Source organism: Nocardia sp. NPDC052112, assembly GCF_040680135.1.
In the GTDB taxonomy this organism is placed as follows: Bacteria; Actinomycetota; Actinomycetes; order Mycobacteriales; family Mycobacteriaceae; genus Nocardia.
This window is the reverse complement of the sequence record NZ_JBFAWD010000002.1, coordinates 55427-112762: the sequence shown is the minus strand read 5'-3', so window position 1 is coordinate 112762 and position 57336 is coordinate 55427. Positions and strand designations below refer to the sequence as shown.

General features: G+C 65.3%; 55 protein-coding genes and 1 pseudogene (1 of these 56 running past the window's edge). 31 read left to right on the top strand and 25 right to left on the bottom strand.

All coding sequences use genetic code 11. From position 1 onward, the window contains the following. Window positions 1-140 precede the first annotated feature (140 nt). Complete coding sequence (locus AB0L58_RS03845; protein WP_364380579.1) at window positions 141-938, top strand: SDR family oxidoreductase; 798 nt, start codon at window positions 141-143, stop codon at window positions 936-938. Between the two features lie 50 nt (window positions 939-988). Here the strand turns inward: AB0L58_RS03845 and AB0L58_RS03840 are convergent, their stop codons facing one another. From AB0L58_RS03840 to AB0L58_RS03805, 8 genes are all read right to left on the bottom strand, one after another. Further along, window positions 989-2113, bottom strand: coding sequence for an aminoglycoside phosphotransferase family protein (locus tag AB0L58_RS03840; RefSeq protein WP_364380575.1), 1125 nt, complete (start codon window positions 2111-2113; stop codon window positions 989-991). A gap of 37 nt (window positions 2114-2150) precedes the next feature. Then, window positions 2151-2585: a hypothetical protein gene (locus AB0L58_RS03835; protein ID WP_364380572.1), complete on the bottom strand. Its 435-nt coding sequence runs from the start codon at window positions 2583-2585 to the stop codon at window positions 2151-2153. A 27-nt stretch (window positions 2586-2612) separates the two neighbouring features. Further along, on the bottom strand, window positions 2613-3350 hold the full coding sequence (locus AB0L58_RS03830; protein WP_364380569.1) for a hypothetical protein: 738 nt from the start codon (window positions 3348-3350) through the stop codon (window positions 2613-2615). Window positions 3351-3499: 149 nt separating this feature from the next. After that, on the bottom strand, window positions 3500-4297 hold the full coding sequence (locus AB0L58_RS03825) for a CbbQ/NirQ/NorQ/GpvN family protein (RefSeq protein WP_364380566.1): 798 nt from the start codon (window positions 4295-4297) through the stop codon (window positions 3500-3502). A gap of 22 nt (window positions 4298-4319) precedes the next feature. Beyond that, a complete protein-coding gene (locus AB0L58_RS03820) occupies window positions 4320-5846 on the bottom strand; it encodes a MorD protein (RefSeq protein WP_364380563.1) in 1527 nt (508 codons plus the stop codon). Window positions 5847-6039: 193 nt separating this feature from the next. Beyond that, entirely contained in the window at window positions 6040-6648 is a 609-nt protein-coding gene (locus tag AB0L58_RS03815) for a TetR/AcrR family transcriptional regulator (protein WP_364380560.1), read from the bottom strand. A gap of 160 nt (window positions 6649-6808) precedes the next feature. Continuing rightward, the gene (locus AB0L58_RS03810; protein ID WP_364380557.1) at window positions 6809-7741 is read right to left on the bottom strand and encodes an alpha/beta hydrolase; all 933 of its coding nucleotides are present in this window, start codon (window positions 7739-7741) and stop codon (window positions 6809-6811) included. A 27-nt stretch (window positions 7742-7768) separates the two neighbouring features. Beyond that, window positions 7769-8209: a hypothetical protein gene (locus AB0L58_RS03805; RefSeq protein ID WP_364380554.1), complete on the bottom strand. Its 441-nt coding sequence runs from the start codon at window positions 8207-8209 to the stop codon at window positions 7769-7771. Between the two features lie 209 nt (window positions 8210-8418). Between AB0L58_RS03805 and AB0L58_RS03800 the strand changes: the two genes are divergently transcribed. The 7 genes from AB0L58_RS03800 (at window position 8419) to AB0L58_RS03770 (ending at window position 18211) form a co-directional block, all read left to right on the top strand. Further along, on the top strand, window positions 8419-9918 hold the full coding sequence (locus AB0L58_RS03800; protein ID WP_364380551.1) for an aldehyde dehydrogenase family protein: 1500 nt from the start codon (window positions 8419-8421) through the stop codon (window positions 9916-9918). A gap of 124 nt (window positions 9919-10042) precedes the next feature. Then, the gene (locus tag AB0L58_RS03795) at window positions 10043-11707 is read left to right on the top strand and encodes an acyl-CoA synthetase (RefSeq protein WP_364380548.1); all 1665 of its coding nucleotides are present in this window, start codon (window positions 10043-10045) and stop codon (window positions 11705-11707) included. A gap of 97 nt (window positions 11708-11804) precedes the next feature. Further along, window positions 11805-12986 carry an acyl-CoA dehydrogenase family protein gene (locus tag AB0L58_RS03790; protein ID WP_364380545.1) on the top strand — a complete coding sequence of 394 codons (1182 nt, stop codon included), beginning with the start codon at window positions 11805-11807 and terminating at the stop codon, window positions 12984-12986. A 369-nt stretch (window positions 12987-13355) separates the two neighbouring features. Then, complete coding sequence (locus AB0L58_RS03785; RefSeq protein ID WP_364380542.1) at window positions 13356-14777, top strand: hypothetical protein; 1422 nt, start codon at window positions 13356-13358, stop codon at window positions 14775-14777. A 76-nt stretch (window positions 14778-14853) separates the two neighbouring features. Then, a complete protein-coding gene (locus tag AB0L58_RS03780) occupies window positions 14854-16314 on the top strand; it encodes an acyl-CoA reductase (protein WP_364380538.1) in 1461 nt (486 codons plus the stop codon). 3 nt (window positions 16315-16317) lie between these two features. Continuing rightward, window positions 16318-17937 (top strand): MFS transporter, encoded by a 1620-nt coding sequence (locus AB0L58_RS03775; protein ID WP_364380535.1) that lies wholly within the window; start codon window positions 16318-16320, stop codon window positions 17935-17937. Between the two features lie 52 nt (window positions 17938-17989). After that, a complete protein-coding gene (locus AB0L58_RS03770; protein WP_364380532.1) occupies window positions 17990-18211 on the top strand; it encodes a hypothetical protein in 222 nt (73 codons plus the stop codon). 205 nt (window positions 18212-18416) lie between these two features. Here AB0L58_RS03770 and AB0L58_RS03765 read toward each other — a convergent pair whose 3' ends face one another. The 6 genes from AB0L58_RS03765 to AB0L58_RS03740 form a co-directional block, all read right to left on the bottom strand. Beyond that, window positions 18417-19175 carry a TetR/AcrR family transcriptional regulator C-terminal domain-containing protein gene (locus tag AB0L58_RS03765; protein WP_364380529.1) on the bottom strand — a complete coding sequence of 253 codons (759 nt, stop codon included), beginning with the start codon at window positions 19173-19175 and terminating at the stop codon, window positions 18417-18419. Between the two features lie 2 nt (window positions 19176-19177). Next, the gene (locus tag AB0L58_RS03760; RefSeq protein ID WP_364380526.1) at window positions 19178-19978 is read right to left on the bottom strand and encodes an enoyl-CoA hydratase-related protein; all 801 of its coding nucleotides are present in this window, start codon (window positions 19976-19978) and stop codon (window positions 19178-19180) included. Next, a complete protein-coding gene (locus tag AB0L58_RS03755) occupies window positions 19975-21387 on the bottom strand; it encodes a CaiB/BaiF CoA-transferase family protein (protein WP_364380523.1) in 1413 nt (470 codons plus the stop codon). Before AB0L58_RS03755 ends, AB0L58_RS03760 begins: the two co-directional genes overlap by 4 nt. Beyond that, window positions 21387-22169 (bottom strand): SDR family NAD(P)-dependent oxidoreductase, encoded by a 783-nt coding sequence (locus AB0L58_RS03750; RefSeq protein ID WP_364380520.1) that lies wholly within the window; start codon window positions 22167-22169, stop codon window positions 21387-21389. The genes AB0L58_RS03755 and AB0L58_RS03750 overlap by 1 nt, the downstream gene beginning before the upstream one ends. Further along, a complete protein-coding gene (locus AB0L58_RS03745) occupies window positions 22156-23367 on the bottom strand; it encodes a cytochrome P450 (RefSeq protein WP_364380517.1) in 1212 nt (403 codons plus the stop codon). Before AB0L58_RS03745 ends, AB0L58_RS03750 begins: the two co-directional genes overlap by 14 nt. 110 nt (window positions 23368-23477) lie before the next feature. Further along, a complete protein-coding gene (locus AB0L58_RS03740) occupies window positions 23478-24263 on the bottom strand; it encodes a coniferyl-alcohol dehydrogenase (protein ID WP_364380514.1) in 786 nt (261 codons plus the stop codon). A gap of 154 nt (window positions 24264-24417) precedes the next feature. Between AB0L58_RS03740 and AB0L58_RS03735 the strand changes: the two genes are divergently transcribed. Then, window positions 24418-25653: a cytochrome P450 gene (locus AB0L58_RS03735; protein ID WP_364381743.1), complete on the top strand. Its 1236-nt coding sequence runs from the start codon at window positions 24418-24420 to the stop codon at window positions 25651-25653. A gap of 35 nt (window positions 25654-25688) precedes the next feature. Continuing rightward, window positions 25689-27185: a carboxyl transferase domain-containing protein gene (locus AB0L58_RS03730; RefSeq protein ID WP_364380512.1), complete on the top strand. Its 1497-nt coding sequence runs from the start codon at window positions 25689-25691 to the stop codon at window positions 27183-27185. A gap of 90 nt (window positions 27186-27275) precedes the next feature. Here AB0L58_RS03730 and AB0L58_RS03725 read toward each other — a convergent pair whose 3' ends face one another. Continuing rightward, window positions 27276-28118 (bottom strand): SDR family oxidoreductase, encoded by an 843-nt coding sequence (locus AB0L58_RS03725; RefSeq protein WP_364381739.1) that lies wholly within the window; start codon window positions 28116-28118, stop codon window positions 27276-27278. A 310-nt stretch (window positions 28119-28428) separates the two neighbouring features. Between AB0L58_RS03725 and AB0L58_RS03720 the strand changes: the two genes are divergently transcribed. The 10 genes from AB0L58_RS03720 (at window position 28429) to AB0L58_RS03675 (ending at window position 38185) form a co-directional block, all read left to right on the top strand. Next, window positions 28429-29052: a hypothetical protein gene (locus tag AB0L58_RS03720; protein WP_364380509.1), complete on the top strand. Its 624-nt coding sequence runs from the start codon at window positions 28429-28431 to the stop codon at window positions 29050-29052. Window positions 29053-29396: 344 nt separating this feature from the next. Continuing rightward, a complete protein-coding gene (locus AB0L58_RS03715; protein WP_364380506.1) occupies window positions 29397-30599 on the top strand; it encodes an amidohydrolase family protein in 1203 nt (400 codons plus the stop codon). A gap of 13 nt (window positions 30600-30612) precedes the next feature. Further along, window positions 30613-32238 (top strand): AMP-binding protein, encoded by a 1626-nt coding sequence (locus tag AB0L58_RS03710; protein WP_364380503.1) that lies wholly within the window; start codon window positions 30613-30615, stop codon window positions 32236-32238. Window positions 32239-32303: 65 nt separating this feature from the next. Then, window positions 32304-33074 (top strand): amidohydrolase family protein, encoded by a 771-nt coding sequence (locus AB0L58_RS03705; protein ID WP_364381736.1) that lies wholly within the window; start codon window positions 32304-32306, stop codon window positions 33072-33074. Window positions 33075-33105: 31 nt separating this feature from the next. Then, entirely contained in the window at window positions 33106-34152 is a 1047-nt protein-coding gene (locus AB0L58_RS03700; protein WP_364380500.1) for an acyl-CoA dehydrogenase family protein, read from the top strand. Between the two features lie 13 nt (window positions 34153-34165). Then, window positions 34166-35362, top strand: coding sequence for an acyl-CoA dehydrogenase family protein (locus tag AB0L58_RS03695; protein WP_364380497.1), 1197 nt, complete (start codon window positions 34166-34168; stop codon window positions 35360-35362). Between the two features lie 16 nt (window positions 35363-35378). Further along, window positions 35379-35537 carry a hypothetical protein gene (locus AB0L58_RS03690; protein WP_364380494.1) on the top strand — a complete coding sequence of 53 codons (159 nt, stop codon included), beginning with the start codon at window positions 35379-35381 and terminating at the stop codon, window positions 35535-35537. Continuing rightward, window positions 35534-36448, top strand: a complete 915-nt coding sequence (locus AB0L58_RS03685; protein ID WP_364380492.1) for a TIGR03619 family F420-dependent LLM class oxidoreductase — start codon at window positions 35534-35536, stop codon at window positions 36446-36448. The genes AB0L58_RS03690 and AB0L58_RS03685 overlap by 4 nt, the downstream gene beginning before the upstream one ends. Window positions 36449-36566: 118 nt before the next feature. Further along, window positions 36567-37568 (top strand): Rieske 2Fe-2S domain-containing protein, encoded by a 1002-nt coding sequence (locus AB0L58_RS03680; protein WP_364380488.1) that lies wholly within the window; start codon window positions 36567-36569, stop codon window positions 37566-37568. Further along, window positions 37565-38185: a cysteine hydrolase gene (locus AB0L58_RS03675; RefSeq protein WP_364380485.1), complete on the top strand. Its 621-nt coding sequence runs from the start codon at window positions 37565-37567 to the stop codon at window positions 38183-38185. Before AB0L58_RS03680 ends, AB0L58_RS03675 begins: the two co-directional genes overlap by 4 nt. A gap of 297 nt (window positions 38186-38482) precedes the next feature. Here the strand turns inward: AB0L58_RS03675 and AB0L58_RS03670 are convergent, their stop codons facing one another. Both AB0L58_RS03670 and AB0L58_RS03665 read right to left on the bottom strand, forming a co-directional pair. Then, window positions 38483-39631 carry a thiolase family protein gene (locus AB0L58_RS03670; protein ID WP_364380482.1) on the bottom strand — a complete coding sequence of 383 codons (1149 nt, stop codon included), beginning with the start codon at window positions 39629-39631 and terminating at the stop codon, window positions 38483-38485. A 17-nt stretch (window positions 39632-39648) separates the two neighbouring features. Then, a complete protein-coding gene (locus tag AB0L58_RS03665; RefSeq protein WP_364380479.1) occupies window positions 39649-40065 on the bottom strand; it encodes an OB-fold domain-containing protein in 417 nt (138 codons plus the stop codon). A gap of 155 nt (window positions 40066-40220) precedes the next feature. On the opposite strand from AB0L58_RS03665, the gene AB0L58_RS03660 reads away from it, so the two are divergent. From AB0L58_RS03660 to AB0L58_RS03645, 4 genes are all read left to right on the top strand, one after another. Beyond that, a complete protein-coding gene (locus AB0L58_RS03660) occupies window positions 40221-40613 on the top strand; it encodes a pyridoxamine 5'-phosphate oxidase family protein (protein ID WP_364380476.1) in 393 nt (130 codons plus the stop codon). A 63-nt stretch (window positions 40614-40676) separates the two neighbouring features. Further along, window positions 40677-41915 (top strand): amidohydrolase family protein, encoded by a 1239-nt coding sequence (locus tag AB0L58_RS03655; RefSeq protein WP_364380473.1) that lies wholly within the window; start codon window positions 40677-40679, stop codon window positions 41913-41915. After that, window positions 41912-43558: an OB-fold domain-containing protein gene (locus tag AB0L58_RS03650; protein WP_364380470.1), complete on the top strand. Its 1647-nt coding sequence runs from the start codon at window positions 41912-41914 to the stop codon at window positions 43556-43558. Before AB0L58_RS03655 ends, AB0L58_RS03650 begins: the two co-directional genes overlap by 4 nt. Next, a complete protein-coding gene (locus tag AB0L58_RS03645; RefSeq protein WP_364380468.1) occupies window positions 43555-44481 on the top strand; it encodes an alpha/beta hydrolase in 927 nt (308 codons plus the stop codon). Before AB0L58_RS03650 ends, AB0L58_RS03645 begins: the two co-directional genes overlap by 4 nt. A 184-nt stretch (window positions 44482-44665) precedes the next feature. On the opposite strand, the gene AB0L58_RS03640 is transcribed toward AB0L58_RS03645, so the two are convergent. The 6 genes and pseudogenes from AB0L58_RS03640 to AB0L58_RS03615 all read right to left on the bottom strand — a co-directional run bounded on the left by AB0L58_RS03640 (window position 44666) and on the right by AB0L58_RS03615 (window position 49531). Next, entirely contained in the window at window positions 44666-44866 is a 201-nt protein-coding gene (locus AB0L58_RS03640) for a hypothetical protein (RefSeq protein ID WP_364380465.1), read from the bottom strand. Window positions 44867-44874: 8 nt separating this feature from the next. Then, a pseudogene (locus tag AB0L58_RS03635) lies at window positions 44875-45088 on the bottom strand (LLM class F420-dependent oxidoreductase); the annotation flags it as partial. A 30-nt stretch (window positions 45089-45118) separates the two neighbouring features. Further along, window positions 45119-45418 (bottom strand): hypothetical protein, encoded by a 300-nt coding sequence (locus tag AB0L58_RS03630; protein WP_364380462.1) that lies wholly within the window; start codon window positions 45416-45418, stop codon window positions 45119-45121. Then, a complete protein-coding gene (locus tag AB0L58_RS03625) occupies window positions 45415-46923 on the bottom strand; it encodes a fatty acid--CoA ligase family protein (protein ID WP_364380459.1) in 1509 nt (502 codons plus the stop codon). Before AB0L58_RS03625 ends, AB0L58_RS03630 begins: the two co-directional genes overlap by 4 nt. A 4-nt stretch (window positions 46924-46927) precedes the next feature. Then, window positions 46928-48226: an amidohydrolase family protein gene (locus tag AB0L58_RS03620; protein WP_364380456.1), complete on the bottom strand. Its 1299-nt coding sequence runs from the start codon at window positions 48224-48226 to the stop codon at window positions 46928-46930. Between the two features lie 84 nt (window positions 48227-48310). Continuing rightward, window positions 48311-49531 carry a CoA transferase gene (locus tag AB0L58_RS03615; RefSeq protein ID WP_364380453.1) on the bottom strand — a complete coding sequence of 407 codons (1221 nt, stop codon included), beginning with the start codon at window positions 49529-49531 and terminating at the stop codon, window positions 48311-48313. Between the two features lie 297 nt (window positions 49532-49828). On the opposite strand from AB0L58_RS03615, the gene AB0L58_RS03610 reads away from it, so the two are divergent. The 7 genes from AB0L58_RS03610 to AB0L58_RS03580 all read left to right on the top strand — a co-directional run bounded on the left by AB0L58_RS03610 (window position 49829) and on the right by AB0L58_RS03580 (window position 55814). Beyond that, the gene (locus AB0L58_RS03610; RefSeq protein WP_364380450.1) at window positions 49829-51370 is read left to right on the top strand and encodes an aldehyde dehydrogenase family protein; all 1542 of its coding nucleotides are present in this window, start codon (window positions 49829-49831) and stop codon (window positions 51368-51370) included. A gap of 68 nt (window positions 51371-51438) precedes the next feature. Further along, the gene (locus AB0L58_RS03605; protein ID WP_364380447.1) at window positions 51439-52293 is read left to right on the top strand and encodes a mycofactocin-coupled SDR family oxidoreductase; all 855 of its coding nucleotides are present in this window, start codon (window positions 51439-51441) and stop codon (window positions 52291-52293) included. Continuing rightward, window positions 52290-52481 (top strand): rubredoxin, encoded by a 192-nt coding sequence (locus AB0L58_RS03600; protein WP_364380444.1) that lies wholly within the window; start codon window positions 52290-52292, stop codon window positions 52479-52481. The genes AB0L58_RS03605 and AB0L58_RS03600 overlap by 4 nt, the downstream gene beginning before the upstream one ends. Before the next feature lie 133 nt (window positions 52482-52614). After that, on the top strand, window positions 52615-53793 hold the full coding sequence (locus AB0L58_RS03595) for a thiolase family protein (protein WP_364380442.1): 1179 nt from the start codon (window positions 52615-52617) through the stop codon (window positions 53791-53793). 117 nt (window positions 53794-53910) lie between these two features. Then, entirely contained in the window at window positions 53911-54672 is a 762-nt protein-coding gene (locus tag AB0L58_RS03590; RefSeq protein WP_364380439.1) for a crotonase/enoyl-CoA hydratase family protein, read from the top strand. Window positions 54673-54726: 54 nt separating this feature from the next. After that, the gene (locus AB0L58_RS03585; RefSeq protein WP_364380436.1) at window positions 54727-55497 is read left to right on the top strand and encodes an SDR family NAD(P)-dependent oxidoreductase; all 771 of its coding nucleotides are present in this window, start codon (window positions 54727-54729) and stop codon (window positions 55495-55497) included. Window positions 55498-55508: 11 nt separating this feature from the next. Continuing rightward, window positions 55509-55814 (top strand): hypothetical protein, encoded by a 306-nt coding sequence (locus tag AB0L58_RS03580; protein ID WP_364380433.1) that lies wholly within the window; start codon window positions 55509-55511, stop codon window positions 55812-55814. 99 nt (window positions 55815-55913) lie between these two features. Here AB0L58_RS03580 and AB0L58_RS03575 read toward each other — a convergent pair whose 3' ends face one another. Both AB0L58_RS03575 and AB0L58_RS03570 read right to left on the bottom strand, forming a co-directional pair. Next, window positions 55914-56555 (bottom strand): helix-turn-helix domain-containing protein, encoded by a 642-nt coding sequence (locus AB0L58_RS03575; RefSeq protein ID WP_364380429.1) that lies wholly within the window; start codon window positions 56553-56555, stop codon window positions 55914-55916. 61 nt (window positions 56556-56616) lie between these two features. Further along, window positions 56617-57336 carry the 3' portion of a TIGR03617 family F420-dependent LLM class oxidoreductase gene (locus AB0L58_RS03570; RefSeq protein WP_364380426.1) on the bottom strand. Its footprint extends 312 nt past the window's final position, so 720 of the gene's 1032 nt are visible here — the last part of the coding sequence; its start codon lies off the right edge, out of view; it ends in the stop codon at window positions 56617-56619.

Below are 57336 nucleotides of genomic sequence, written 5' to 3'. Positions count from 1 at the left end.
CGTACCTATAACCGTAAATCCTACTGCGATGCCTTCTATCGGCGCGTCGCGGCCCATCGACGCGGCGTGGGTGTCGCGCCCACATACCGATATAGATACAGTATGTGTATCTATAAGAGCGCGACGGAGGCGGTGCCGCAATGGATCTGGGATTGGCCGACGCGGCAGCGGTGGTGGTCGGCGGTAGCCGCGGCATGGGCTTGGCCACCGCCCGCTGCCTGGCCGACGAAGGCGCTCGGGTGGCGGTGCTCGGACGCTCCCGCCGGGACCTCGATGACGCGGTCGAGGACCTGACCCACCGCGGCAGTCCGGACGCCATCGGACTGGTCGCGGACGTGCGCGATGCCGATCAGATCGCTGCCGCATTCGCCGAACTGGGGCAGCGCTGGCACGGCGAACTCAATGTGCTGGTCAATACAGTCGGGCCGACTGTGCAGGGCGGGTTCGACATCCTCACCGACGAACAGTGGCTCGAGGCCGTCGAGGATGGCGTGCTGTCGATGGTGCGCAGTGTCCGTGCGGGGCTGCCGTTGCTCCGCAAGGCCGAATGGGCGCGGATAGTCAACTTTTCGGCGCATTCGACGCAGCGGCAGAGCATTCCGCTGGCGGCCTATACCGCGGCGAAGGCGATGGTGACGAGTGCGTCCAAGAATCTGTCGCTGCTGCTGGCATCGGACGAGATTTTGGTGAATGTGGTCTCCCCGGGCACCTTCGTGACTCCGGCGCTGGTGGATTGGGCCCACTCGGTCGGCGTCGAGAGCGATGATCCGTATCGGCTGATGGCCGAGATCTCCAAGCATTACGGCCATCCCGCGCAGCTGCCCCGCGCGGGTCGGCCCGAAGAGATCGGTCCGGTCGTCGCCTTTCTCGCCTCGCGCCGCAATTCGTATATGACCGGTGCGAATATCAATGTCGACGGTGGTTCGGATTTCACCTGAGCCCGAGCCTCGGACGGCCGCCCGAGCCTCGGCTCCCCCCCCCGGCCATTTCAGACTCGCTTGCCGTCGATGAGCGCGTTCAGCATCGCGAAGCTGTCATGTGCGGCGACACCGGCGACGGCCCGTTCGACGCCGACCCGCGACACTTCGAACGGCTGCATCCGCTCCCCGGCCTCGGCGGTGCAGACGGCCGCGAGGAACAGTTCGGTGATACCGGCGCGATACAGCGTCCACAGGCGTTCGAGGTCGACTCCGATCCCGGCGGCGGTGAGCCGGGCCGTGTACCGCTCGACGAGTTCTCGTTCGATCGTGCGGAGCAGGTCCGGCCCGACGGAGGCGTTCGCGAAGTAGGCGACATCGCGGATGCCGACCCCGGCCGTGGCGATCTGCCAGTCCAGGAAGCCGGGTCCGGCGTCGGTGAAGAAAAGGTTACCCAGGTGCGGGTCGCCATGGATCAGCGTCTGCGGCTGCGCGGCCCAGAAGGCATCGATATCCGCGCTGCGCTGATAGAAGATCCGGCAATGGCCCTTCATCGCCTCGGGTATGAGGTCTTTGGTATGCCCGGTGATGTCATGAAGGAACCGGCGGCGGATGAAATCACCGAGGCGGATGTCCGCTGTCGTGCGTGCGGTGAGCGGCCGGAGGTCGGTCGCGAACCGGTCACTACCCCAGAACGCGATGTGGAGATCGGCCATCGCGTCGATGACAGCGGCTGCCTGGGCTCGCGTGACCGTATCGACGACGGTGCGGAATTGCGCGGTTCCCGACAGATCCTCGAGCACGAGGACGCTGCGGCGTCGCAGCCGATCACATTGCGCGACATAGCATCTCGGCACACGGATCGGCGGATTCGCGCCCAGTGCGCGATAGGCGAGGATCTCGCGGGTCCCGAGGCGGAAGACATTCATCAGGACGTGCTGCAAATAGTTGCGCGGCGGCAATTTCACGAACAGGTGCTCGGGAATCTCGCCGCTGTCGGATTTCACGGCAATGCGAGCCCGCGCCGCCGTGCCGGAATGCGCGTCGAGCACACGCACCGAGGTGATCGCGTCCGGCCGCAGCCCGAGTGCCGTGCCGAGCCACTGTTCGGTCACCTCATGGATCCGCAGCGGAATCGCCGCCCAGCCGGGCACGGCTCGATCGAGTCCGGCCCGGACCGCTTCTCGCGCGGCCATGCCGAGGCCTAGCGAGGTATCGAGTGGTTGCAACGTCTTACCGATGGCCCGTTTGCTGTGCCTGCTCGCGGGCGATCCGCTCGTTGTGGATCCGGACGAGTTCGCGGTAACCGATATGCTTCCACTGCGGTTTCGGCTGCACCCCCCATTGATCCTGGGCGGTCGTCTGGCCTGCGGCTTCGGGTTTGCCGCCGAGGGGTGGCGCGTTGAGCGCACCCTGGTTGCATTCCAGTGTGTCGTCGGAGTAGCGGACCTTCATCATCTCGTCGCAGATTTCGGTGATCGACAAGGTGGGCCAGCCGTACCAGAGGGCGAGGGCGGGCACGGTCAGCGAACCTTCGACGACCAACGCGACCAGGCAGACGAGGATGCCGCGCTTGAGCCACTTGTGCATTCGCGCGAACGGTGCCGTGGTACCGAGCGGCAGATCTTGTTCCGGCGACGACTCGGCCGCGGGCGACTTATTGCTCATGATGTTCTCCTGGAACCGGATTCGAGGTCAGTCGGAGAAGATCTCGCGATTGACCGTGTGCAGGTAGGGGATCGCGAGGAATGGCGTGATGTAGAAGATGTCGTACAACCACCAACCGATCACCGGCAGCACAATGCCGTGGAAGCGCACATCGGCGTACATGGTCATATTGACGACGTAGCCGACCCAGATCACCACGCCGAACCAGCAGGTGACGATCAGCCACTGGTGGCCCCAGCGCTTCATCTGCAGGAAAGCGATCGCGGCGGCGACGCGCATCGGGAATACGGTGAATATCAGTGCGACTTCCCAGCCTTTTTCGCCGGGTGCGGCCGCACCGCCGATCCACATTTCGTTGTAGTGCCAGAAGTATCCGGCATCGACGAAATTGCCCCACGCGGTGAAGAACACGCGCGTGACGATGGTGTGGTTGGCGAATAGGTCCAGCACCCAGCCGATGCTATTGAGGAAGGCGTCGAGTATGACCAGATAGCCGATCAGGGTGACGATGATCGGCCGGACGGACAGACCGTCGCGTTGTGCCTTGCGCTGCAACCACACTCCGCGCAGGAAGAACGGCAATCCCACGAATCCGAAGATGAAGGTGCCCATCAGCGCGGTCCCGGCGGTGAGCCACCGGTCGGCCTGTCGCTGCGCGCGGCGACTTTCCTCGTGGTGCTCGTCGTAGGTTGCCGAGGTGGTCCCGTTCGCCCCCGACGCTGATTTTCCGGAGCCGCGGCGCAGGGTGAATGTCGGCATATTCATGATCGCCCTACCAATCCCTGGTCATATACATCTGCATCTGGATGAGGAACATCGCCAGCAGAAATCCGTATATGGCGATCTGGAAAACGATGAGCGCCCGGCGCCGCTGCCGATCTTGTTCATTCATCGAACGGTCCTCCTAGGTGTGACTACACGGCCGGGTCGTCGGCGGTGAGCAGGCTGGCCGCCGCGATCTCGCGTAGGCCTTCGTTGATGGCGCCGTCGCTGCTCAGCGGCGCGAGGACACATACTTCGGCCGCCTCGAGTTCGCTCGCGCCCGCGGCGATGAGCCGCGCCGCCGCCACCAGCACACGTGTCGACGGTGATTCGAAATGGAAGACCTCGTCGGCGTTGCGAATGGTGTTGGCGCAGTTGATGAGTCGCTGTGCGACGGAAAGATCGATGCCAGCCTCCGCGACCAGTACCTCGGCCTCGCGCTCAGGTAGGAGATAGCCCATGGCGATGGTGACGAACCGCTGTCGCAGAGAGGGCTTCAGCTCCTTGAGCGAGCTGCGGTAGGCCGGGTTGTAGGAACAGACGAGCATGAACGAGGCGGGCGCCGGCACCACCTCGTCGGCACGATCGAGGAACAGCGTGCGCCGGTGGTCGGTGAGCGAGTGCAGTATGGCCAGCGAATCGTGCCGGGCTTCGACGACCTCGTCCAGGTAGCAGATCGCACCGGATTTGACGGCTTTGGTCAGCGGGCCGTCGCGCCAGGTGACATCGCCACCGGATATCAGGAACCGGCCGACCAGATCGGAGCTGGTGAGATCGTCGTGGCAGCTGATGGTGACCACCGGGCGGCCGAGCAGGTGGCCCATGTGCTCGACGAATCGCGTCTTTCCGCACCCGGTCGGTCCGGTGAGCATGACCGGCATGTGCTGCTGGAAGGCCCGTTCGAACAGTTGCACCTCGGTGCCGCTCGCGTAGTACAGATCGGTTGTCATCGAAACTCCGGAGTCCGCATCATCATCGGGCGACCAGCTCACGGTGGATATGGGCGAGTACGCGGGGCAGTTCCTCCACCTGCCGGATACGGCGGGATCGGCGCGCTCCGAATACCTCGGGGAGGGGATCGACGCGGGTCGGTCCGACGGCGAGGTAGTAGATCGTGACCCCGGCGTCGTCGGCCTCCTCGATGGCGTGCGCGACGTCGGCCCACGCATAACGGCCCTCGTAGCCGTCGTCGGACATCAGGCCGTCGCCGATCACGATGATCAGGCGCCGTTCGGCAGGCTGGTCGAGCAGGCGGCGGGTCAGATGCCGCAGTGGTGCACCGAGGCGGGTGTAACCGGCGGTGATCAGGCCGAGGCTGCCCGGGTCCACGAAACGGGCATCGTCGAAATCTTTCAGACACCGCACCTCGACCCGATGGCGGGTATTACCGGTGAAGACGAACAACCCGTGGCGCTCGCGGGCCAGTGTCATCGCTCGGGAAAGGGCGTCGGCACAGGCCAATTCGAGCCGGAAGATACGGCCACCGTGCACGCCGAGGGAGGAACTGCCGTCCAGCAGTACCGCGGTGGTGACATCACGGGAACTGGGCAGCAGTTCGCGGAACACCCTCGGCTCGGCCGTGGCACCGGATATCGAGTCGGCGTAGTGGCCGACGTACCGGTCGATATCGAGGTCCGAACCGTCCTCCAGCCCGCTACGCATGGCGCGGTGCGTATGTTCTTCGAACCAGCGGCGGATCTCGGGGGAGACGGGTGCGGGCGGTCGCGGCCGGGTGGGGTGTTTGCGTTCCAGCACCGCGACGTGGTCGCGCAGAAAGCCTTTCGTCCAGAGGTTCCATTCCGGATAGGGCAGGCCCGCGCGTTGATCGGCGCGGACTTCGAGGCCTTCGTTCTCCGGTCGGCTCGGCGGTGGCAGGTTGGTGTTGCGGCTGCCGCCGTCACCGCCGACAGGTACCGACATGACGCGATAGGAGTCGCTGCGTGTCGATGTCCATGGCATCCGGGCATATGCCCGACGTGCCGCCACGGCCAGGCCACCACGTGCGGGTGCGGCGAGCGGGAGCTTGCCGAGCAGTGGATGACCGTCGATCTGCTGTCGTGATCGCGCCAAACCCAGTGCGCGGTCCAGTATTTCGTCGCCTTCGAGATCGTGGTCGGCGATCTCGAGGTGGGGCAGCTGCCGACGGAGTTCGGGCAGCAGGCCGGGTAGTCGGTCGGCGATCCAGCCCGCCGCCACACAACCCTCGACGATAGACAGCGCACCCAGTTCGCGGGGTGACAGCTCGTGTAACGGGTACCGTGCGATGCGGTCTTTCGACGGCGAACACTGCAGTGCCACACCGCATGTCAGCGTTGCCCTGGTCCAGTCCGCAGCCACGGGTGGATACGGGACCTGGACGACACTGCGGGTGGCGTTCAGACCGAAACTGCGGCGCTCGCCGGTCACCAGCCGCACGCCCTCCCGGCGACGTCCGGAGAATGCGACGGCCGTGACCGCGCAACTGCGCTCGATCGCCAGTCCCGGCGCCGTGGCGTTCATGACGAAGATCCACTGCCGCCGGGGTAGGACCTGCTCAGAAGGTGCCGATATTCTTCATGATCCAGTACCAGAACGCGATGATCAGCAGCACCGCGCCCCACGCGAGGGCGATGCGCACGAGGTCCAACAGCATGGCCGTATCTCCATATTCGTCGGTTGGAGGTGGTTCGATGGGTGGTCCGCGATGGTTGCGTCATCGGGGCTCCAGACTCCGCAGAACGGTGATCAGGTAGTTGTCGAGTGCGTTGGCGCGCAACGCCTTCGAGCCCGAGGTCGTGGTCAGCAGGGCGTAGAGCCCGAGTAGGAAGAACACCGCGCTGTGGTAGGGATCGACGGCGATTTCGGCCTCACCGTCGTCGCGGGCGCGCTGGATTTCCTCGACCACCAGGACGATCACGGGATGCTCCCGCCATTCGTCGTCCAGTGGCCGGGTCGGCGAGAAGTGAATCGCGAGCAGCTCTTTGAACAGCAGGCTGCCCAGACGGCGCTCCAGGCCGACTATCAGCTGAATCGTTTTCCGCAGCGCCGATTCGAGATCGTGCGGTGTGGTCAGAAATCGGGACAGCTCCTTGGCGATCCGGGCTTCCTCGCGTGCCTCCAGTTCCAGCAGTGCGTGCTCTTTGCTCGGGAAATGGAAATAGAAGGTGCCACGCGCCACGCCCGCAGCCTCGACGATCGTGCCGATATCGGCATCGGCCATGCCGACGTTCTTGAATTCGGCGATGGCCGCATCGAATACGCGCTGCCGGGTCTGTAGCCGCTGGGCTTCCCGGCCCTGGGGCTTGTCTCGAACGTCGCTCATGCGTCAACTTCTAACTCTGTCATTGACATGTGTCAATGAAGAACGATCCGCACGTTTCGGGCGTATGCCGAGATACGTTCTCCGGCTTATGATTTGCTCTGTCAAAAGCGAATCGGCGAAGTGCGGCTCAGAACATACTGACAGATGTCATTGAATCACGTCAATGGAATTGCTGGATCGGACGCGAGTGATCGCCGCCGTTGAGTGCGACTTCCAGCGCCGTCAGTCGCGCTTCCAGAAAGGCTCGTGAGACAGGTGCCCAGGTCTCGATCAGGTCGAAGCCGTGATAGGCGCCGGGCACCACATGCACCGTGCAGGGGACACCGGCCTGACGCAGGCGTTGGGCGTAGGCGATGTTCTCGTCGTGGAACAGGTCGTTGGTGCCGACGCCGATCCAGGCCGGACAGAGTCCGGACAGGATTTCATGTCGCGCCGGCGCAGCCAGTGGGGGCACCGCGTCGGCCGCGCCCAGATAGGCATGCCAGCCGAGGCGATTGCTCCGCGGGCTCCACATGCGCAGTCCGCGGCGGGCGATATCGGTGCGCGCGCTGGTCCGGTCGTCGAGCATCGGATACGACAGCACCTGCAATACGGGGCGGACCTCGGCACGGTCGCGGGCCAACAGCGCAAGGGCGGCGGTCAGGCCACCGCCCGCGCTCTCTCCGGCGAGTGCTATACGCTCCGGATCGATATCCGGCTGGTCGGCAAGCCAACGCAGCGCGGCATAGCAGTCATCGAGTGGTGTCGGGAACGGATGCTCGGGTGCCAACCGGTATTCGACCGATGCCGCGACGACCCCCAGCCGATCGGTGACTCGGCGGCAGAAGCCATCGCCCAGTGCGGCGTTGCCGAGGATGTAGCCGCCGCCGTGGACGAACAGCAGGGCGGGTGCCGGACGTCGAAGCTGCACCGGCCGGAACACCCGAACCGAGACGTGTTCGTCGACCGACTCGATCGTCCCGCCGGACGGTCGGGTACGGCCGGTGAGACTCGTCAGCCTGCGGACCGAGCCGAGCGTGCGCGGACTGACCGGCGCGCGTGGCAGAAACCGTGCGATGCGGAGTTCGGGGTGGAAGTCGGCATCCGAACCCATGGTGGTTTTGTCCTCTCGCGGCCGCTGTCAGGCGACCAGGCCGTCCGTCTCGAACGGAGCGAAGAACGAACTCATTCCGTGACCGGTCAGCGCATCGCCGAGCGCGACGAAATTGTACGACGGATCCGGATGCCCACCGACGCGGCCGAATTCGACCAGAACGTCGTGGTCGGCGAGCAGCGCATGATGGATCCGGATCAGATCGGCGTCGAGCGATCCGGTCAGTCGCGCCGCGTACGCGACCATCAGATACAGGCACAACTGCTCTGCGGGTGTATCCGGATGCGGGTCGAGTCCGCGCGCGAGCTTCGTTCGCAAAGCGTCGAAGGTCTGCTCGATGTAGTACAGGAAGACCGGCCGCGGGCTGTGCAGGATCTTCGTCCGCACTTGTTGTGCCAGCGCCTCGCCCGCGCCGAGCAGGGCCGCCACGGTGCGTGGTGTGAGACCGGGAACCTCGTTGTCGCTCATATTCTCTCCTGGCGCAACGGCCCCGGACCGTGTGTGGGCACTGGGGCTCTCTGTCGAGCGTGAGCGGGCTCCATCGCTCTCGGAGCTTTAACTGTAAAGCATTCAGTATCTTGCTCGCAAGTGCTCGACAGCGCAGTGTTCGCATTGTTACAGTTGGCATTACGGGATGGTCAACTATTTCGTAGGTTCCGACTGGAAAGACGTCACGCATGAGCACTGGAACCACCGAGCAGTCGATCGGAGACGCCACGTCGGACCGGCCTGCGGCGATCCTGGAACTCCAGCGGCAGGACTATCTGCGGGAAGGTCCGCCATCGGCCGCGGTGCGGCGGAATCGGATCGACCGGTTGCTCGCCATGGTCCTGGACAATCTCGATGCGTATGTCGACGCGCTGGCTCGTGATTTCGGTACCCGCTCCCGAACCGGGATTCTGTTCGCGGAGATCATGGGCATGTTCTCCACCATCGAGCACACCCGCTCGCATATCGGCAAATGGATGCGTCCGCGCAACCCCAAGCCAACCGCCCGCCTGTACGGGATTCGTGCCCAGGTGCAACCCACACCGCTCGGTGTGGTCGGCATTATCGGGCCCTGGAATTTCCCCCTCCAACTGGTTGTCGTGCCCGCCGCGGCCGCCTTCGCCGCCGGTAATCGGGTCATGATCAAGATGTCGGAGATCACCGCGCATACCGCGGAGCTGACCCGATCGCTGGCGCCGGAGTATTTCGACCCGTCCGAGCTGGCGGTGGTGACCGGCGGTCCCGATGTGGCCGCCGCCTTCGCTGAATTGCCGTTCGACCATCTGTTCTTCACCGGATCGACCCGCGTCGGCCGATTGGTGCAGCGGGCCGCCGCGGCGAATCTCGTTCCGGTGACCTTGGAACTGGGCGGGAAGAATCCGGTGGTGGTGGCGCCGAGTGCCGACATCACCCGGGCGGCCGCCAGGATCGCCCGCGCCCGGATGATCAACGGTGGGCAGGTCTGTGTGAGTCCCGACTATGTCTTCGTGCCCGAGGACCGCATAGACGCCTTCGCCGACGCGGTCGGCGCGAGTTTTCGGGACATGTTCCCGGCCATCGCGGCCGACGAGGACTACACCGCCTGTGTCGACCAGGCCAACTACGACAGGGTTCGCTCCCTCATCGACGAGGCACGTGCCCAAGGAGCGCGAGTCGAACAGGTCGTGCCCGCGGGCGAGGCGCTGCTCGATCCGAGTACGCGGAAGATCCCGCCGACCGTTGTCCGCGACATCACCGATGACATGCGGATCGCCACCGAGGAGATCTTCGGACCGGTTCTCGTCCTGCGGCCGTATTCCGAACTCGCCGATGTCATCGACCACCTGAATGGCGGACACTCACCGCTGGTCGCTTACTGGTATGGACCCGGCGGGCGGGACTTCCGCGCATTTGTCAGGAATACGCGCAGCGGCGGGGTCTCCCGTAACGACTTCGCGCTCAATATGTTTCCGGAGGACGCACCCTTCGGTGGGGTCGGGGCCAGCGGTATGGGGGCGTATCGCGGGAAGGCCGGGTTCGACACCTTCACCCATTACCGCACCGTGGTCGGCACCGACCTACCATTCGTCGTCACGGCGCTGGCCGCGCCGCCGTTCCCGTGGTTCATCCGCCGCATCATCGATATCGCGCTACGCGTGACGCACCGGCGCACGCGTCGCCGTCTGGGCGCTCGCGGCTCCGGACGATGAATCCCAGCGCCGCGCTCGAAACCTTCCCGATATCTGTTGTAACCATTACCGTATAGCTTACAGTTTCACCATCCGGCTGCGTCGCGCGCAGCACACGACCGAGGAGCCACTGTTGTCTCGTTCCGTGACCAGATCCGAACCGTCGACGTCGCAATTCACGCTCGCGGCGGCCGCCGATGCTGCCGCGGCCGCCATCCCGGATCGGGAACTGATCTGCCAGGGCGATCGGCGCCATACCTACACCCAGATCGCCGAGCGGTCCAAGCGTTTGGCGGCCTACCTGCACGCCCGGGGACTGGGCTGCCACACCGAGCGCTCGGCTCTCGCCGATCATGAGGTCGGGCAGGACCTGCTGGGGATCTATGCCCACAACGGACACGAGTACGTGGAGGCGATGATGGGCGCCTTCCGAGCGCGGGTCGCGCCGTTCAACGTCAACTACCGATATGTCGGGAACGAACTGCGACATCTGCTGGCGGATGCGGGTGCGACCGCGCTGATCTATCACGCCGCGTTCGCGCCACGGCTCGCCGAGGTGCTGCCCGAGTTGCCGAATCTGCGCGTAATGATCCAGATCGCCGACGAGTCGGGTAACGAATTGCTGGACGGCGCGGTCGATTACGAGACCGTCATCGCCTCGACCGCACCGGAACCACTGCTTGTGCAACCCTCTCCCGACGATCTCTACGTGCTCTACACCGGCGGCACCACCGGCATGCCCAAGGGTGTGCTGTGGCGTCAGCACGACATCTTCATGGCGGCCTGCGGCGGGCGGGATATGTTCAGCGGATCGCTCATCGAGTCCTACGACGAGGTCGCCACCCGGGCGGCCGCGAATCCCGGTGTCCGGATCATGCTCCTACCCCCGCTGATCCACGGTGCGGCGCAGTGGGCGGTGCTGACGTCGATGATGACCGGACAGACCGTCGTCCTGTCTTCGGTCGTGGACCATCTCGATGACGATGAGGTCGTGCGCACCATCGAGCGGGAGCGGGTTGCGATTCTGATCGTGGTGGGTGACGCGATGGCCCGCCCGCTCCTCGCCGCGATTCAATCGAGTTCGGCGGACGTATCGTCGCTGGTGGCATTGGCCAGCGGCGGCGCCGTGCTGAGCCCGACGCTCAAACAGCGGTGGATCGCCGCGATTCCCGGTCTGGTCGTGATGGACGCCGTCGGTTCCTCGGAGGGCGGTACCCAGCTCAATCACGTCTCGGCGTCCGGATCCGTATCGACCGGCACGTTCATCCCTGGCGCGGATACCTGTGTGGTGGCCGAAGACTTCGGTTCGGTGCTGGCGGCGGGCCACGACGGTATCGGATGGCTCGCGCAACGTCGCTTCACACCGCTCGGATACAAGGGGGACGCCGCCAAGACCGCAGCGACATTCCCGGTCATCGATGGTGCGCGGTACGTGCTGCCGGGCGATCGGGCACGCCTGCTGGAAGACGGATCCATCGAACTGCTGGGGCGCGATGCGGTCACGATCAACTCCGGCGGCGAGAAGATTTTCGTGGAGGAGGTCGAACTGGCGATCTCGTCGCATCCGGCTGTCGCCGACGTCGTTGTGGTGGGCCGCCCGAGCGAGCGATGGGGGCAGGAGGTCGTCGCGATCATCGCGCCGGCCGAGGGGGCCGAGCCGAGTGCCGAGGAACTGATTGCCCACGCCGCGGAATCCATTGCGCGGTACAAGCTTCCGAAGGCGGTCGTGTTCCGCCCGGAGATCGTGCGCAGCCCGGTGGGCAAGGCCGACTATCGCTGGGCTCGCGAACAAGCGGTCGCCACCGCCTGAGCGGTCAGGGCCCGGAGGAGGCAGCTTGCGTCACCACGCAGGGCCGCCGTCCAGGCGAGATCGGATACAGCTGATTCGTGACAGGAAGGGAACCGAAGTGGACTTCGCCAGGGTCGAGCCGACCGCCGAAGATCAGGAATTCCTCGGCCGGGCCCGGGATTTTCTCGTGGCCACAGTGACCGAGGATGTGCTGCGCCGCGCGCACGAGTCCGGCGACGGATTCGTCGAGGAGCTACATCTGGCGATGGGAGCACAGGGGTGGCTCGAGCGGGAGGCGAACAGTGCGGCGGACGGGGGACTGACACCGGTGCAGCGCCGGATCTGGGACCTCGAGCGGCGCCGGGCCGGGGTGCCGCTGGTGACCTGGGGCGCCACCATGATGATCCTGCGGGCGGTCCGCGAGTTCGGTTCGCCGGAGCTGCTCGAGGAGGTGCTGCCCGGGGTGTATAGCGGCGAGATCCGGTTCGCCATGGGCTACACCGAACCCGAGGGCGGATCCGATATCGCCGCCTGCGCGACGCGGGCGGTGCGCGCGGGCACGGACTGGATTGTCAACGGGCAGAAGATGTTCACCTCCGGTGCCCACAACTGCCGGTATGTGTTCCTGCTGACCGATACCGATCCGGACGGGCGCAGACATCGCAATCTGACCATGTTCCTGGTGCCGCTGAACTCGCCCGGCATCGATATCCAGGGCCTGCGGACCGTCGATGGTGAACGCACCAACATCACCTACTACCAGGATGTCCGGGTTCCGGATCGATACCGGCTCGGTGCGGTGAACGACGGCTGGCGAGTGCTCAATGGTCCGTTGTCCGCCGAGCACGGCGCCGGCGGCGCCGACCCGAACGGGCTGGCCGATATCGCGATCATGAGCGGTTTCGGCACCACGATGGCCGTGGCAGCCGACCGGGTGTCGGCGCTGGCCGCCGCGACTGGGCCGGACGGCCGTCGCCGTCTCGACGACGGATCGATCGCGTATCGGCTCGGCCGAGCGCAAGCCCGCATCGAGGCGGCACTCAGTGCGCCGAGCCTGTTCGGCCGCGTAGCCATCGCGCAAACCATGCGGGATATCGCCCCGGACCTCATGGATGTCCTCGGCGACGGGTCGGCGTTGCCGGGCGGTGACGGGGGAGCCGCGGCAGACGGCGCGGCCGAATATCTCTACCGGTGGGCGCCGCTGATCGGTATCTACGGCGGGACCCTGGATGTATTCCGCAATATGATCGCGCAATACATTCTCGGGCTGGGACGTCCGAACTATTCCGCGGCGAAGTAGTCTCGCGATCCACGCCGATCGGAGGGATGGCTAGGGCCGTCGACCGTCGGCTGTCTGATCACCTTGAATCGGACATAGCGAAATGCTATTTCTAAAGGGGCTTACCGTGTTATTTGCGGTAAGCCCCTTCCTGTTGTTGCGCCGGGTAGTCGTGCGCTCGGATTGCTGGTTATTTCTGCAGCTCAGATGGCATGAATCGGCTGAGAATAGTGATTTGTCCGTTGTCTCTTGCGCCTGCGGGACCGTGCTTGTACGGTTTAAGAAACCGCTGATGTTTTAAGGGTCTCGTGTGTGGTCGATGTGATCCAGCACATGGGACGAGGCCGAGATGGCGCCGAGCGCAGGCTCGACGAACTGGGAGCACATTTGATGAGTACGCACACGGTCGAGACCTTCATGGACCACCCATTCGAATACTTCGACAAGTCCGTGACGAAAATGCACAGCCTTCCCCGTGCGGAACTCGAGGAGTTGCAGCGCGAGGCGATGGTGCTGCGGTTCGCACAGCACCGCGAGCACATCGAGATGGTGCGGAAGCTGGCCGACCGGCTCGGAATCACTTCGGTCGACAAGTTCAACGACGTGGTGCCGCTGATGTTTTCGCACACCACCTACAAGTCCTATCCACCGGCATTGATCGACAACAAGCGCTTCGACCTGATGACCCGCTGGCTCGGCAAGATCACTACCCACGATCTGTCCGAGGTCGACGCCGCCGGCGCGCAGTCCATCGACGAGTGGCTCGAGTGCGTGGAGGCCGCCAGCGAACTGCAGGTGATCACTTCGTCGGGCACGACCGGAACACTCTCGATCATCCCCAAGGACGAGTTGACGACCGTCGAGGGCATGCAGATCTGGCGGGCGACGCTGTTCCAGCAGTTCGGGCAGGAGCCGACCGAGGACCAGCTCGAGCCCGTGGTCGACGTGATCTGGCCGAACTACAGCGGCGGCCGGGTCGGCCACACCCGCGTGGTGCCGTGGATCAAGCGCGAGTTCACCGGCGGTGACGAGAGTCGGTTCCACGCCCTCTACTCCGGCCATCTCGACACCGACATGATGTTCCTGGCGGCCAAGATGCGCGCCGCCGCCGCCAAGGGCGAGTTGGATCGCCTGCAGATCGATCCGGCGTTGGCCGCCCGCAAGGACGAGTTCATCGCCATGCAACAGCGCGCGCCACTCGAGGTGAGCGAGTTTCTGCAGCGATTGACCAATCAGCTGCGGGGCAAGCGGGTGTTCATGTCCAGCACCTACAAGCTCATGTATGACCTGGCCTCGGCCGGGCTCGCGGAGGGCATCCGCGGTGCGTTCGCGCCGAATTCGGCGATTCAGACCGGCGGCGGCAGGAAAGCGGGTGACGTCCTGCCCGACGGATTCATGGACGTCATCAGGGAGTTCTACGGCAACGACGTTCAGGAGGGATACGGGTTCTCCGAACACAACGGCATCCATGCGGCGTGCGCCGAGGGCCGTTATCACCTGCAGCCGTGGGTGATTCCGTACGTGCTCGACCCCGATACCAGCGAACCGTTGCCGCGCGCCGGCCGCCAGACCGGACGGTTCGCGGTCTACGACCTGGTCAACCAGAGCCATTGGGGCGGTGTGATCACCGGCGACGAGGTGACCGTCGACTGGTCGCTCGAATGCCCGTGTGGCCGAACCACCGTCGCCCTCGAACACCACATCATCCGCTTCAGCGAGAAACAGGGCGTCGACGACGACCGCATCTCGTGCGCGGCCAGCCACGAGGTCCACAACGAGGCCATCGATTTTCTCAAGGAGTTCCAGGCATGAGTGAGCTTGGTGAGCGAACAGAAAACACAGCCGCCCAAGCGGTCGTGCCGGAGGCGAGCATTGGCGAGGCGCAGGCATGAGCGCTTTCACTGTTCCGCTGTTCATTCGCGGTGAGGTGATCACCGACGATCTGGTTCCGTTCGGCACCCGCCTCGAGCACAGCTTCCAGGCGCCGGATCCGCACAAGTACGTCAACGCGCTGCCGCTGCGCAGTCCGGCGGATATGGCCGATCTGTACGCGTTGTCCTTCGAGGAGATCCTCGACCTGCTGGAGGAACTCGGGAAGCATCTCGATCTCGACAAGAACCCCCACCTCCAGGAGGCGTACGAGGCGTCCGTCCTGGCCAACCCGTTCCCGGAGTCGATCCTGCGCACCGGCTACATCGGACTGCAGGCGCTGTTCAGCCGGGAGTTCATGCGCGAGATCGCCGAAACCTCGGTCGGCATCGCGTATCTCGAAGGCTGGGTGCCACGCACTTCGCTCGATGGCCGCAGTCTTCGGGTCCGTGCCTTCGGTTCCCGTACGCTGCACATCGCCGCGGGCAATGGTGGACTCGTTTCGGCGGTCACCATCCTGCGTTCGGCGATCACCCGCAGTGACGTGATCATCAAGGCGCCATCCAACGATCCGCTCACGGCCATGGCCATCGCGCGCACACTGCGCGACATCGCCCCCGACCACCCGATCACCAAACATCTGTCCGTCGGGTACTGGAAGGGCGGCGACACCGCCTTCGAGGAGCAGCTCTACAAGCCGGAGCACATCGAGAAGATCGTCGCCTGGGGCGGTTTCGCCTCTGTCAAGCACGTGACGAAGTACATCCAGCCGGGACTGGAGCTGATTTCGCTCGATCCCAAGCGCAGCGCGACGATCATCGGATCGGAGGCGTTCGAGAGCGAGGACACCCTGCGCGAGGTGGCCGTGCGCGCGGCCTGCGACGTCGGCGCGGGCAACCAGGAGGGTTGCGTCAACGCGCGGGTCATCTACGTGCTCAGCGGCACCGATGAGCCGGGACTGGAACGGGCGAATCGACTCGGTGAACACATCTACGAATCGATGCTGCACCTGCCCGGGTCGCTATCCACCAAGCCGAAGGTCGTCAACCGCACGTTGCTCGAGCATGTCGAGGGGTCGCGGTTGAACGACGACTGGTACCGCGTCTACGGAGGCGAGGACGGCGAGGGCGCCATCGTCGTCTCCCAACTCGACGAACCGGTGCACTATTCGATGATGCTGTCCGGACGGGTGGCCAATATCGTCCCGGTCGACAGCATCGACAAGGTGACCGACGCTGTCAATGCCTATACCCAGACGATCGGAATCTATCCCGAATCGCTGAAAACCGAACTACGCGACCGGCTTCCGCTGTTCGGCGCCCAACGGCTCACCTCACTGGGGTATGCCGCCAGCGTCAACTTCACGATTCCGCAGGACGCGATGGAACCGGTGCGGCGGATGTGCAAATGGATCGTCGACGAGCAGTGCGATCCGGATCGCGTGTTCCCGCTGTGGCAAGCCCCGGATCTGGTGGGGTGACCCATGACCACCACCACTGCCACCCCGCCGCCGGAGGGCGTCGAACCAGTCGACACCGGTCGGCTCGACGGTGCCTCCGGACTGCGGGTCATCACCGTGCTCGCGGCAATCGTGCTGCTCACCGAGACCTCGGCTTTCCAGACCGTCATGGTCGGCGCGGCGCTGCAGAAGATGACGACGACGTTCTCGACTGTCGGCTCCGATATCAACTGGGCGATCATCATCACCGGCATCATCGGGGCCGCCGCGACCCCGGTGCTGGGCAAGTTGAGTGATATGTGGGGCAAGACGCGTGTCTACCTGCTCTGCGGGGCGCTGTTCCTGGTCGGCAGCCTGATCGACGCCACGACCTCCAGTTGGACGTTGTTCCTGGTGGGCCGGGGCCTGCAGGCGTTCGCGACAGCCACCCTGGTGCTGTCCTATGGTCTCGTCCGAGATCTGTTGCCACGCAAGTACCTAGCGCTCGGACTCGGTGTGGTCGCCGGCGGTGTCGGGGTCTCCGGGCTGTTGGGGCCGATCATCGCAGGCGCGTTGGTGGACCATTTCCAGTGGCGCGCGCTGTTCTGGTTCCTGGTCGTCTACACCGCGGCGGTGATGGTGCTGTTCGCACTTGTCGTTCCGGAGTCCAAGTTGCGGGTGCGCGAGCGGATCCAGCCCTTCGGCATCATCATGCTGTCGGCGGGCACCTTCGGCATCCTGCTGTACCTGTCCAAGGGACAGGACTGGGGCTGGGGCAGAGCCTCGGCGCTGGCCTGGGTCATCGGCGGAGCGGCGCTGCTCGTGCTGTTCGTCGTGATCGAGTCTCGGTCCAGTCGACCCGTCATGAACATCAGGCTACTGTCACGACCCGAGGTCGGTCTCACGATGCTGATGACATTGTTCGCGACGGGCATGCTCATGGTGGTGGCGACCGCACTCGGGTATATGAGCCAGACGCCCAGCTCGGAGCAGCTGAAGCAGATGGTCGCGCAGGGCGCGGTCGACAAGGCGCACGAGATGACCGGAATGAAGCTGCCGCTTTCGGTGGTGCACGTGCGTCTCGATCCCACCTACCACTACGGCAGTGGCTTCGGAATGCTCTCGTTCGCAACGCATCTGGGGATCTGGGCGGGTGTCGTGAGTATGATATTCGGCCCGATCGCCGGTGTTCTCGCGCGCCGGATCGGCGCCCGTATCCCCGCGATCATCGCGTGTGTGGTGATGATCGGTGTGGGTATCGGCTTCGCGCTGGCCACACCGCATTACAGCTGGCAGCTGTTCGGCGTGCTGAACGGGTTGTTCGGTATCGGTTTCGGACTGTTCTTCGCCGCCGCTTCCATCCTGATGGTCGATGCGCTGCCCGAGGAACAGCAGGGCATCGGATCCGGCATGCTCGGTGTGACCATCGGCATCGGCGCGGCCGTCGGGGCCGCCATCATGGCCGCATTCCAGTCCGCCAACCCGATCAATGCCGAGGTCGGCGCGATGGGTCGGAGTGCGACCCAACCGATTCCGCAGGTTTTCGCCGACCAGGGTTATGTGCTCACCTTCTGGTTCATGTCGGGGTTGGCGCTGGTCGCTCTGGTCATCGCGATAGTCATGCGCCACGGTCGCAAGCCCAGCACGGCGGAAATGGTCCACTAGTGCCCTCGTCCGGAAAGGTCGACACGGTAATGCCTGGGGGTGACGATAAGCCATGACCGTCAAACGATGGTTCCCACCCGAAGGTGATGTCCACGTGCGAATCTGGCTGGCCGGCGTGGTCTTCGACTACTCGGCCGCCGCGGCGGCAGTCCGTAACTTGATCCACGATTGGAGGCGAATGCATTGGTGCACAATCGAATTGATACGCGATACCATCGAGGACTGTCGGCCGCTGCCGCGCCTGCCGTGCGAACAATTGTTCCTCGGCCCGTGACCGACAGCGCCGATATGCCAGCGGGTCGGATTGATCATCGAGCTGCGATCGTGTGCGGGCTGTACCGACGCACTCAACTCCGCGGTGTAGCGTCCGAGCTTCCCGCTAACCGAACCAGCCTTTCCGGACTGGGCACCCGGCGTACAAGATTCGTCGTCCCGGCAGGCGGATGTCCGGCCGGGACGACGAGTGGTGTCGGACAGTCCTACGAGGCCTGGGCGGCGTCGCCCGGCGCGACGGAATTCGTGTGTGCCGACGAATTCAGCTGGATCAGCCGGCTCGCGTGGTCGAGGATGCAGCGCAGTCCGTATTCGAAATTCCGGTCGTCCGGTGCGCCCGATCGCAGTCCCTTGGCCATGGCCTCGGCGAGCATCGGAGTCGTCTCCGGCTCGATCAGAATGCTGTCGTAGTATGCCCGGCCCGCTACCTCCAGCTCCTGGTTCTTGTCGTAGAGCCGTTGCAGCACAACCGATCCGCGGATGTGCAGATTGATCGCGGAGTAGATGTCGAAGGCCTGCTCGACCGAAAGGCCGGCTTCCACCAGGCTGGCCACCGTCCGCTCCACTTGCTCGGCACCCACCCGACCGGCGTGCTGACTCAGCGCCGATCTGACCAGGATCAGATCGCACAGGATCGGGCTCGCCAGGAAGGTGCGCCGCATGGTGCGCGCGTGGTTACCCAGCGTCTCACGCCAATTGCCCGCTTCGACGGATGGGTAGGGCACGGCATACACATACAGCCGCAGCGCGCGGTCGGTCATCGCATTGAGCAGATCGTCCTTCTTGCGGAAGTACCAGTAGATACTGGTGACCCCGACATTGAGATGCTTACCCAGCAGCGGCATGCTCAGGCCGTCGATCGAAACCTGTTGCGCGAGTTCGAATGCGCCATCGATGATGTCCTCCGGATTCAGCGAGCCGCGTTCGCGTCGCTGCCGCCGCTCGACGGTGACCCGTTTCGCCATTGCTAACCTCCTGTGCCCCATGCCCCGGTGAAGACCGGCTCGCGTTTCTCGGCGAACGCGGCGAACGCCTCGATTACATCGGCGCCGGACAGGTTGATGGTTTGGGCGCGCGCCTCGTTGGCGAGCGCCTCGCGCATCGTCCGATCCGTTCCGTCGTTCAACAGCGCCTTGGTCTGCGCGAGTGCGAGCGGCGGCCCGGCGGCCAGCCGCACCGCCAGCTCATCGACGAACTTGTCGACAGCCTCGTCGGGCTGTATCCACGTCACGAGTCCGAGCGAGTGCGCTTCCTCGGCGCCGATCATGTCGGCCAGCAATGCCAGGCGCTTGGCCTGCTGTAGGCCGACGAGTTTGGGCAGTAGCCAGGAGCCACCGCAATCCAGCGACAGCGCTCGCCGGGAGAAGATCTGGCAGAAGCGCGCGTCGGGCGTCGCCACCACCAGGTCGCATCCGAGCGCGAGATTCCATCCCGCGCCTGCCGCCACCCCGCGCACTTTTGCGACGGTGGGCACCGGGAGGTCGTGCAACTGCTGCACGACCTCGTTGATGACGCGCAGTTCCCGGCTGGGATCGGGAAATTCGTCCATGCCGGCGGTATCGGAGATATCGGCGCCCGAACAGAACGTGCCGTCGGCCCCGGTCAGGACCACGGCACGAATGTCGCGACCGTGCGCGACCCGGTGGAACTCCGCGCGCAGTCCCGCCCACACCTCGCGGGTCAGCGCGTTCTTACGGTGCGGGCGATTCAGTGTCAGTGTCAGCACCGCACCCACCTGCTCGGTGCGCAATACCGGTTCGTCGGTCACAACTCCACCTCGCTGGCGCTCGGTTCCGCCGTGACCGGCGGTGCTGTGCCTTTGGTTCCCTCGCTGCGCTCGGTCACAACTCCACCTCGCTGGCGCTCGGTTCCGCCGTGACCGGCGGTGCTGTGCCTTTGGTTCCCTCGCTGCGCTCGGTCACAATGTCGTCCTTCCATATCCGGATCTGCAAATGGGTTGGTCGGCACCGGTCCGATGGCCCCCCGGTTACGCAGGCGGGTGATTTCCTCCGCACCGAATCCGGCTGCGGCCAGGACGGTTTCGGTGTGCTGGCCCAGTCCTGGGATGGCCCCCATAGGCGGTTCGTATCCGGCGATGACGGGCGGTGGCAGCAGGGCGGGTACCGGACCGGCGGGCGTCTGGATCGGTCGCCAGCGTCGACGTGCCGCGAGGTGTGGGTGGGCGATCACGTCGGCGGGGGTGTTGTAGCGGGCGTTCCCGATTCCGGCCGCGTCGGCGCGCGACTGGACGGTGGCCAAATCGTGTTGCGCACACCAGTGCGCGATCGTGGCATCGAGTTCGCTGCGGTGGCGCACCCGTCCGGCATTGGTGGTGAATCTCGGATCCTCGGCGAGATCGGGCCGGTCGAGAATGTCGCGGGCCAGGCGCTGCCATTCTCGGTCGTTCGTCGTGCCGAGCACCACGGTGCGGCCGTCACTGGTGGGATAGGCACCGTAGGGGGCGACCGCCGGGGAACTCATGCCGAGCGGCTGCTGATCGATTCCGGTGTACCGGGTGTAGTTGAGCGCGTATCCCATCAGTTCGGCAGCCGTATCGAACAGGCTCACCGCCGCCGCAGCGGGTTCGGTCGCGGATCCGCCGGGTGCTCGTCTGCCGCAGATCAGCGCCACGATCGTCAATGCCGCGTACAGGCCCGAGCACACGTCGGCGATGGGCGGACCGGGTTTGGCGGGGGCATCCAGGAAGCCGGTGACCGCGCATACCCCTGATTCGGCCTGAATCAGCAGGTCATAGGCTCTTTTGTGGGACAGCGGCCCGCCGGGGCCGTAGCCATCGATCTCCATCGCGATCACGTGCGGATGCCGCGTCGCCAGATCGTCCGAGGCCAAGCCGAGTGCGGCCGTCGCCCCCGGCGCCAGGTTGGATACGAATACGTCGGCGGATTCCAGCAACCGGTGCAGGACCGCCATCCCCTCCGAATTCTTGAGGTCGAGCGTCACCGATTCCTTGCCGCGGTTCACCCACACGAAATGCGCGGCGAGCCCGTTGACAACATCGTCGTAGTCGCGCGCGAAGTCGCCGCCGCGCGGATTCTCGATCTTGATAACCCTGGCTCCGAAATCGGCCAGGGTACGGGTGCACATGGGAGCGGAGACGGCCTGCTCCAGGGCCACGACGGTGATTCCGGCGAGCGGGCCCGCGGTCGGATCGGACATCACATCACCAGGCCACCGTCCACCGGCAGGATCTGACCGGTGATGTAGGAAGCGGCATCGGAGGCGAGAAAGACAAAGGCCCCGGCGACCTCATCGGGTTCGGCCCACCGCCGCAGCGGAATGCGGTCGAGCATCTTTTCGGCGAACTTGGGGTCGGTGCGGATCTTGGCCGTCATGGCGGTAGCGGCCGCCGGCGCCAGCGCGTTGACGGTGATCTGCTTGCGCGCCAGCTCACGGGCCAGCGATTTGGTCAGACCGACGATGGCGGACTTCGCGGCCGAGTAGTTGACCTGCCCGAGCGCCCCGGCCAGACCGGCCGACGAGGTCACGTTGATGATGCGGCCGGTGCCGTCGGTGGGTAGGTATGCCAGTGCCGCCTGCGCGCAGCGGAACGCGCCGAGTACATGGATGTCGAGCAATTGCCGTACCGACTCCTCGGTGGTCTTGCCGAACATCGCGGGCGCGGTTACCCCGGCGTTGTTGACCACGATGTGCAAGGTGCCGCCGGCCAGCTCGGCCGCCGCGGCGACTGCGGCGTCGGCGGCCTCGGGATCACGAACGTCCAGTGCGACGCTCGCGGCGTGTCCGCCGTCGGTGATAATCCGCTCCGCCGTGGTCGCGGCCGCCGCCGCGTCGAGATCGGTGACCAGTACCGCCGCGCCCTGCTCGGCCAGTGCGGTGGCGACGGCCGCGCCGATGCCGCCGCCGGCACCTGTGACCAGCGCCGCGCGGCCGGACAGATCGAACCGATTCCGATTCCGCTGTAGCTCAGGCAATGACATCGAAGGTCACCGGCAGTGTGTTGGGCGAGCGGAACGGCTGGCCGAAGATATGCGGATCGCCCGCGTCCACCAGGGTGAATCCGGTCAGCCTGCTCAGCAGGGCCTCCATGGCGACCCGGGTCTCCATCCGAGCCAGGTGCAGGCCGAGGCAGGTGTGCGCACCGGCGGTGAAGCTGATGTGCGGAATGTGGGATCGGAAGATATCGAATTCCTCCGGTCGCTCCCAACGGTTCTCGTCGCGGTTCGCCGATCCCAGGCACAGATCGAGCACCGCGCCCCGCGCAATGGCGACACCTTCCAGTTCGGTATCCTCCGTCACGTACCGCTGCACGAGCGTGAGCGGCGTTTCGTAGCGCAACCCTTCCTCGACGGCCTGCGGGAGCAGGTCGTGATTGCGCTGCACCGCCTCGTATTGCTCCGGATGCGTGAGCAGCAGGTACAGCAGATTTCCGGACGACCGATAGGTGGTTTCCAATCCGGCAGGCAGCAGCAGCCGCAGGAACGAGTAAATGGCCTCCTCGGTCAGCTTCTCTCCGTCGATCTCGGCGGTCACCAGATCGCCGATGATGTCGTCGGTCGGCTCGGACCGCCGCCGCTCGATATGCCCGAGGAAGTATTCCTTCAGGTCGTTGGACGCTTCCAGCGCCTGCGGAACCTTGTTGGCGTAGCTGATGATCGACACCGCCGCCTGGCGGAAGAAGGGCAGGTCTTCCTCGGGGAGTCCGAGCAGGCGGGCGATGACACGGGTGGGGAACTCGAAGGTGAATTCCTTGACGAGGTCGGCGCTGCCGCGCTCGGCGAACTCGTCGATGAGCGCGTTGCAGATCGGCCGGACGATCTCCGGTTCCCACTGCAGCAGCGACTGCGGCTTGAATGCGGTGGCCACCAGATTCCGGTGCGCCCGATGCTTCTTGCCGTCCATGGCGAGAATGGTCGGGCCCATGAATACGCCGATCGTGGAATCGTAGAGCTTGGAACTGAATACCCGACTGTTGCGCAGTGCGGTGCTCACCGCCGGGTAGGAGACCGCGGCATAGCTGTCCGACGGGCGCAGCGACTCCGGGGTCCGGGAGTAGTCCATGACCGTTCCGTGGAAGACACCGCCGTCGCGCCGCTTGGCGGCGAAGAACGGGTAGGGGTCCCGCAGGTCGAGGGTGTCTTCGGCCGTCGCCGATTTGTCTTGAACGGGGATATCCACAGCTCACCTCTACATCGTCACAGCGCGCGGCGCCTTGCCGGTACAAGATACTGTAATCTATACAGTATAGCTTCCGCGCGCTGAACCGGCGGTGGTCGGCGGGCTGTCGGTTACAGCTGTATCGGTGCCCCGGCGATCAGCGGTGCGACGAATCCGCCGTCCACGTGGACGTCCTGTCCGTTGATCCAGCGCGCCTGCGGCGAGCCGAGGAATGCGATCACGGGCACGATGTCGTCCACGGTGGCGTGCCTGCCGATCGTCGCCTTCACGGTGTCGAGGACGTCCTTGCCCATCGACGCCTCGAAGTCGGCCAGGATCGGCGTCTCGGTCGGCCCCGGACTGACGGTGTTCACCCGGATCCCGTATTTCTGCCAGGCCGTCGGCGCCAGCCGCTTCGCGTAGATGATCGCGGCCTGCTTCGATGTGCTGTACACCGGATAAGTCGGGTCCTGACCGTCCTGCCAGCGCTCGACGGTCTCGGCGTCGCTCGCGGCGAGCAGTCCGGCCAGGTCGTCCAGGCGCTGCTGCCAGCCGAGGGCGGCCACCGAGGCGATCGTGACGATCGCGCCACCGTGCCGCAGTAGCGGCAGCATGCCCTCGACAGTCAGTCGCATACCGAGATAGTTCACCTTCAACACGTCTGCGGCCGGTGCGGTGCCGGGCACGCCTGCGACATAGGCCAGCAGATCCCAGCCCGAGCCGATCCGGTCCAGCAGCGCCGCGATGGCCGTGGCGTCGCGCAGGTCGCACTGTTCGTGCTGTGCGGCCGGGGTTTCGTTGGGGTGCAGATCTACCGCGAGCACGTGGTCGCCGTTGTGGTGGAAGTGGGCCGCGGTCGCCGCGCCGATTCCCGAGCCGGCGCCGACCACAACGATTTTGCGTTGCCCGGAGTCCATGAATACCACCGTTCCGCTGCATGGATGCGCGATATAGAATGCTTGACAGTAAGGGTCACTATAAATCAGGCTGTTGGCCGATACAACGATCTGGGACGCGGTGCGCCCGCCGGATCGGACCCGCATGAAGACGGATGGAATGGAAGTGCCGCTGATGAGCATGCCGATCGTCGACGAAGCCGCCAATGTCCTCGCAGACCCGACCGCGTATGCCGACGAGGCACGGTTGCACGGCGCGCTCACCGCGCTGCGGGCGAAGGCTCCGGTATCGCTGGTCGATGTGCCCGCGTACAAGCCGTTCTGGGCGATCACCAAACATGCCGACATCATGGCGATCGAGCGGGCCAACCGGCTGTTCACGAACTGGCCTCGACCGGTGCTGATGACCGCCGAATCGGATGAAATGCAGGCGGCCACCGGTATTCGCACGCTGATCCATATGGATGAGCCGCAGCACCGGGTCGTACGGGCGATCGCCGCGGATTGGTTCAGCCCGAAAGCCATGAAGGCACTGGGGGATCGGGTCGAGCAACTGGCGAAACGCTACGTCGACAAAATGCGCGCTGCCGGTGGGGAATGCGACTTCGTCCAGGAGGTCGCGGTGAATTTCCCGCTGTATGTGATCATGTCGCTGCTCGGCGTTCCGGAGGCCGATTTTCCCCGGATGCTGAAGCTCACACAGGAATTGGTCGGCAACGACGATGCCGAGTTGCAGCGCAGTGCACCGTCGGACGAGAAGATCAACTCGCTGCTCGAGATGTTCGAGTACTTCAAGCATCTGACCGAGTCTTGGCGGGCGAATCCCACCGGAGACCTCGGATCCACCATCGCCAACGCCCGTATCGACGGTGAGCCACTGTCGGATGTCGACACCATGTCGTACTACGCCATCATTGCCACGGCCGGGCACGACACCACCAGCAGCAGCATCTCCGGGGGCCTGCGCGCCCTGATCGAGCATCCCGATCAGCGCGAAAGGTTGCGTACCGATCTGCATCTGATGCCGCGGGCGACCGAGGAGATCATCCGCTGGGTCACGCCGGTCAAGGCATTCATGCGGACTGCCGCCGAAGATACGACGGTCCACGACGTGCCTATCGCCGCGGGCGAATCGGTATTGCTGTCCTATGTGTCGGCGAACCGTGACGAGGACGCCTTCGAAGACCCGTTCCGTTTCGATATCGAGCGGGAGCCCAATAAACATGTGGCGTTCGGATTCGGCGTGCACTTCTGTCTCGGCGCCGGACTGGCCCGGATGGAGATCAATAAATTCCTCACCGAACTGCTGCCGCGATTGACCTCGATCGAGCTGAACGGTGTGCCCGAACTCAGTGCGACCACATTCGTGGGCGGGCTCAAACATCTTCCGATTCGCTACTCGCTGATGTGACCGCAACACCCGACTCGATCGATTAGGACATAGCGATGACGAATGCCCAGACCTGGGACGAAACCCTCGAAGACCTCGGGCGCCGCCGTGCGCGCGCACAGGCGATGGGTGGGCCCGAACGGGTCGCCAAACATCGCGGCAAGGGCAAGCTCGACGCCAGGGCGCGCATCGAGCGGCTGCTCGATCCCGGCACCTTCCACGAATTCGGCACCCTGGTCGGCGGTGAGGTCGCCGCCGACGCGATCGTGACCGGTTCCGGACTCATCGATGGCGCGCCGGTGATGGTGGGGGCGGAAGACTTCACGACCCTGGCGGGCAGTATCGCGCCGGGCAGCAATTCCAAACGCTACCGGCTGGCCGAACTCGCGCTGCGCAACAAGGTGCCGCTGATAATGCTGTTGGAGGGTGCGGGATTTCGGCCCACCGGCGACCATTACGGGCGTACGCCGACCGATTTGCTGGCCCAGGCGCGATGCTCCGGCCGGGTGCCGATGGTCACCGGGGTGCTCGGCCCCTCGGCCGGGCACGGTGCGCTGATCGCTCCGGTGGCCGATTTCGCGATCATGAGCGGGCAGGGCGCGATCTTCACCGCTGGTCCGCCGGTGGTGAAAGTATCCACGGGGGAAGATATTTCGAAGGAAGATCTCGGCGGCCCGGATGTCGCGCTGCCGAGCGGGCTGATCCACAACCTCGGCGAAACCGACGAGGATGTGCTCGACGCGATCCGCCGCTATCTGTCGTATTTTCCGTCGAGCGCGTGGTCGTACCCACCGGCGGTGACTCCCGACGAATCGGCCGGGCCGCGGCCGACGCCGGAACTGCTCGACATCATCTCCCGCGACAACCGGCGCACCTACGATATGCGTGCGGTGCTCGATGTGGTCCTGGATCATCCCGACTGGTTCGAGGTGCAGCCCGATTTCGGCGAGGCGATCATCTGTGCACTGGGTCACCTCGGTGGTCACCCGGTCGCGGTCGTCGCCAACCAGCCGCAGGTGCTGGCCGGGTCGATCGACGCCGCCGCCGCCGACAAGGCCGCCCACTTCATCACGGTCGCGGACTCGTTCCACCTGCCGATCGTGTTCCTGGCCGACAATCCGGGCATGCTGCCGGGCAGCGAATCCGAGCAGGACGGCGTATTACGCAGTGGCGCACGGATGTTCGTCGCACAGACGGCGGCAACGACGCTGAAGCTGCACCTGACGTTGCGCAAGGCGTATGGCTTCGGGTCCATGGTGATGTCGCTGATCGGGTTCGACAGCCAGGTGGCGACCTTCGCCTACCCGGGGGCGACCATGGGGGCGATGAGCGCCGCCGCCCTGAGTAGTGCCTCGCATGCCGAGGACGACGTCGCCGCGTCCCTGCGTGCCATGGAATTGCAGGCGTCGTACCACTCGGCCGAGCATATGGGCTTCGACGAGCTCATCCGTCCCGAGGAGACACGCAACGCGCTGCTGCTGTCACTGCAACGCGGCATCTACGCCCGGCAGGCCGCCGCCGAGCCGGTTTCTCGCACCGTCATCGTGCCCTGAGTCTCGCGGGGGAGGCGCCGGACATCTCCGGCGCCACTCGATGTGCCGTGCGCCCCGCCGAACGTTTCGGTGGTCGAATTACATTGCGGATCAGTGTGTTTCGGCGGAAGCGGCGGCCGCGATGCCGAGGAAGGCAGCTACCACTCCACCGTCCACCAGCAGATCGGTGCCGGTGACGAATGCCGCGTCCGGGCCGAGCAGGAAGGCCGCCGCGGCGGCGATATCGTCCGGAGTGCCCGGTCGCTTCGCTGCCGACATGCCGATCATCGCGCGCATCCCGTCGCCGGTGCCCGCCGAGGACAATTCCTGACGTCCCATCGCGGTGGAAATGACGCCGGGGCTGATGGAGTTGATCCGGGCGCCGCGCTCGCCCCAAGCCACGCTCGCGGCGCGGACCTGTAAGTGGTTGGCGCGCTTGGCGATGGCGTAGGCCAGGCCCGGTTCGGTCAATACGTCCGGGGCGAGGGCGGGGAGATTCAGCAACTCGTCGGTCGGGGTTGTGGCCAGCGCCGCCTCCAGGTCCGCGGGCAGGGTGCCCATATGTCCGCCCATGCTCGCGATGACCACACCGGCCCCACCCGGGGTGACGACCTGGCCGAACTCCTCCAGCACCAGGCCGACACCGACGAGGTCCACCCGCAGGATCGCGGCCGTCGGCGCCTGTGCGGGGGAGAGCCCCGCGGTGTGCACGATCTGGGTGACCGGTCCGAGGGACTCCGCCGTTTTCGCCAGTTCGGCGACCGACTCGCGGGCGGAGACGTCCACGCTCGCGGCGGTGACGGTGTGGCCGTCGTCTGCCATGGCGTCGGCGACCGTCCGCAATGCGGTTTCGTCGAAATCCGCGAGTAGCACCTGTTTGCCGCCGGCTTGCCGCCGCGCGATCGCCCGGCCCATCCCGCCGGTGCCGATGACTACCAGCACATCACGAACCACGGTCGTCTCCATTCGTGTGACCGGGCGGCATCGCCCGATAATTGGATTCTCTGTGATGGTAACGCGGTTGCACACTCGGTGTGCGCCAGCTCTGGCGGTGACCGTACGGTCCTCGTCCGCTATGGTGTCGGCGCTGTTCGCAATGTGGTTTCGTCGATCTGCGAACAGTACATGTTTGCCGCCGCGCTATCGCCCGATGCCGATGACTATCGGCACGTCACGAACCGTGATCGGCTCCATTTGATAGGCCGGATGACATTTTTGAGAATCATATTCTCTGTGGTGGTAACGCTGCTGTACATTCGGTGCCATGCTGGCGGCGATCTCCGTATCGGACCGGGTTGTGTCCCGGCTGCGAAATTCTCACAATTCGCAGAAATCGATATTACTGTATCGCTTACTGTATATGAGCTTCAATGCACTAGAGATGAGGATTTCCATGCGTGTTCCATTCCTTCGCGCTGTCGCAGCGTCTTGTGGCCTGGTGGTCGTCGCCGCTGCGGCTCTGACCGGTTGTTCCAGTGATGACTCCGGCACCGCCGCATCGACATCGGCCGTCTCGTCCAGTGCTGCCGCGGCACAAGCCGATCCGGCGACCGTCAAAGCTGTCACCGACGCGTATGTGACCTTCTTCAACGGGGCGGCAACGGCGGATGCGCGGATCGCGGTCGTGGAGAAGGGGCAGGTCTTCGCGCCGGTGTTGCAGGCCCAGGCGGGTAACCCGCAGGCGCAGGGCACATCCGCCACGGTGTCGGCAGTGAAGCCGCTCGACGCCACCCACGCCGATGTCACCTACACCCTGCTGGTCGCGGGCAATCCGGTGCTGCCGGATCAGCTCGGCCAGGCGGTCAAGGACGGCTCGCAGTGGAAGGTCACCGCGGAGACCTTCTGTGGCCTGCTGATGCTGCAGGGAGGTCAGTCCCCGGCCTGCTGACCGATCGCGGACCGAGCGCCCGGGTGCCGGAACGAAAGTTCCGGCACCCGGGCGCTTTGCGTTGGGCGGCCGACGCCGGGGCGAGTCGGCCTGCGCCGATCGGCGGCCTTTGGTCGAACTCTTGTGCACGGCCCTATCGATAGGTATACAGTAGACATAACTATTTGATCTGCGGCAGGTCGTTCGATAGCAAGATGCGGCATCCGGAAAGGACTGTCACGCTGCACTGATCGGCTGGGACGGACCGCGCGGCGATGCCGTCGGTACCGCTGCCGTCGATGCCGGTGCACGGGCCGGCCACCGGACCGGTCGAAACGACCATCGGGCGAACTGAAAGGACGCTGATGACTGCGCTCGACTACAAGGCGATCGACGTCGACAACCACTACTACGAGCCGCTGGACGCGTTCACTCGGCACCTGGACAAGAAGTTCCGGCGGCGTGGTGTGCAGATCGTCCAGGACGGCAAGTACCACACGGCGATCATCGGCAACCGGGTGAACCGGTTCATTCCCAATCCGACCTTCGACCCGATCATCGTGCCGGGCTGCTTGGATCTGATCTTCCGCGGTCAGGTCCCCGAGGGCGTGGATCCAGCGACACTGATGCAGGTCGAGAGCCTGGAAATGCGGCCCGAATACCGGGATCGAGATGCTCGCGTCGCCGTCCTCGACAAGCAGGGCATCGAAACTATCTTCATGTTCCCGACGTTCGGCTGCGGCGTGGAAGAGGCTCTCCGGGACGACGTCGAGGCGACTGCGGCATCCTTGCATGCCTTCAACCTGTGGCTGGACGAGGATTGGGGTTTCGACCGGCCGGACCACCGGATCCTCTCGGCACCGATGATCTCGCTGGCCGATCCGGCGGCCGCGGTCGCCGAGGTCGAGTTCGTACTCGAACGCGGTGCGCGCATGGTCCACATTCGACCCGCTCCGGTGCCGGGCAGCGCCAAGCCGCGTTCGCTCGGTGATCGTGCGCACGATCCGGTGTGGGCGCGCCTGGCGGAGGCGAATGTTCCGGTCGCCTTCCACCTCGGTGACAGCGGATATCTGAAGATCGCCGCCATGTGGGGTGGTAAGGATACGTTCGAGCCATTCGGGCCCGGGGACGCGCTGGACAAGATCCTCGTCGACGACCGTGCCATCCACGACACCATGGCCTCGCTGATCATCCACGGCGTGTTCGATCGGCATCCGAAGCTGCGGGTGGCCAGCATCGAGAACGGCTCGGACTTCGTGCACCGGCTGGCCAAGCGGATGAAGAAGCTGGCCAACCAGTCTCCGAAGGCGTTCCCGCACGATCCGGTGGATATCCTGCGCGAGCACGTGTGGGTGGCCCCGTACTACGAGGATGATCTGCCACTGCTGGCGGAAAAGATCGGCGCCGAGCGCATCCTGTTCGGTTCGGACTGGCCGCACGGCGAGGGGCTGGCCGAGCCGGTGGCCTTCACCGACGAACTGACCGCCTTCGACGCGGCCGACGTGCGAAAGATCATGCGCGACAACGCTCTCGAATTCCTGGGGCTGCCCGTCGCAGCTGCCGCGTGAGATCGAGGCCGCGTTGACCGAATGGAGTATCGGTGCCGTCTTCGACGCTGTCGCGGCGGCGGTGCCGGACCGGACGATGACCGTCTGCGGCAACCGGCGCAGCACCTTCGGCGAGTCGGCGCTGCGGATCCGACGGTTCGCGAACTTCGTCGCGGCCCAGGGTTTCGGCGAGCACACGCCGCGGGACCGGCTCAGCCGGTGGGAGTGCGGTCAGGACCGCATCGCCCTGCTCATGCGCAACGATCTGTACCTCGACGTGCTGATCGGCTGTATGAAGGCCCGCGTCGTACCGGTGAATATCAACTACCACTACACGGCGCGTGAGATCCGGGACCTGCTGGCCTATATCCGGCCCCGTGGCATCGTCTTCCATCGATCATTCGGGCCGGTGGTCGCCGAAGCCGCGCTGGACGATACGGAGTTGCTGATCTCGATCGAGGACGGCAGTGACGCTGCTGTTCCGACGGGTACGGTGCCGTTCGCGGACACGGTGCTCGACGGTGACACCGCAGAGGTAGTCACCGCTACGCCGGACGACCTGGTGATGCTGTGCACCGGCGGGACCACGGGGCGGCCCAAAGGCGTCCTCTGGCGGCAGAGTGATCTTTATGTGGCGTCCATGAACGGTGCTGATCACGAATCCCTCACGCCCGTACAGGATCTCGCGCGGTCGACCGAACACGTCTGGTTCGCGGTATCACCGCTGTCGCACGCCGCCGGCATCATGACGGCCTGCGCGGGGCTGCTGGTCGGGCAGACGATCGTGCTGTACGACGACCGAAAAACCTTCGATGCGCGCACCGCTCTGGAAATAGCGGAACGTGAGAACGCGGCGTTGATGACGATCGTCGGCGACGCCTACGCCGGCCCTCTGGTGCAAGAGCTGCGAGAGCGCTCGTACGACCTGTCCTCGCTGCTGGCCATCGGAACCGGGGGAGCGGCGACCAACCAGCTGCACAAACGGCAACTGCTCGACTTGCTGCCGCACGTCATGGTCGTCGAGGGCTATGGCGCGTCGGAGACCGGCGGTATGGCCTTCGGTCGTAGTCGGCACCGTGCCGAGGTCGAGACGTTCGATCCGGGCCCGGGTGCGACGGCGGTATCGGCGGACCGCACCCGCTTTCTCGCGCCCGGCGATCCCGAGATCGGGTGGGCGGCCAGAATCGGCCGGGTTCCGCTCGGCTATTTCGAGGATCGCGCGGCCACCGAGCGCACCTTTCCGGAGATCGATGGGCAGCGCATGGCCATCCCCGGCGATCGGGCGAGTGTCGATGCCGACGGCACCCTCCGATTGCTCGGCCGCGATTCGCTGGTCGTCAATACCGGCGGTGAGAAGGTTTTCGTCGAAGAGGTCGAGGAGGTGTTGCGGGCGCATCCGGGGATATTCGACGCATTGGTGGTGGGGCGGCCGAGTCCGCGCTGGGGGCAAGAGGTAGTCGCACTGGTGTGCCCGCGGGCGGGGGCGGATGTCACCGACGCGGCACTGCGGCAGGTATGCAAACTCGAATTGGCCGGATTCAAGGTGCCGAAGGAATTCATATTCGTAGCGGAGATCCGGCGGCTCGGAAACGGTAAGCCTGATTATCGCTGGGCCGCGAAACGTGTGGTACCGGGCGTTGCGGAGGAAATTGGGGCGTGACTGTGCACAAAGTAATCGACTGCCTGGTGAATGTGCATTTCGGTGAGCGGGACCAACCCGACTGGATGCTGAAGGTCCGGGACGACTATTTCAAAGGACCGGCGTCGTTGTACACGCAGGTCGAGCTGACGGAATTGCTCGACGAGATGGACGAGCAGGGCGTCGAAAAAGCGGTCCTGATGTATTCGATGGCGAAACCGTCGAAGACCGCGCTGAAATTCGTGGAAGCGCGGCCGGACCGATTCGGTCTGGCCATCAACGGCGTCGATCTACTACATCCGATTCCGTCCTTGCGTGAACTCGATGCACTGGTGAACGATCTGCCGGTGGTCTATACGACGGCGGGGCCGAGTTTCTGGGGCGACGGCCGGTATCCGCCGACCGATGCGGTCTACTACCCGCTGTACTACAAATGCGCCGAGCTGGGTCTGCCATTGTGCATGAATACCGGAATACCGGGACCGCCGATTCCGGGTGAGGTGCAGAATCCCATTTACCTGGATCAGGTGTGCTTCCGATTCCCGGAGCTTCGGCTGTGCATGATCCACGGCGCCGATCCGTGGTGGGATATCGCGATTCGGCTGCTCATGAAATACGAGAACCTTCGACTCATGACCTCGGCCTGGTCGCCCAAGCGGCTGCCGGACAGTCTGGTGCATTTCATGCGGACCCGGGGAAAGCAGAAGGTGATCTTCGGCTCGGATTGGCCGGTGCTTCGCATGCGCCGGGTAGTGCCGGAAGCGTTGGCGCTCGACCTGCCCGAAGACGTGCTGGACAACTATCTCTACCACAACGCACAGGAATTCTTTTTCGGTGACCGAGCGGTCGCCGACTGAGCCGCGCGCCGGAACGAGGAGCAAGAGAAATATGGACCGCTACGAATTGCGCAGGCAGGATTACAGCCTGTCGGAAGATCAGACGGAACTCCAGGCGGCGTACGCGAAGTTCGTCAAGAGCCGGTGCCCCCTCGAGGTGGTGCGCGCGGCCGAACCGACGGGTTTCGACAAGAATCTGTGGGAGCAGCTGTGCGGTACCGGCGCGACCACCATGGCGCTGCCCGAAGCCGTGGGCGGTGACGGCGCGACACTGGTCGACCTCGCCCTGGTCGCGGAGGAGCTCGGCCGCGCCATCGCGCCGGTGCCGTGGATCGATCATGTCTGCGCGGCTCGCCTGCTGGCTCGGCTCGGCGCATTGCGGGCCGATGCCGATGGCACGGCGGATGTGGTCGAGGGCAGACAGGTGGTCGCGCTGGATGCGCGCATCGACGCCGTTGCCGGGATCCGGCTCATCCCGTCGGGGGCGATCGCGGATCGGATCATCGTCCGCGACGGCGACGATATCGTCGCCCTGACCTTCGCCACCCGGCCCGCGAAGGTCGAGAATATCGGCCGTCTGCCGATGGCGTGGGTCGATCCGGCGGCGGCCGACGGGCGGATCGTGCTGGCCAGTGGCGCCGACGCACTCGCGCACTATGAGCGCGCCCTCGACGAGTGGCGGGTGCTCACCGCGGCCGCGCTGGTCGGGCTCGTCGAAGAGACGATGCGCATCGCGGTCGAATTCGCGAAAACCCGCTACACGATGGGTGTTCCGATCTCGACCCTGCAGGGCATATCCCATCCGCTGGCCAATATCGCGATCGTCGTGCAGGGCGGGCGCAACCTTTCTCGGCGGGCCGCCTGGTTCCTCGAATACGAACCCGATGTCCAGCCCGGACTGGCGGCTGCGGCGTTCGTGTATATGACCGAGGAGGCCGCCAAGGCGGCCACCATGGCCGTGCACGTCCAGGGCGGACTGGGTGTCACGACGGAGTCGGCCGCCTCGGCCTATCTGGTGCGCGCCCGTGGCTGGCCGCTGGCGGCGGGCGATCCGGGCGCCAGCGCCGTGCGGGTCGCCGAACTGTTCGCGCGGGCCTAGAACGGAGCTATCGATGGACTTTTCTCTGGTTGAACTCTCCGCCGAGGACGCGGCTTTCCACGATCGGGTGCGAAAGTTTCTCGGTACCCATGTCACCGACGAGGTGCGGCGCCGCGATCGCGAAACCGGCGATAATTTCGACGCGGGTGTGCACCGTGCCATGGGTGCCGAAGGGTGGCTGACAGCCGAGATGAACACCGGCGCCGACGGCGGGATGACCCGCGTGCAGCGGCGCATCTGGGATCTCGAGAAGCGGCGCGTGCACGTCCCCTGGGTCACCTGGGGCACCACCATCATCGTGGCGCAATCCGTCGAACAGTTCGGCTCGCCCGAACTGCGCGAGGAGGTGCTGCCGCGGGTGCTCACCGGCGAGGTCCGGTTGTGCCTGGGCTACACCGAGCCCGAAGGCGGATCCGATGTCGCGATGTGCAAGACCCGCGCGGTTCGCGACGGGGACCAGTGGGTCATCAACGGCGCCAAGATGTTCACCACCGGCGCGCACAATTGCCAGTATGTCTTCCTGATCACCAATACCGATCCCGAGGCGCGAAAACACAAGAGCCTCACCATGTTCCTGGTCCCGTTGGATACCCCGGGTATCGAGATCCAGGGCATCCGGACGGTGGACGGTGACCGCACCAATATCGTCTACTACAGCGACGTCCGAATCGATGACAAGTATCGGCTCGGCGCGGTCAACGAGGGCTGGCGCGTGCTCATGGAGCCGCTCAGCGTCGAGCACGGCGTGGTAGACGTTGCCGCGGACGGCCTGCAGGATGTATCGGTCCTGGTGCATCAGGGCCTGGTGATGGCGACGTCGGCGGACAAGGTGGCGGCGATAACCGCCCGGCGTGGTCCGGACGGTCGTCGGCTGCTCGACCACGGATCGGTCGCGTATCGGCTCGGCCGCAGCATCGCCCGGATGGAGGCGGCGCTGTCGGCGCCGAATATGTTCGGCCGGGTCGCGATCGCACAGGCGATGCGTGATATAGCCCCGGATCTGATGGATATTCTCGGGTCCGCGTCGGCGTTGCCGATCGACACCGACGGCGCCATCGCTGACGGCGGCGCCGAATACCTCTACCGCTGGGCGCCGCTGTGCGGTATCTACGGCGGCACTCTCGAGGTCTTCCGCAACCTGATCGCGCAGCACGTGCTCGGTCTCGGACGTCCCAACTATGCCGCGCCGGCCCAGGCGAAGACGAGCTGAAAAGGAGCGTGTCGCTATGCCGTCACGACACGATCGTCGGCGGCAAGCCGATCGCATTCCGGCGGCCCGCGCCGAGATCCAGGCACTGTTTCGCGTCGCCGCTGGTTACCACCGCGGCGTGCTCTCGTTCATCGAGGAATGCGCGCTGCACTCGACAAGGAGACCGGCGCGATGAAATACGTGCTCGAATATCCGAGCGAGCTGCCGAGCGCCTCCGATGCGTTTTTGCGGCCGGAGGTGATCCGCGCGGTCGTCACGGCGGCCGAGGAGTCCGGATTCTCGGCGGTGGCATTGAGCGAACATCCGGCCCCGTCGCTGAAATGGCGGCGCAACGGCGGGCACAACACCCTCGATCCGATCGCGGCGTTGAGTTTCATGGCCGGCGTCACCGCGCGAATTCGCTTGCTGACCAACCTCTATGTACTGCCGTTCCGCAATCCCTATCTGTCCGCGAAAGCGCTCGGCAGTTTGGACATCGTCTCGGGCGGGCGATTGATCGCCGGTGTGGGTGCAGGCTATCTGCGGGCGGAGTTCGCCGCGGTCGGCGTGGACCACGAACGCCGCGCCGAACTCCTCGACGAGGCCTTGGGTGCGCTGCGGCGGATTTGGATCGAACCCGAAAAACCTGTCGAGGGAAGAGATTTCGCGGCACCGGGCCCGCTGTGGCTGCAGGCCCCCGTACGACGACCACACCCGCCGATCTGGATCGGTGGCAATGGCCCGGCGGCCCTGCGGCGAGTGGTCCAGCACGGCGACGGGTGGATGCCGATCATCGCAGGGGCGGATATGGCCGCCGCGATGCGCACCAAGGCCATCGAGAATCCCGATGAGTTCGGCGACGGCGTCAGTGCACTGCGTCGTCGGCTGGCTGCGGCTGGCCGTGACCCGGATTCGGTCGACGTGCAGGTGGTGTGTCCGCATCTGGATTTCGCCGACGCGGGCACGGTGCGCACGGCCCTGGCCTACCTCGACGATCTCGAAAAGCGCGGTGCCGGTTGGGCGGTGGTGCATGTCGACGGCTCGAGCCCCGAGGCGGCGGCGGACTTCGTCCGAACATTCGGGGAGGTCGTCATCGCCGATCGATGACGTGGCCGCTCCGGGTGCCCGGAAACGGTCGCGCAGGGTCGCGAGACCCGTGCCATATATATTACTGTAAGTGCATCAGTATAGGCGGTTCCCGCCCTGGCAAGACTGGAGGTGTCACGTGAAGGTCCCCTTCACCTGGAAGGTCACCGGGTGGTTCATGGTGGGGTGGTCGGCCGAATTTCCGCAGGGTGAGGTTCGGCCGCTCCGGTACTTCGGCGAGGATCTGGTCGCCTACCGTGACGAGTCCGGTGAACTGCACATATTGACCGGGCACTGCCGGCATCTCGGTGCGCATATCGGCTACGGCGGCAAAGTGGTCGGCGACTGTGTCGAATGCCCGTTCCACGGCTGGCGATGGGGTCCGGACGGTACCAATCGCCGCATTCCCGACGAGGACCGGACCAACCGTGGGCTGCGGTTGCGGGTCTACCCGGTCAACGAGCAGAACGGTTGCGTGTTCATGTGGCATCAGCCCGACGGCAAGGAACCGCAGTGGGAGATGCCCGATATCCTGCGGCTGTTCCCGGAACTCGAGACCGACCCGGAGAATTTCTACCGCCCGTATCCGGAGTTCTCTCGCAAGACCGAGCGCGAGCCGGTGCATCCCCAGGTCGTGCTGGAGAACGGCCCGGACAGTCTGCATTTCGAATATGTCCACGGCGCCACCGTCACCCCGCGAATGCTGGACTACAGCGTCGTCGACCACACCTGGAACTTCCTCACCGGCTGGCCCGACGCGCGCAGTGACGATCCGGATAAGATGGCGTTGAAGATCCACGCGCAGATGTTCGGTCTCGGCGGCTCCATCAGCGCGTTCGACGGATCATCCAAGCACCGGCTCATCTTCGCCACGACGCCCGTCGACGACGAATGCTCGGACCTGTTCTATTCGATCTGGTGGCCGCGCAATCCGGGAGACGATTCCGACGTTCCGCCACCGGCGGTTCGCGAGCGCGTCGAGAAGCAGTTCCTGGTCACCGTATGGGAAGACCTGAGTATCTGGCGTCATCAGAAGTATGTCGAACGCCCGCCGCTTTCCCCCAAGGATGCGAAACCGTATCTGTCGCTTCGCAAGTGGGCCACCCAGTTCTACGACATACCGCCGGTCGGCACCACGTGAGCCGGCTCGCGCTGGCGGATCTGGTCGCGCCCGCGCATACGGCCATCGTCACCCAGGAGTGTCAGGGTGCGGTCGTCGGGCCCGATGCCGGTCTGCCCGCCCTGGCGGACGAGGCGCGTCGCGAGGCACTGCCCAATATCGGCAAGTTGCTGCCCGCGGCGCGCACGGCCGGAGTTCGGGTGGTGCACTGCGTGGTATCGCGACGGGCCGACGGCCAAGGCTCCAATCACAATGCAAAACTCTTCGCCATCGGCCGCCGTGGTGTCGCGGTAACTCCCGGCAGTCCCGGCGCCACGCTGTTGCCGGAATTCGGGCCGGAACCGAGCGATCTTGTTCTCACTCGGCGACACGGCCTCGGTCCCATGGGTGGTACGGATCTGGACGCGGTGCTGCGCAATCTCGGTGTCTCGACCATCGTCGCGGTCGGGGTGTCACTCAATGTGGCGATCCCCAACCTGGTCATGGACGCGGTCAATGCCGCCTATCGCGTTGTGCTGCCCCGCGATGCGGTCGCTGGGGTGCCGCGTGAGTACGGAGCCGCCGTCATCGAGAACACATTGTCGCTGCTGGCCACCGTGACTACGACCGAGGACCTGCTGCGAGCCTGGGGGCGATAGCGGATGCCTCGCGGCCGAGCTGGATCCCGATTCGGCCGACCGCTGGAACCGGATGTGTGAACGTCGGTGGGATCTGCGGAGACGGCGAGTGCAGGCGCCTCGGGGCAGCCCGCGTCGTTGTGAAGTCTATGCGGCAGTTCGGATCTCCGGAAGTCCGGGCGCAGGTGCTGCCGCGGGTGAGGACCCGTGCGGTCCGGATATGGATCTTCGCCAGTTCGGTACGTGGCAGCAGTGTGCAGATACGGTGTCACGCACCGAACTGGCCAGTTTCTGCGCGGGTGGCTTTCGGTGCGGAGATCAGGTGGTGACGATCGTTGCCCCGGCGGTGCCCGGAGCGCCGTAGAGAAGCGCGAAGCCGGCCTTGGGATCACCGGACACCTGACGTTCGCCGGCGGTCCCACGCAGTTGCAGGACGAGTTCGTGGAGCTGACGCATTCCCGAAGCGCCGATCGGTTCGCCGTTCGCGATGAGTCCGCCGTCGGTGTTCACCGGCATCGAACCGGAGATCTCGGTGACACCGTCGGCGATCAGCTTCTCCTGGTCTCCGTCGGCGCAGAAGCCGGCCTCTGCCATATGGATGACCTCGGCTCCGGCATCGGTGTCCTGGAGCTGGAGGACATCGATGTCCTTCGGTGCGATACCCGCGGACTCGAACGCCGCGCGCGATGCGTAGACCGAGGGGGATACGTCCTCCTGCACCGGTGCGTATGTCGTATTGACCTCGTACGCGCCGTATTTGCGTGTGCGCACCTCGACGGCGCGCACGTATATCGGCTTGCTGGTATAGCGGTGCGCGATGTCGGCTCGGCACATGATCACGGCGGCGGCGCCTTCGTCCGGCGCGCAGAACATGTAATGGGTCAGTGGGTAGTTGAGCATCGGCGCGGCGAGGATGTCCGCCTCCGAGACTGCCTTGCGGCGGAAAGCGTTCGGATTCAATATGCCGTTGCGGTAGTTCTTGGCGGCGACCCTGGCCAGGGTCTGCACGGAGATCCCGTGGTCGTGCAGGTAGCGGTTGGCTTTCATGCCGAAGAACTGTGTGGTCAGATATTGACCGTTCTCGCCGTACCACTTGGGCATGCCGACGAGGGTGGGGTCGACGGTGAACGCGCCGCGCGGATGCTTGTCCATGCCGATCGCGATGCCGATGTCGTATTTGCCGAGCCGGATCCCATCGGCGCAGGCTTCGGTGGCGCTGGCCGAGGTGGCACAGGCATTGAAGACATTGGTGAAGGGGATGCCGGTCAGTCCCATCAGGCTCACGATCGCATCGGGATTGGCGACCTCCCAACTGCCACCGACGGCGAATTGGATATCTCGCCATGCCAATCCGGCGTCGGCGAGGGCGGCGCGAATGGCGTCCGTCCCCATCTGCATCGCTGTCTTGCCTTCGAATCGGCCGAATGGATGCATACCCACGCCGATGATCGCTACATCGTTGGTCATGTGAAAAGTCCTGTCCCTCAGGCTGGTTGGAAGGCGAAGGTGAGCACCTCGTTGCCTTCGGGGTCGGTGCCGAGCGGCACGGTCGTCAACGCGACTTCCATACCGAATGCCAGCTTGTCCGGGTCGTTTTCGGTGAGCCGGCCTTCGATCCGGATGACGTCGCCGAGCTGGACCAGGCCGACCCCGAAGGGAACGAAGGTTTTCGGTGTCTCGTTGCCGAGGTAGGGCGCCCCCGGGAGGAAACCCTGGGTGGTCCAGGCCACCAGGGTGCCGTTGCGCGGGAGGGTGATCGGCTCGATCGACTGCCGACTGCACCGCGGGCACAGGTCCTGGATGGGGAAGACGGTTGCACCGCACGCGCCACACGATCCGCCGACGAGCCGGAAGTCTTCGTCCGGCCAGTTGGAGATCTCAGGGGCAATTATTCTCCGCATATTCGTTCCTCCGGGTTGCAGATGTTTATACAGTAAGCCATACCGGAAGTGGTGCCACAACCATGCGATCACGAGGGTCGGGCGGCGCTTGCGGCAGGCTACGGAGAGTATTACTGTATATATTTCGATACTGGTGCTGAACGGGTGGTGGAATCATGACGTCGAAAGTGCCTGCCGGATTCGAGGACCTCCTGCGGCGCCCGATCGTCGGCGTGCTCGCAACCGTGACTCCGCACGGATCCCCGGACCAGACGCCGATGCGGTTCACCTGGGACGGCGCACATCTACGCATGAGCCATACGATTCCGCGGCGGAAGTTCACGAGCCTGCAGGCGAACCCCAACTATTCCTTCCTCATCACCGATCCGGACGCCCCTTCCCGGGTCTTGGAGGCGCAAGGGTGGCTGGTGACCGTGCAAGGGGATGAAAAGGGCTCGTTCTACTCGATGTTGAACGAGTTGTACGGCGAAACCGAGAACGGCCTGCCCGCCGACGTGGACGATCGGGTCGTCCTGCTTCTCGACGCAACCAGGTTCATCGCCAAATAGACTGTGTGCCTGGTGTTTACGCCGTTCGAGTAGCTCGGCCAGGCGCCACGAAGGAGACAAGAGATGACGCAGCCGATAGCCGCCCCGATCTTCGATGCGGACTCGCACATGTACGAGACCGCCGAAGCTCTCACTCGATACCTGCCCGAGCAGTACCAGCAGGCCGTTCAGTACGTCCAGATCGGACGTCACACCCGGATCGCCATCAACGGCCGGATCACGGACTTCATCCCGAACCCGACCTTCGATCGGGTCGCCGCGCCGGGCGCGCACGAGAAGTTCTTCGCCGGTGCGAACACCGAGGGCCGCACCCTTCGGGAAATGCAAGGCGCCGCAATCGAAGCGCCCGCCGCTACCCGCAACCCGGAAGACCGGATCATCGAGCTCGACCGACAAGGCGTCCGCGAAACACTCAGCTATCCGACGCTGGCGAGCCTTGTCGAGCACTCCGCGGCCGATGATCCGGAGCTGACCCAGGCCATCATCCACGCACTCAACCAGTGGATGCTCGAGCACTGGACTTTCGCCTACCAGGACCGGATCTTCAGCACGCCGATCATCAACTGCGCCGAAGTCGACGGCGCGCAGCGGGAACTCGAATATCTGCTCGGCAACGGCGCGAAGGCGGTGCTGATCAAACCGGCGCCGGTGAAGAATCACCGCGGCTGGCGCTCGCCGGCGCTGCCGGAGTTCGATCCGTTCTGGCGCGATGTGGAGAACGCGGGTCTGCCGATCGTGCTGCATGCCAGCCAGCCCCCGCTCGACGAGTACGTCAACAAGTGGGAACCGCCGGCCACCAAGAACTTCATGGCCATGAGTTCATTCCGATGGCTGGCCCTCGGGCATCGGGAGATCTCCGACATGATCGGCAGCCTGATCTGCCACGGCACCCTCACTCGATTCCCGAAGCTGCGCATCGCCAGTGTGGAGAACGGCAGTTCGTGGATCCATCCCCTTTTCCACGACCTGGCAGACCTGACCAAGAAGATGCCGCAGAACTTCCCCGAAGACCCGCTGGAAGTCTTCCGGCGCAATATCTGGGTGAGCCCGTTCTGGGAGGGATCGGTCGCCGACGTCGTCGAGACGGTCGGCTGGGACCGGGTGATGTTCGGCTCGGATTACCCGCATCCGGAGGGACTCCCGGAGCCGAAAAGCTACTGGAAGTACGCCGAGGGAATGGACCAGCGCCGCACCTGGGACTTCATGGGCGACAACGCACGCCGATTCATGGGGCTGCCTATCGCGAATCCCGATCCGGCCGCACAGCATCCGCCGGTGTCCGAAGCGGCTGGTCGCCCGTGACGCGTCCCCGGCCGGCCAGCACACCCGAGAACGAATTCTTCTGGACCTCCGGTGCGGACGGCCGCCTGCGCATCCGGGAATGCCTGTCCTGTGCCGCGTTGATCCATCCGCCGCAACCGGTCTGCCGCTACTGTCGCGGTGACCGGATGGGCGTGCGGGTGGTGAGCGGTTTCGCCACCCTCATCGGTTTCACCGTGAACCACCGCTTCCAGGTGCCCGGCCTGCCCTCGCCGTACGTAGTGGCACAGGTTGCCCTGGAAGAGGATCCGCGCGTGCGGCTGACCACCAATGCGGTGGCATGTGAACCGGAGCAACTGACTTTGGGTATGCGCATGCAGGTAGAGTTCGAGCAACTGGGCGAGGTGTGGTTGCCGCTGTTTCGCCCGGCGGACGAGCAGAAGCCGTTGGCCCCCTTGCCATCCGACGACATCGAGCCTGCCTCGATTACCGACCGCGTGCGGCCGATGGCGTCACCGGAGAAGTTCGAGGACAAGGTCGCGCTCACCGGAATCGGGATGTCGGACCTCGGGCGGCGGTTGATGGCCGACCCGCTGTCGCTGACGGTGCAAGCCTGCCGGGCGGCGGTCGAGGACGCGGGACTGCGCCTGGAGGATATCGACGGGCTGTCGACCTATCCGGGATCCGGTGCCTTCGGCCCGTTCGGCGAGGGCGGTGTCGCCGCCCTCGAATCGGCCCTGGGTATCCGGCCGACCTGGTACAACGGCAGCGCGGAGACCTTCGGGCCGGGCGGCTCGGTCGTCGCCGCCATGCTGGCGGTGGCCGCCGGGCTGGCCCGGCACGTGCTGTGCTTCCGCACCGTATGGGAGTCCACCTACGGGGAATTGGTTCGTGCCGGGCGCATTTCGCCATCCGGCGGGATTGCCGACGGCTGGCTGGTACCGTTCGGCGCGACCTCGGCGGCGCATCTGCTGGCGCAGACCGCGCAGCGCCACTTCCACCGCTACGGCACCGACCGCGAGACCCTCGGCTGGATCGCTCTGAACCAACGTGCCAATGCCGCACTGGATCCCACCGCGATATACCGCGATCCGCTCACCATGGACGACTACCTCACGGCGCGCCCCATCACCACGCCCTTCGGGCTCTACGACTGCGACGTGCCGTGCGACGGTGCGGTGGCGGTGATCGTCTCTGCCCGGGAGACCGCCGGAGATTTGGCGCAGCCGCCGGTTCTGGTGGAGGCGGTCGGAACCCAGATCATCGAACGCCTGGAATGGGATCAGAGCACCCTCACCCATGAACCGCAGGTGCTGGGCCAGGCCGCACACATGTGGACACGCACCAGCCTGACGCCCGCCGACGTCGATGTGGCCGAACTCTACGACGGATTCACCTTCAACTGCCTGTCCTGGATCGAGGCGCTGGGGTTCTGCGGTATCGGGGAGGCGAAAGACTTTCTGGCGCAGGGTAAGAACATCGCCCGCGACGGTGTACTGCCGCTCAATACCCACGGCGGTCAGCTCTCGCACGGCCGCACCCACGGCCTGGGCCTGGTCCGCGAGGCCGTACTCCAACTCCGGAATCAAGCCGGAGTCAGACAGATTCCCGACGCTCGCGTCGGTGTGGTCACCAGCGGTGGGCTGACACCCAGCGGTGTGCTGCTGCTGCGAGCGGACCGGTGACGGCGGCAGAGACCGGCCTGCTGATCGGCGATGCCGTGACCCGGGGAGTGACGGCCAGGGTGACCGAGATCGACGGGATCGCGATGTCGGCGCTGTGCGCGGAAGTCGACGAGCCGCGCGCGGTGGTGGTGGCCGTGCACGGTGGCGCGACCATATCCAGGTATTTCGACTGTCCAGGGCGACCATGGTTGTCGCTCTTGCGAATCGGCGCGGCCCTCGGATTCACGGTACTGGCTGTGGACCGTCCCGGCTACGGCGAGTCGGCTCCATACGCCGACACTTTCGCCGACCCGGACCACCGAGTGGACACGTGTTATCGGACCATCGATGCCATACTCGGGTCGCGGCCGCGCGGTGCCGGCGTGTTTCTGCTGGCGCATTCGGCCGGTTGCGATCTGGCGCTGCGCATGGCCGCCGAGGAACGCGGTGCGAATCTGCTCGGGATCGAGCTCGCCGGAACCGGCATCCGCAAACACCCCGAGGCCGAGCGACGAATCGCGCAGATGATGGTGACACGCGACCGGGCCGCTATTCGGGAAATGCTGTGGGAGCCCGAATACCTGTATCCACCGGAGATTTTCGGCGGAAAGTCGATCTCGGTTACCGGACCGGGCTATGAGGCGGCGGTGGTACACGACTGGCCACCCGCTTTCCCGGAATTGGCCCGCCGCGTGCGGGTACCGGTGCGATTCAACCACGGCGAATTCGAGCGGGTCTGGCGATCGGATGCCGCGGCCCTGGCGGAGATCCGGCAGATGTTCTGCGCCGCACCGCGATTCGTCACCAATGTGCAAACCGGGGCCGGACACAACCTGAGCCTCGGATTCGGTGCGGCCGCATACCATCTCGGCGTGTTGTCGTTCGTGGAGGAATGTGCCGTCGTTACCCGGGCCGAGAATCCGGCTTCCCCGCCCTGGCTCTGAGCGAACACCCGGCCTCGTCACTCGAATGACCACGACCGAGGATTTGCTGCCAGACCGGGTAGCGGTAGTGCGGAGGAGGTGTTGCGAGCCATTCCCAGCGCCGTGATCCCCAGGCCGACAGTCAGCAGAGCGGTATTTCCGAAACGCCCCGTCAAGCGCGGAACTGCCAGTGCGACACGGGAATTCACCAAAGCACTGGAAGGAAGGCGAATCCGGCGATCAGCGGTGAGTCACCCTGCACCCCTTGGAAGAACAGGGCGATGAAGGTGAAGTAGCCAAGCATCGCACCGGCGAACAACATGCGAACCGCCACCGCGCCGGAGCGTTCCCGGCTGGCGAACAGGCTTTGGGTAGGTGGCCGCCGCTCGCGAAGCCACTGTCCCACCCGGTGCCGTTCTTGGGTCCAAACGCTGCCGTGATGACCGGAATATGCTGGTGCACTGGTTGATTGATGAGTTTCAATGGTTTGCCCAGTTCGGTTCCCGATTCCGCGGGCAGCGGGATGCGGTAGTGGTCGCCGTCGGAGCGGAGCGCCTCGCCACACCTTCCGGCAGATTTCGATGACCTCGCGGGTGCGCCGCAGCGTCGCGTCGTAGCGTATGACGTGGATGCGGGTGCGTGCGATTGCTCCTACGTGTCAGTCGCTGGATGGCAGTGCTTTGGCCTGCTTGAGTTCCAAGGGGATGTCGTGCACCGTGAGCGTGCCGGATCCGGGTCGGGTGACGAGGATTTCGGCTCCGGTCTCGTGCACGTACCGTTTTCCGAGGGCGGTGCCGTCGGCGAAGTGCGGGTCGAGGTCGGCAGTGGTCTTCTCGGCTCCGATCGGCACCATCGGGGCGCCGCCGCAGCGCAGCCCGTCGAGGGCGTCGGTGGCTCGGATGACGATCACTTGGGTTTCGCAGACCTGGCTTTCCAGCCGGGCACCACTGTTGATCACGATGTTTCCTCGATGGTCGGAGTGAGTTCTTCGATCAGGGTGCGCCGCAGCACTTTCCCGGTCGGTGTGGTGGGCAACTGATCGCGGAACACGATGCGGTCCGGTGTTCGCGACCCACGGAGATTGGCTCGCACATAGTCGCGCAGTACTGCCGGTGCCGGAGTGCTGCCCGGCGCCGGGACGACCACGGCGACGATGATCTGGCCCCACTGCGGATCGGGAACGCCGATCACCGCGGCCTCGTGGACGTGGGGGTGTTCGACGAGCACATCCTCGAGTTCGGCCGGTGCGATGTTCTCACCGCCTCGGATGATGGTGTCGTCGCTGCGGCCGCCGAGGAACAGGTAGCCGTTGTCGTCGAGGGCGGCGAGATCGTTGGTGGGGAACCAGCCGTCGCCGTCGAGCACGGAACCGATATCGGCATAGGTGCCCGACACCTGGGGGCCGCGGACGAACAGCGCGCCGGTTTCGCCAGGGGCGGCGACGGTGCCGTCGTCGGCGCGGATCTGCAGTTCGATGCCGGGGACAGCGCGGCCGACCGAGCCGAGCCGTTTCGCGACGGCGGGATCGTCGGCATGGTAGGCGCTGCGGTGCTCCTCGGGGGTGAGCACCGCGATGGTCGAACTGGTCTCGGTCAGGCCGTAGGCGTTCACCAAGCCGACATCGGGCAGCAGCTCGAGCGTCTTGCGCACGAGCGGCAGTGGTGCCTTCGAGCCCCCGTAGGCGAGAGTGCGCAGGGTCGGCAGCGCCACCGGTGTGGCATCGAGCGCGGTGACGATCCGATCGAGCATCGTGGGCACTACGGTGGCATTGGTGATCTGCTCGTCGTCGACCAGCCGGATCCACTCCCGCGGCTCGAACTGCCTGAGATACACCATCTTTCGTCCGGCGTAGAGATTCGATAGCGCCGCGCCGACACCGGCGATGTGATAGGGCGGCACACAGATCAGCGCGGCGTCGCCGGGCTCGGCCGAGCCGAAGTCGACGGTGCCCATGACATAGCTCGTCAAGTTGGCATGGGTCAGCTCCACGGCCTTGGGGCGCGCGGTCGTGCCGGAGGTGAACAGCACGACCGCGACGTCCTCGGGTGCGGCCTCGACGTCTTCGGTCTCCGTTCCCGCGGCCCGCGTGGCGGCGAGGAACAGATCGGTGTCGATGATCTGTTTGCCCGCACCCTCGACCGCTTCGGCGTATTCGGCGTCGACCACCACCAGCGGTGCGGGCAACCGGTCGATCAGCTCGCGCAGCGCCGATGCGCTGAGGCGGTAGTTCAACGGGGTGAACGCCCTTCCGGCGCGGGCGGAGCCGAACAGCAGCAGGGGCACCATGACGCCACCGGTCCCGACGTATGCGACGTGTCCGGCGCCCGACGAACCGATCAGTCCCGCCGCGCCGCGGGCCATGGCATCCAGTTCCGCGATGGTTACCCGAACAGCGCCGGATACCACCGCGAGTCGATCGGGATCGTCGGCCTCGACCATGTCGAGCAATAACGAGATGCTCAAACCCTCAGCTCGCGTTCTGGGCGGTCGCGGCTTTGATCTGCGACTGGAACTGCCGCAGCTTCTCCTCCGCCGCGGTCGATTTGTGGCTGCGCGCCTGAATACTGACATCGTGGTCTCCGGCCGCAGCGCGCAACGCGCCGACGGTGGCCTTCTCCCGCGGCACATGAGCGAACGGGTCGAAGGAATACCAGCGCATGGCATTCAGATGGGTCATCTTGTCGATCTCGTCATCGGGCACCTGCTCGCGCTGCAGCACCTCGTGCAGTGCCTCCGGAGCATCGGGCCACATCGAGTCGCTGTGCGGGTAATCGGCTTCCCACGAAATGTTGTCGATGCCGATTTCGTTGCGCAGCCGCACGCCGATCGGATCGCTGATGAAACAGGTCAGGAAGTGGTCCCGGAAAACCTCCGACGGCCGCTTGCCGCCGAAGTCCTGCAAGGTCCACGCCGAGTGCATTTCGAAGGTGCGGTCGACGCGCTCCAAGAAGTACGGGATCCAGCCGGTGCCGCCCTCGGACAGTGCGATCTTCAGATCCGGATAGTCCTTGACGGGCTTGGACCACAACAGATCCGCGGCGGCCTGCACGATATTCATCGGCTGCAGGGTGATCATCACATCCGGTGGTGAGTCGACCGCGGGTATCGACAGTCGTCCCGACGATCCGATGTGGACGCTGCACACGGTGTCGGTATCGACCAGGGCCTGCCACAGCGGATTCCAGTACGGGTCATGGAAACTGGGGTAGCCCAATGCCGCCGGGTTCTCCGTGAACGTCAGCGAATGCACACCCTTGTCCGCGCACCGGCGCACTTCCGCGGCGCACAGTTCGGCGTCCCAGATCACCGGCAGCGCCATCGGAATGAAGCGTCCGGGGTAGGCGCCGCACCACTCATCGATGTGCCAGTCGTTGTAGGCCCGCACCAGGGCCAGCGAGAAGTCCGAATCGTCGGTGGCGAACAGGCGGGCCGCGAAGCCGGGGAACGATGGGAAGTTCATCGACGCCAGAATGCCGCCTGCATTCATATCCTTGACGCGCTCATCGACGTCATAGCAGCCGGGCCGGATCTCGTCGAGCCCTTCGGGTTCGAGCCCGTACTCGTCCTTCGGCCGCCCCGCCACGGCGTTGAGTGCCACATTGGGAACCACGATGTCGCGGAACTTCCACATGTCGGCGCCGTCGTCGGTGTGTATCAGCCGCGGGGCGTCGGCGGCGTACTTCTTCGGCAGGTGGTTCTTGAACATGTCCGGCGGTTCGATGATGTGGTCATCGACGCTGATCAGGATCATGTCGTTCTTGTCCACGTCCACGCTCCTCGAGGAGGGTTACAGTATGCCTTACAATATAGCTCATGGTGTGACCCTGCGGGATGGCCGACAGGATCTGCGTCAGAGGACCGCGCCCGCATCCTTGGCGGCGACGATCTCGTCCCAGTCCATGCCGAGTTCGAGCAGGATGGTCTCGGTATGTTCGCCGTACTCCGGCGAGCGGCTCGGTGGCGCCGGGGTTTCGTCGAATTGCACTGGGGCGCTGACGGTTCGGTAGGGCTTACCAGCGTTGTCGGTCAACGTCATCAGATAGCCGTTGGCGGCCACCTGGGGATCGTCGAGCACCTCTTGCGGGCTGGCGATGGTGGCCCACACGCCCGGCTCGTCGGCGAGGACCTTCTGCCACTCGGCGAGATCACGTTCGGCGAACGTCTTGCGCAGTTCGACGGTGGCTGCCTCGTGGTTGACGACCAGATTCGCCAGCGGAACGAACCGTTCGTCGGTGGCCATATCGGCCCGGCCGATGCGCTCGCAGAATCCCCGCCAGTACCGGTCGGCCTGCAGCAGCATCATCTGCACCCAGCGGCCGTCGCGTGTCTTGTACCGGTTGACTGCGGGATTGAGCGCGGTACCCGCCGGGTTCGGCGGGATCCGATCGATGTCGTAGTAATCGGCCGCCGCGATATCCGGTGCCACGGCCCACATGCCTTGCGCCAGTAGGGAACTGTCGACGATCGGGGCATGCCCGGTGCGCTCCCGATGGAACAGTGCCGCCGTGACGCCGCCCGCCAACGTGATGCCGCCCTGGAGGTCGCCGAAAGCGGGGCCCTGGGCCATGGGATATTCGGCATCGGGCGGGGTGAGTGCGTAGGCGACGCCGGCGCGCGCCAGGTAGCTGGCGCCGTCGAATCCGCCCCGCTCGCGTTCGGGTCCGCGACTGCCGTGGCCGCTGCCGCGAGCGATGATGATCCGCGGGTTGAATTCGCGTATCCGGTCGACGGACAAACCGGCCCGTTCGAGCGGGCCGGGCAGCCAATTGGTCAGGAACACATCGGCATTCGCGATCAGCTTGCCGAGGATCTCGTGTCCGCGCTCGGATTTGATATCCACGCCGATGCTGCGTTTGCCGTGGTTGCCGAGTTCCATCATGTAGTTGGCCTGCACCGGCGACCGCGCGGGATCCAGGCCGCCGACCACCAGGGCGCGACACGGATCGCCGCCTTTGGTGTCCTCGATCTTGATCACATCCGCGCCCCACTCCGCCAGTGCGGCGCCGGCGCTCGGCACGTACGTCCACGACGCCAGTTCGACTACTCGGACGCCATTGAGCAGACCTGACATAGGAGCTTCCTTTCCTGCGATTGCCCACCGTCTTGAAGTAATATACGGTAATGCTTACAGTTAAGCATCCAGGATGGACAATCCCGGCGGGTCTCGGACAACGTCGTCCGAAGGGGATCAGCGTCGCTTCCCGTGTACCCGGAGCGCACCGCCTGTCGCGCGCGATGGCGGTGACGCTCGATAACCGCTGCCGGTGCGTGCCGGATGATCAGGAGGACATGTGAGCGAGCGCGGCGAGCGAACCATCAATACAGCGCGCAACGCGCACGACGAGCCGAATGCCGGTGAGGGGGCGTCGTGAGCGAGATCGTCGGGGAGACATCGGCGCCCATTATCGAGTTGGGCCGCCGAGCCGCGAAGCGAGCCGAATTCCAGATGCTGATCGACGGCGAATTGGTCGCGGCGGCCTCGGGCGCCGCGTTCGACAATGTCAGCCCGGCGACCGGTAAGGCGCTCGGCAGCACGGCGGCAGCGGGTGCGGCGGATATGCTGCGGGCCATCGCGGCAGCGCGCCGGGCCTTCGACGAAACCGATTGGTCGACGAATCGGGCGCTGCGGCAGCGGTGTCTGGATCAACTGCAGCAAGCCATCGAGGCCGAAAAGCACGAGCTGGGTGAGGAACTCGTCGCCGAGGCCGGATGTCCGGCGATGACGCTGCACAACGCGCAACTGGATTGGCCGTTGACGGAGTCCCTGCGGTATCCGTCGCGGCTGATCGACGAATTCGGCTGGGAGCGCGTGCTCGACGGCGGCGGCCTGTTCGGTGACCGCAATGTGCGCACCGTGATACAGGAACCGGTGGGTGTGGTCGCGGCGATCTGCCCGTCGAACTTCCCGCTCGAGGTCGTGCTGAACAAACTCGGGCCCGCGCTGGCGGCGGGAAATACGGTGGTGCTCAAGCCCGATCCGAATACGCCGTGGCACGCCACTCGACTCGGGCGGCTGATCGCCGAGCGCACCGACTTTCCGCCGGGGGTCGTCAATGTGGTGCCCACACCGTCCAACGAGGTCGCCGGATTGCTGGCGACCGATCCGCGGGTGGACATGATCTCGTTCACCGGGTCGACCGCGGTCGGGCGCACGCTGATGCGGGTGGGCGCCGACACCATGAAGCGCACATTTCTGGAGCTGGGCGGAAAGTCGGCGTTGATCGTATTGGACGACGCCGATCCGGCGGCAGCACTGCGCAGTGCGGTCGGCGTGTGCGTGCATGCGGGTCAGGCCTGCGCCGCGACCAGCCGGATGCTCGTGCACCGGTCGAAGTTCGACGAGATGGTCGCGGGTGTGGCGGCGGCGTTCGAGGCGGTACCGGTCGGTGATCCGGCGCTGCCGGAAACCGTGGTGGGACCGGTTATCAGCGCAGCGCAGCGCAGCCGTGTCCTGGACGCGTGCACGCGTGCGACCGTCGACGGCGCCCGCCTGGTGACCGGCGGTGCAGCGGTGCCGAAGCTACCTCCCCATCTTGCCGGAGGCTATTTCGTCCAGCCGACGGTATTCGTCTGCGACGATCCCAGCCTGCCGATCGCTCAGGAGGAGATTTTCGGACCCGTCCTGGTGATGATGCCGTTCTCCGACGACGAGGAGGCCGTGCGCATCGCCAACGACAGCGCCTACGGCCTCGCCGGCGCGGTGCTGTCGGCATCGATGGAGCGGGGCATGGCTATTGCGCGGCGTATCCGGACCGGGGCGATCGGTGTCAACGGCGGCATGTTCTATGGCGCGGACGCCCCCTTCGGCGGCTACAAGAACAGCGGCGTCGGCCGCCAGTGCGGCCTGGAGGGTTTCCAGCAGTACCTGGAAACCAAAACAATCGGCAGCCGAATTCCTAGGCGGCACTGAACAATTCGTGGCGCCGTGGCTAGCACCGAAGCGCTGCCCACCACTGAACGACGGAAAGGGTGTACCCCGTGGGGAAATTGGACAACAAGGTCGCGGTGATATCGGGTGCCGCACGCGGGCAGGGACGTTCGCACGCGGTCAATCTGGCGGCCGAGGGGGCGAGCATCATCGCGTTGGACATCTGCGCCGACCTCGAGGGGAATACGTACCCGCTGGCTCGCCCGGAGGATCTGGAGGAGACCGCCCGGCTGGTCGAAAAGGAAGGCGTCCGTGTCCATCCCGTGATCGTGGACGTGCGGGAACGCAGCGCGGTCTGGAGTGCGATCGCGGCGGGTGTCGAGGCGTTGGGCCGGCTCGACATCGTGGTGGCCAATGCCGGGATCTCCGCGATGGGCAAGGGGCAGACCATGCAGTCGTGGTCGGACACCGTCGATACCGATCTGGTGGGGGTGTTCAATGTCATCCAGGCCAGCATTCCGTACCTCGGTGCCGGAGCGTCGATTATCGCGACCGGTTCGCTGGCCGCCCAGCTGGGCAGTTCCACCAAGCAGGGGCCGGGCGGTTCGGCGTACAGCTTCGCGAAACAGGTTGTCGCACACTACGTCAACGACTTGTCGATCCAGTTGGCGAAGAAGTCGATCCGGGTCAACGCGGTGCATCCGACCAATGTGAATACCGACATGCTGCACAACGAGGGCATGTACAAGGTCTTCCGGCCCGATCTGGAGTCGCCGACCCGCGAGGACGCCGAGGCGGCGTTCCCGGCGATGCAGGCGATGCCCATCCCGTACATCGAACCGCAGGACGTCTCCAATCTCGTTGTTTTCCTGGCCGGTGACGACGCGCGCTACATCACCGGCAGCCAATTGCGGGTGGATGCGGGCGGTTTCGTCAAGGCCGTGCCGTGGGGTAAGGGCCGATGAGCGAGACCGCGATCACCTACCGGTTGTTCCGCTGCGTGATCTGCGGATTCGAATACGACGAGGAACTGGGCTGGCCCGATGACGGTATCGCGCCCGGCACCCGGTGGGACGAGATTCCGGATGACTGGACCTGCCCGGACTGTGGGGCCGAGAAGTCCGATTTCGAAATGCTCGAGGTATCGCGATGAACGCGCCGCGCTGTGTGAGTGAACATGCGCGACCTTCGATGGCCGCTTGTACTGTATGGCTAACTGTAATATCCATGACATTCGATGACGCCGCGCCCGCGGGTGCGGCTCGATAGCTGAGAGGTTGAGAGATATGGCCAAACCTGTCATCGTCAGCGCCGTCAGGACCGCGATCGGACGATCATTCAAAGGGGCGCTGGCGAATGTGCCTTCCGAAACCCTGGCGACCACGATCCTGCCGGAGGCGGTTCGCCGGGCCGGCATCGATCCGGCCGCCGTCGACGACGTCATTCTCGCCGAATTGAATTACGGCGGTGGCGATCTGGCGCGGCATGCCGCTGTGGCCGCCGGGATGCTGACCGTGCCGGGCCAGGCGGTCAATCGGCACTGCACGGGCAGCTTGACCGCGATCGGGAACGGGGCGGCGCACATCGTCTCGGGGATGGAGCGGGTGATCGTCGCCGGTGGTGTGCAGTCCCTGTCGACCGCACCGCTGATGAAATGGCGGGTGCCGGGCCGGGCGGAGCTCGAGTTCGTCGAACCGTGGATGCCGCCTTCGCATCCGGAAACACCGGACGCGCCCACCCTGGACATGGCGATCACCGTTGGCTGGAACACGGCGAAGAAGGCGGGTATCAGTCGCGCGGAGATGGACGCGTGGGCGCTGCGGTCGCATCAGCGGGCGGTCGCCGCGATCGATGCCGGGAAATTCGTCGACGAGATCGTGCCGATGAAGGTCCAGCAGCTCGACGGTTCGGTGCTCGACTTCGCGGTCGATGAATTCCCGCGGCGCGATACCACTTTGGAGCGGTTGGCGGCGTTGCCCGTGCTGCATCCGGAGATCGAGGGCTTCTCGATCACGGCGGGCAACAGCAGCGGGATCAACGATGCCGCGGCGGCGGTGACGCTGGTCGGCGACGACTATGCCGCGGTCGAGGGGCTCGAGGTCCTCGGCACGGTGCGGGCCTGGGCCAATGCCGCCGTCACGCCGGCCGACAACGGTCTCGCCGCGGGCAAGGTGATCGGCAAGATCCTCGACCGCGCGGGCCTGCAGCCCGCCGATGTGGCGCTGTGGGAGATCAACGAGGCCTTCGCATCGGTGCCGATCGCCGCGTGTCGCGAGCACGGGCTCGACGAAGACCTGGTGAACTTCTCCGGCAGCGGATGCAGTCTGGGACATCCGATTTCGGCTTCCGGCGCCCGGATGGTGACCACGTTGCTCTACGAACTGCGGCGGCGCGGCGGCGGCATCGGCGTGGCGGCGATGTGCGCGGGCGGCGGCCAGGGTGGCGCGCTCATCGTGGAGGTCTGACCTCGCCCGGCTGGGCGCCGGTTCGCGATCAGCGGGCCGGACGTCCGGCTGCGGTTCTCATACTGAAAGACTTATAGTAAGCTTTTCTAAAGCTGGCGATACGAGTGGAGGCTATCGGTGTCGGATGAAGTTCTGCGGGAACGCCGCGGGCGCACACTGGTGATCACGATCAACCGGCCGGACGCGCGCAATGCGATCAATACCGCGGTCAGTCAGGGACTGGCCGACGCGGTCGACGAGCTCGACGAGAGCCCCGAACTGTCGGTTGCCGTGGTAACCGGCGCCGGTGGGAATTTCTGTGCGGGAATGGATTTGAAGGCATTCTCGGCCGGCGAGATCGTGATCGTGCCGGGGCGCGGCCTCGGCTTCACCGAAAAGCCGCCGGTCAAACCGATCATCGCCGCTGTCGAGGGGTACGCCCTGGCGGGCGGCACCGAGGTGGTACTGGCGACCGATCTGATCGTCGCCTCGAAGACCGCGAAATTCGGTATTCCGGAGGTCAAGCGCGGCTTGGTCGCCGCGGGCGGCGGGCTGCTGCGGCTGCAGCGCCGCATCCCCTATCAGAAGGCTGTCGAACTGGCGCTGACCGGTGACAATTTCACGGCCGAGGAGGCCGCGGCCTACGGCCTGGTGAATGTCCTCACGGAGCCGGGAAGGGCGCTCGAGGAAGCGCTGGCCCTGGCCGAGCGGATCTGCGCGAACGGGCCGCTCGCTGTCGCGAAAACCAAAGAGGTCATCGTCAAATCCAGCGATTGGACCTCCGAGGAGATGTGGCAGAAGCAGCTGGAACTGGTCATTCCGGTGTTCCAGTCGAAGGATGCGCAGGAGGGCGCGCTGGCCTTCGCCGAAAAGCGTGCACCCAAATGGACCGGCGCGTAAGGGCTTTCGGCTCGCGTGCCGCATCACAATCGACCCATGAAGTAAGGAGACGCTGTGTCGTTCGAAGGTGAAGTTGTACTGGTGACCGGTGGTGCCGGCGGGTTGGGCGATGCCACGGTGCGCCGGTTGCACGGCGCGGGCGCCGCCGTCGTCATCGCCGATGTCAATGACGAGAAGGCGACGGCGCTGGCCGACGAACTCGGCAACAAGGTCGCCTATGTGCGCACCGACGTGCTCGACGATACGACCATCGAGGCCGCGCTGGCGAAGGCGGACGAGCTGGGTGTGCTGCGGTACGCGGTCATCGCCCACGGTGGTTTCGGTGTGTTGGAGCGCGTCATCAACCGGGACGGCAGCCCGGCCACGCTGAAGGGCTTCGCCGACACCATCGCGCTGTACCTCACCGGCACCTACAACGTGCTGCGCCTGACCGCCGCGCGGATCGCGAAACTGGACCCCAAGCCGAACGGGGAGCGCGGCGCGATCGTGATGACGAGCTCGATCGCCGGGTACGAGGGCCAGATCGGTCAGTCCGCCTACTCGGCGGCCAAGGGCGGGGTGATCTCGCTGACCTTATCGGGCGCAAGGGATCTCAGCTCGGTGGGCATCCGGTTGAACAGCATCGCACCGGGCACCATCCACACACCGCTCATGGACTTCCTCGGCGAGGAGCGGCTGGCGAAGTTCGCCGCGTCGGTGCCCTTCCCGAAGCGGCTCGGCGCACCGGACGAATACGCCTCGCTCGCCCAGCACCTGCTGGAAAACCCGTACATCAACGGCGAGGTCGTGCGGATCGATGGTGCGCAACGATTCCAGCCGAGGTGAGTTGCCCTGCGATGGGTAGCGCGCCGAAAACCCATGAGGCGCGACTGCGTTGGTGGCAGCTCGATTCCCCGCCGCCGATGGCGCCACGTGCGCGGGCCGGTATCGACGAGCCGATCCACAGCACGGTCCGCGAAGTCCTGAACTACTTCGCGAAATGCCCGCGGTGCGGGTATGCCGCGCAGGCGTCGAGCGCGACCCGGACCTTCATCGGCGGTCGATCCGAGACGACGATCTACCCGACTTGTGGTCTGCCGTGCGGCTGGCAGGGAGCCCCGCAGACAATCACCGAGACGGTTCCGCCCGAGCCATTCCATTGATGGCCGAGCTGATGCGTCGAGCGTCCGGTTCTTCATATGGCGGTTGCCGCCCCGAATTCGGGACGGCAACCGCCATATTATTTTTGTATCTTCCCGTGTTTACCGCGTGGCTTTGTCGGTGGCACGCCGTTTCGGTGACCGTGCCGCCGGAGTGGCGTCGGGGAATGTCGTATTATCCGACTGCGATTCGGCTCGGACACCCGCGAGCATCCAGCGAATCGACATCACGAAGTTCTTCTCGGTTTTATCCACCCGCTCCGCGGATTCCTCGGAAAGCTTTGGTTGGCGCATGCCGCGCACCTCCACGATTGTGTGGTTTATTGTGAGGTTGACCAATGCGCGGCAGCATTCCACGGCAAGACGAAGTGGAAATCCTTCCCGCCGGGTGGCTTCCACCAATTCGTGTACATAGTCCATGACCGCGCTGCGATCCTCGATCGTCATGAGCTCGGTGAGGAACGGGTGCGCGCGTAAGGCGTCGTGCAGGGCCAGGCACCACTGCACCGCCGTCGATTCCCAATCCTCGTACTCGTGGAAGTCGAGTCGCAACAGCGAGAAATGCCGGGCCACCAGGGCGCGGATGAGTTGTTCCCGGTTACCGACCTGCTGATACAGCGTGCGGGTCGAGATCCGGAGTTCGGTGGCCAGCCGCCGCGTGCTCAGGGCATCGGCACCCTCGGCGTCCAGCAATGCCAGCGCGTGATCGTAGATAACCTCGACGGGTATGAGCGGCTTGGCCATCGTTGTATTCTACTTGTGCTTGTGCGCCACCGTATTTCCCGCGACGGCCGGCGCTGTGCGCTCAACCGAGCCGGGTGGTGGACGGGATGGACTGCAGGGCTTTCACGAGATCGGCAATTTCCGCGCTATCGGGCGCATAGCCGGGGAAATAGCAGCAGACATCGGATGCGTACGCGCCGTAGCGCTCTTGAACCTGAGCGGCGCATTCCTCCGGCGTGCCGACGATCCCATAGGCGCGCACCATCGGCTCGGTGATCAAGGCACGCATCTCGGCGTACTTACCCTGTTTCGACAGCTCGTTGAGTTCGGGCTGCAAGTGCTCCCAGCGGTGCACTTCCAGGACGGCGCGGTACGGCGGGGTCGACCCGTAGAAGGCGATCAGTGCGGCCACGCGATCAACGGCCGTCGCGAGTCGGGCTTCGGTGCGTCCGACTGCCACCATGACCTGGGCGATCACCTGGAACTGGTCGAGCTCGCGATGTGACTTGCGCAAACCCGCGGTGACGGCGGGTACGGTGCGCTCGGCGAAATGCCGGGTGCTGTTGAACGGCATGACGAGCAGGCCGTCGGCTACTTCGGCGGCCTTGCGGGTCATGATCGGCCCCAATGCGCCCATGAGCACCGGTGGCGGTCCGAACGGGTTGGGACCCGGATCGAAGTTGGGTGGCATCAGCGTATGGGTGAAGTACTCACCGCGAAAGTCCAACGGCGCCTTGCGCTCCCATGCCGCGAAGATCGCCTTGACCGCCGCGACGGATTCCGCCATCCGATTGGCCGGCTT

Excerpts from the sequence above, each read along its gene's own strand:
- AB0L58_RS03655 (WP_364380473.1), top strand. The coding sequence starts at position 40,677 with ATGACGCAGCCGATAGCCGCCCCGATCTTCGATGCGGACTCGCACATG.
- AB0L58_RS03600 (WP_364380444.1), top strand. The coding sequence starts at position 52,290 with ATGAGCGAGACCGCGATCACCTACCGGTTGTTCCGCTGCGTGATCTGC.
- AB0L58_RS03840 (WP_364380575.1), bottom strand. The coding sequence starts at position 2,113 with ATGGCCGCGCGAGAAGCGGTCCGGGCCGGACTCGATCGAGCCGTGCCC.
- AB0L58_RS03775 (WP_364380535.1), top strand. The coding sequence starts at position 16,318 with ATGACCACCACCACTGCCACCCCGCCGCCGGAGGGCGTCGAACCAGTC.
- AB0L58_RS03670 (WP_364380482.1), bottom strand. The coding sequence starts at position 39,631 with ATGACCAACGATGTAGCGATCATCGGCGTGGGTATGCATCCATTCGGC.
- AB0L58_RS03735 (WP_364381743.1), top strand. The coding sequence starts at position 24,418 with ATGAGCATGCCGATCGTCGACGAAGCCGCCAATGTCCTCGCAGACCCG.
- AB0L58_RS03665 (WP_364380479.1), bottom strand. The coding sequence starts at position 40,065 with ATGCGGAGAATAATTGCCCCTGAGATCTCCAACTGGCCGGACGAAGAC.
- AB0L58_RS03765 (WP_364380529.1), bottom strand. The coding sequence starts at position 19,175 with ATGGCGAAACGGGTCACCGTCGAGCGGCGGCAGCGACGCGAACGCGGC.
- AB0L58_RS03685 (WP_364380492.1), top strand. The coding sequence starts at position 35,534 with ATGAAATACGTGCTCGAATATCCGAGCGAGCTGCCGAGCGCCTCCGAT.
- AB0L58_RS03730 (WP_364380512.1), top strand. The coding sequence starts at position 25,689 with ATGACGAATGCCCAGACCTGGGACGAAACCCTCGAAGACCTCGGGCGC.
- AB0L58_RS03705 (WP_364381736.1), top strand. The coding sequence starts at position 32,304 with ATGCTGAAGGTCCGGGACGACTATTTCAAAGGACCGGCGTCGTTGTAC.
- AB0L58_RS03755 (WP_364380523.1), bottom strand. The coding sequence starts at position 21,387 with ATGTCCGATCCGACCGCGGGCCCGCTCGCCGGAATCACCGTCGTGGCC.
- AB0L58_RS03580 (WP_364380433.1), top strand. The coding sequence starts at position 55,509 with ATGGGTAGCGCGCCGAAAACCCATGAGGCGCGACTGCGTTGGTGGCAG.
- AB0L58_RS03830 (WP_364380569.1), bottom strand. The coding sequence starts at position 3,350 with ATGAATATGCCGACATTCACCCTGCGCCGCGGCTCCGGAAAATCAGCG.
- AB0L58_RS03695 (WP_364380497.1), top strand. The coding sequence starts at position 34,166 with ATGGACTTTTCTCTGGTTGAACTCTCCGCCGAGGACGCGGCTTTCCAC.
- AB0L58_RS03800 (WP_364380551.1), top strand. The coding sequence starts at position 8,419 with ATGAGCACTGGAACCACCGAGCAGTCGATCGGAGACGCCACGTCGGAC.
- AB0L58_RS03575 (WP_364380429.1), bottom strand. The coding sequence starts at position 56,555 with ATGGCCAAGCCGCTCATACCCGTCGAGGTTATCTACGATCACGCGCTG.
- AB0L58_RS03690 (WP_364380494.1), top strand. The coding sequence starts at position 35,379 with ATGCCGTCACGACACGATCGTCGGCGGCAAGCCGATCGCATTCCGGCG.
- AB0L58_RS03660 (WP_364380476.1), top strand. The coding sequence starts at position 40,221 with ATGACGTCGAAAGTGCCTGCCGGATTCGAGGACCTCCTGCGGCGCCCG.
- AB0L58_RS03805 (WP_364380554.1), bottom strand. The coding sequence starts at position 8,209 with ATGAGCGACAACGAGGTTCCCGGTCTCACACCACGCACCGTGGCGGCC.
- AB0L58_RS03615 (WP_364380453.1), bottom strand. The coding sequence starts at position 49,531 with ATGTCAGGTCTGCTCAATGGCGTCCGAGTAGTCGAACTGGCGTCGTGG.
- AB0L58_RS03595 (WP_364380442.1), top strand. The coding sequence starts at position 52,615 with ATGGCCAAACCTGTCATCGTCAGCGCCGTCAGGACCGCGATCGGACGA.
- AB0L58_RS03810 (WP_364380557.1), bottom strand. The coding sequence starts at position 7,741 with ATGGGTTCGGATGCCGACTTCCACCCCGAACTCCGCATCGCACGGTTT.
- AB0L58_RS03715 (WP_364380506.1), top strand. The coding sequence starts at position 29,397 with ATGACTGCGCTCGACTACAAGGCGATCGACGTCGACAACCACTACTAC.
- AB0L58_RS03845 (WP_364380579.1), top strand. The coding sequence starts at position 141 with ATGGATCTGGGATTGGCCGACGCGGCAGCGGTGGTGGTCGGCGGTAGC.
- AB0L58_RS03700 (WP_364380500.1), top strand. The coding sequence starts at position 33,106 with ATGGACCGCTACGAATTGCGCAGGCAGGATTACAGCCTGTCGGAAGAT.
- AB0L58_RS03740 (WP_364380514.1), bottom strand. The coding sequence starts at position 24,263 with ATGGACTCCGGGCAACGCAAAATCGTTGTGGTCGGCGCCGGCTCGGGA.
- AB0L58_RS03785 (WP_364380542.1), top strand. The coding sequence starts at position 13,356 with ATGAGTACGCACACGGTCGAGACCTTCATGGACCACCCATTCGAATAC.
- AB0L58_RS03770 (WP_364380532.1), top strand. The coding sequence starts at position 17,990 with ATGACCGTCAAACGATGGTTCCCACCCGAAGGTGATGTCCACGTGCGA.
- AB0L58_RS03750 (WP_364380520.1), bottom strand. The coding sequence starts at position 22,169 with ATGTCATTGCCTGAGCTACAGCGGAATCGGAATCGGTTCGATCTGTCC.
- AB0L58_RS03720 (WP_364380509.1), top strand. The coding sequence starts at position 28,429 with ATGCTGGCGGCGATCTCCGTATCGGACCGGGTTGTGTCCCGGCTGCGA.
- AB0L58_RS03835 (WP_364380572.1), bottom strand. The coding sequence starts at position 2,585 with ATGAGCAATAAGTCGCCCGCGGCCGAGTCGTCGCCGGAACAAGATCTG.
- AB0L58_RS03815 (WP_364380560.1), bottom strand. The coding sequence starts at position 6,648 with ATGAGCGACGTTCGAGACAAGCCCCAGGGCCGGGAAGCCCAGCGGCTA.
- AB0L58_RS03825 (WP_364380566.1), bottom strand. The coding sequence starts at position 4,297 with ATGACAACCGATCTGTACTACGCGAGCGGCACCGAGGTGCAACTGTTC.
- AB0L58_RS03780 (WP_364380538.1), top strand. The coding sequence starts at position 14,854 with ATGAGCGCTTTCACTGTTCCGCTGTTCATTCGCGGTGAGGTGATCACC.
- AB0L58_RS03820 (WP_364380563.1), bottom strand. The coding sequence starts at position 5,846 with ATGAACGCCACGGCGCCGGGACTGGCGATCGAGCGCAGTTGCGCGGTC.